54 protein-coding genes and 1 riboswitch (1 of these 55 running past the window's edge) are annotated in these 57,671 nt (G+C 71.0%); of the genes, 34 read left to right on the forward strand and 20 right to left on the reverse strand.

All coding sequences use genetic code 11. From position 1 onward, the window contains the following. Positions 1–134: 134 nt before the first annotated feature. Together ACWDU4_RS22115 and ACWDU4_RS22120 are read left to right on the forward strand one after the other, a co-directional pair. The gene (locus tag ACWDU4_RS22115) at positions 135–755 is read left to right on the forward strand and encodes a DUF1109 domain-containing protein (protein ID WP_450116073.1); all 621 of its coding nucleotides are present in this window, start codon (positions 135–137) and stop codon (positions 753–755) included. 221 nt (positions 756–976) lie between these two features. After that, positions 977–1,204 (forward strand): sigma factor-like helix-turn-helix DNA-binding protein, encoded by a 228-nt coding sequence (locus tag ACWDU4_RS22120; protein WP_450116074.1) that lies wholly within the window; start codon positions 977–979, stop codon positions 1,202–1,204. Positions 1,205–1,303: 99 nt separating this feature from the next. Here ACWDU4_RS22120 and qcrB read toward each other — a convergent pair whose 3' ends face one another. The 4 genes from qcrB to ctaE all read right to left on the reverse strand — a co-directional run bounded on the left by qcrB (position 1,304) and on the right by ctaE (position 5,627). Beyond that, positions 1,304–2,971, reverse strand: a complete 1,668-nt coding sequence (gene qcrB / locus ACWDU4_RS22125) for a cytochrome bc1 complex cytochrome b subunit (protein ID WP_450116075.1) — start codon at positions 2,969–2,971, stop codon at positions 1,304–1,306. Continuing rightward, complete coding sequence (qcrA, locus tag ACWDU4_RS22130) at positions 2,968–4,104, reverse strand: cytochrome bc1 complex Rieske iron-sulfur subunit (protein WP_450116076.1); 1,137 nt, start codon at positions 4,102–4,104, stop codon at positions 2,968–2,970. Before qcrA ends, qcrB begins: the two co-directional genes overlap by 4 nt. Beyond that, entirely contained in the window at positions 4,101–4,952 is an 852-nt protein-coding gene (gene qcrC / locus ACWDU4_RS22135) for a cytochrome bc1 complex diheme cytochrome c subunit (RefSeq protein ID WP_450116077.1), read from the reverse strand. The genes qcrA and qcrC overlap by 4 nt, the downstream gene beginning before the upstream one ends. Before the next feature lie 63 nt (positions 4,953–5,015). Next, on the reverse strand, positions 5,016–5,627 hold the full coding sequence (gene ctaE, locus ACWDU4_RS22140) for an aa3-type cytochrome oxidase subunit III (protein ID WP_450116078.1): 612 nt from the start codon (positions 5,625–5,627) through the stop codon (positions 5,016–5,018). Between the two features lie 126 nt (positions 5,628–5,753). Between ctaE and ACWDU4_RS22145 the strand changes: the two genes are divergently transcribed. Next, complete coding sequence (locus tag ACWDU4_RS22145) at positions 5,754–6,203, forward strand: hypothetical protein (protein WP_450116079.1); 450 nt, start codon at positions 5,754–5,756, stop codon at positions 6,201–6,203. A gap of 107 nt (positions 6,204–6,310) precedes the next feature. Next, positions 6,311–7,363 (forward strand): anthranilate phosphoribosyltransferase, encoded by a 1,053-nt coding sequence (gene trpD, locus ACWDU4_RS22150; protein ID WP_450116080.1) that lies wholly within the window; start codon positions 6,311–6,313, stop codon positions 7,361–7,363. 75 nt (positions 7,364–7,438) lie between these two features. Here trpD and ACWDU4_RS22155 read toward each other — a convergent pair whose 3' ends face one another. Next, on the reverse strand, positions 7,439–7,714 hold the full coding sequence (locus ACWDU4_RS22155) for an Lrp/AsnC family transcriptional regulator (protein ID WP_450116081.1): 276 nt from the start codon (positions 7,712–7,714) through the stop codon (positions 7,439–7,441). A 35-nt stretch (positions 7,715–7,749) separates the two neighbouring features. Then, on the reverse strand, positions 7,750–9,462 hold the full coding sequence (locus tag ACWDU4_RS22160; protein ID WP_450116082.1) for a DEDD exonuclease domain-containing protein: 1,713 nt from the start codon (positions 9,460–9,462) through the stop codon (positions 7,750–7,752). 133 nt (positions 9,463–9,595) lie between these two features. Here ACWDU4_RS22160 and ACWDU4_RS22165 point away from each other — a divergent pair, with 133 nt between their 5' ends. The 5 genes from ACWDU4_RS22165 (at position 9,596) to ACWDU4_RS22185 (ending at position 14,596) form a co-directional block, all read left to right on the forward strand. Beyond that, positions 9,596–9,865 carry a hypothetical protein gene (locus tag ACWDU4_RS22165; protein WP_450116083.1) on the forward strand — a complete coding sequence of 90 codons (270 nt, stop codon included), beginning with the start codon at positions 9,596–9,598 and terminating at the stop codon, positions 9,863–9,865. Positions 9,866–9,993: 128 nt separating this feature from the next. Then, positions 9,994–10,158: riboswitch (cyclic di-AMP (ydaO/yuaA leader) on the forward strand. A gap of 12 nt (positions 10,159–10,170) precedes the next feature. Further along, the gene (locus ACWDU4_RS22170; protein WP_450116084.1) at positions 10,171–10,737 is read left to right on the forward strand and encodes an NlpC/P60 family protein; all 567 of its coding nucleotides are present in this window, start codon (positions 10,171–10,173) and stop codon (positions 10,735–10,737) included. Positions 10,738–10,959: 222 nt separating this feature from the next. Beyond that, positions 10,960–12,003 carry an NlpC/P60 family protein gene (locus tag ACWDU4_RS22175; protein WP_450116085.1) on the forward strand — a complete coding sequence of 348 codons (1,044 nt, stop codon included), beginning with the start codon at positions 10,960–10,962 and terminating at the stop codon, positions 12,001–12,003. 74 nt (positions 12,004–12,077) lie between these two features. Then, a complete protein-coding gene (locus tag ACWDU4_RS22180) occupies positions 12,078–13,382 on the forward strand; it encodes a hypothetical protein (RefSeq protein WP_450116125.1) in 1,305 nt (434 codons plus the stop codon). Positions 13,383–13,471: 89 nt separating this feature from the next. Beyond that, positions 13,472–14,596, forward strand: coding sequence for a glycosyltransferase family 4 protein (locus ACWDU4_RS22185; RefSeq protein ID WP_450116086.1), 1,125 nt, complete (start codon positions 13,472–13,474; stop codon positions 14,594–14,596). 68 nt (positions 14,597–14,664) lie between these two features. Here the strand turns inward: ACWDU4_RS22185 and ACWDU4_RS22190 are convergent, their stop codons facing one another. Then, a complete protein-coding gene (locus ACWDU4_RS22190) occupies positions 14,665–16,473 on the reverse strand; it encodes an AMP-dependent synthetase/ligase (protein WP_450116087.1) in 1,809 nt (602 codons plus the stop codon). Between the two features lie 117 nt (positions 16,474–16,590). On the opposite strand from ACWDU4_RS22190, the gene ACWDU4_RS22195 reads away from it, so the two are divergent. From ACWDU4_RS22195 to ACWDU4_RS22220, 6 genes are all read left to right on the forward strand, one after another. Continuing rightward, entirely contained in the window at positions 16,591–16,983 is a 393-nt protein-coding gene (locus ACWDU4_RS22195; RefSeq protein WP_450116088.1) for a polyketide cyclase / dehydrase and lipid transport, read from the forward strand. Between the two features lie 34 nt (positions 16,984–17,017). Continuing rightward, the gene (locus tag ACWDU4_RS22200) at positions 17,018–17,455 is read left to right on the forward strand and encodes an SRPBCC family protein (protein ID WP_450116089.1); all 438 of its coding nucleotides are present in this window, start codon (positions 17,018–17,020) and stop codon (positions 17,453–17,455) included. Between the two features lie 29 nt (positions 17,456–17,484). Beyond that, the gene (locus ACWDU4_RS22205; RefSeq protein ID WP_450116090.1) at positions 17,485–18,702 is read left to right on the forward strand and encodes an ArsA family ATPase; all 1,218 of its coding nucleotides are present in this window, start codon (positions 17,485–17,487) and stop codon (positions 18,700–18,702) included. After that, a complete protein-coding gene (locus ACWDU4_RS22210; protein WP_450116091.1) occupies positions 18,699–19,103 on the forward strand; it encodes a hypothetical protein in 405 nt (134 codons plus the stop codon). The genes ACWDU4_RS22205 and ACWDU4_RS22210 overlap by 4 nt, the downstream gene beginning before the upstream one ends. Then, positions 19,100–20,065, forward strand: a complete 966-nt coding sequence (locus tag ACWDU4_RS22215) for an ROK family protein (RefSeq protein ID WP_450116092.1) — start codon at positions 19,100–19,102, stop codon at positions 20,063–20,065. The genes ACWDU4_RS22210 and ACWDU4_RS22215 overlap by 4 nt, the downstream gene beginning before the upstream one ends. Positions 20,066–20,158: 93 nt before the next feature. After that, on the forward strand, positions 20,159–20,875 hold the full coding sequence (locus ACWDU4_RS22220; protein WP_450116093.1) for a lysophospholipid acyltransferase family protein: 717 nt from the start codon (positions 20,159–20,161) through the stop codon (positions 20,873–20,875). A 9-nt stretch (positions 20,876–20,884) separates the two neighbouring features. Here the strand turns inward: ACWDU4_RS22220 and ACWDU4_RS22225 are convergent, their stop codons facing one another. Next, positions 20,885–22,237, reverse strand: coding sequence for a glycosyltransferase 87 family protein (locus tag ACWDU4_RS22225; protein ID WP_450116094.1), 1,353 nt, complete (start codon positions 22,235–22,237; stop codon positions 20,885–20,887). Between the two features lie 64 nt (positions 22,238–22,301). On the opposite strand from ACWDU4_RS22225, the gene ACWDU4_RS22230 reads away from it, so the two are divergent. The 3 genes from ACWDU4_RS22230 to ACWDU4_RS22240 all read left to right on the forward strand — a co-directional run bounded on the left by ACWDU4_RS22230 (position 22,302) and on the right by ACWDU4_RS22240 (position 25,174). After that, a complete protein-coding gene (locus ACWDU4_RS22230; RefSeq protein ID WP_450116095.1) occupies positions 22,302–22,793 on the forward strand; it encodes a polyadenylate-specific 3'-exoribonuclease AS in 492 nt (163 codons plus the stop codon). Between the two features lie 91 nt (positions 22,794–22,884). Beyond that, on the forward strand, positions 22,885–24,270 hold the full coding sequence (locus ACWDU4_RS22235) for a class II 3-deoxy-7-phosphoheptulonate synthase (RefSeq protein WP_450116096.1): 1,386 nt from the start codon (positions 22,885–22,887) through the stop codon (positions 24,268–24,270). Positions 24,271–24,415: 145 nt separating this feature from the next. Further along, on the forward strand, positions 24,416–25,174 hold the full coding sequence (locus ACWDU4_RS22240; RefSeq protein ID WP_450116097.1) for a VOC family protein: 759 nt from the start codon (positions 24,416–24,418) through the stop codon (positions 25,172–25,174). A 52-nt stretch (positions 25,175–25,226) separates the two neighbouring features. Here ACWDU4_RS22240 and ACWDU4_RS22245 read toward each other — a convergent pair whose 3' ends face one another. Next, on the reverse strand, positions 25,227–25,628 hold the full coding sequence (locus ACWDU4_RS22245) for a hypothetical protein (RefSeq protein WP_450116098.1): 402 nt from the start codon (positions 25,626–25,628) through the stop codon (positions 25,227–25,229). A 64-nt stretch (positions 25,629–25,692) separates the two neighbouring features. Further along, positions 25,693–27,723, reverse strand: coding sequence for a Stk1 family PASTA domain-containing Ser/Thr kinase (gene pknB, locus ACWDU4_RS22250; RefSeq protein ID WP_450116099.1), 2,031 nt, complete (start codon positions 27,721–27,723; stop codon positions 25,693–25,695). A 123-nt stretch (positions 27,724–27,846) separates the two neighbouring features. Between pknB and ACWDU4_RS22255 the strand changes: the two genes are divergently transcribed. Beyond that, positions 27,847–28,212, forward strand: a complete 366-nt coding sequence (locus ACWDU4_RS22255) for an Rv2175c family DNA-binding protein (RefSeq protein ID WP_450116100.1) — start codon at positions 27,847–27,849, stop codon at positions 28,210–28,212. A gap of 56 nt (positions 28,213–28,268) precedes the next feature. On the opposite strand, the gene ACWDU4_RS22260 is transcribed toward ACWDU4_RS22255, so the two are convergent. From ACWDU4_RS22260 to ACWDU4_RS22280, 5 genes are all read right to left on the reverse strand, one after another. Continuing rightward, positions 28,269–29,141, reverse strand: a complete 873-nt coding sequence (locus ACWDU4_RS22260) for a hypothetical protein (protein ID WP_450116101.1) — start codon at positions 29,139–29,141, stop codon at positions 28,269–28,271. A gap of 59 nt (positions 29,142–29,200) precedes the next feature. After that, positions 29,201–30,190 carry a phytoene/squalene synthase family protein gene (locus tag ACWDU4_RS22265; RefSeq protein WP_450116102.1) on the reverse strand — a complete coding sequence of 330 codons (990 nt, stop codon included), beginning with the start codon at positions 30,188–30,190 and terminating at the stop codon, positions 29,201–29,203. Position 30,191: 1 nt separating this feature from the next. Continuing rightward, a complete protein-coding gene (locus ACWDU4_RS22270; protein ID WP_450116103.1) occupies positions 30,192–31,748 on the reverse strand; it encodes an alpha-(1->6)-mannopyranosyltransferase A in 1,557 nt (518 codons plus the stop codon). A gap of 143 nt (positions 31,749–31,891) precedes the next feature. Further along, on the reverse strand, positions 31,892–33,454 hold the full coding sequence (gene crtI, locus ACWDU4_RS22275) for a phytoene desaturase family protein (RefSeq protein ID WP_450116104.1): 1,563 nt from the start codon (positions 33,452–33,454) through the stop codon (positions 31,892–31,894). After that, positions 33,454–34,542 carry a polyprenyl synthetase family protein gene (locus ACWDU4_RS22280; RefSeq protein ID WP_450116105.1) on the reverse strand — a complete coding sequence of 363 codons (1,089 nt, stop codon included), beginning with the start codon at positions 34,540–34,542 and terminating at the stop codon, positions 33,454–33,456. Before ACWDU4_RS22280 ends, crtI begins: the two co-directional genes overlap by 1 nt. 246 nt (positions 34,543–34,788) lie before the next feature. Here ACWDU4_RS22280 and metF point away from each other — a divergent pair, with 246 nt between their 5' ends. Then, positions 34,789–35,754: a methylenetetrahydrofolate reductase [NAD(P)H] gene (metF, locus tag ACWDU4_RS22285; RefSeq protein ID WP_450116106.1), complete on the forward strand. Its 966-nt coding sequence runs from the start codon at positions 34,789–34,791 to the stop codon at positions 35,752–35,754. Positions 35,755–35,758: 4 nt separating this feature from the next. Here metF and ACWDU4_RS22290 read toward each other — a convergent pair whose 3' ends face one another. The 5 genes from ACWDU4_RS22290 to ACWDU4_RS22310 are packed head-to-tail and all read right to left on the reverse strand — an operon-like array spanning position 35,759 to position 40,690. Next, a complete protein-coding gene (locus ACWDU4_RS22290) occupies positions 35,759–36,901 on the reverse strand; it encodes a glycosyltransferase (RefSeq protein WP_450116107.1) in 1,143 nt (380 codons plus the stop codon). Between the two features lie 22 nt (positions 36,902–36,923). Beyond that, on the reverse strand, positions 36,924–37,658 hold the full coding sequence (locus ACWDU4_RS22295) for a DUF3153 domain-containing protein (protein ID WP_450116108.1): 735 nt from the start codon (positions 37,656–37,658) through the stop codon (positions 36,924–36,926). After that, complete coding sequence (locus tag ACWDU4_RS22300; RefSeq protein WP_450116109.1) at positions 37,652–38,482, reverse strand: carotenoid biosynthesis protein; 831 nt, start codon at positions 38,480–38,482, stop codon at positions 37,652–37,654. Before ACWDU4_RS22300 ends, ACWDU4_RS22295 begins: the two co-directional genes overlap by 7 nt. Before the next feature lie 20 nt (positions 38,483–38,502). Beyond that, complete coding sequence (locus ACWDU4_RS22305) at positions 38,503–40,080, reverse strand: phytoene desaturase family protein (RefSeq protein ID WP_450116110.1); 1,578 nt, start codon at positions 40,078–40,080, stop codon at positions 38,503–38,505. Between the two features lie 19 nt (positions 40,081–40,099). Continuing rightward, positions 40,100–40,690, reverse strand: coding sequence for a GNAT family N-acetyltransferase (locus ACWDU4_RS22310; protein WP_450116111.1), 591 nt, complete (start codon positions 40,688–40,690; stop codon positions 40,100–40,102). A gap of 202 nt (positions 40,691–40,892) precedes the next feature. Here ACWDU4_RS22310 and ACWDU4_RS22315 point away from each other — a divergent pair, with 202 nt between their 5' ends. The 14 genes from ACWDU4_RS22315 to ACWDU4_RS22380 all read left to right on the forward strand — a co-directional run. Continuing rightward, on the forward strand, positions 40,893–41,294 hold the full coding sequence (locus tag ACWDU4_RS22315) for an SAV_6107 family HEPN domain-containing protein (RefSeq protein WP_450116112.1): 402 nt from the start codon (positions 40,893–40,895) through the stop codon (positions 41,292–41,294). A 189-nt stretch (positions 41,295–41,483) separates the two neighbouring features. Further along, positions 41,484–41,900, forward strand: coding sequence for a DUF3040 domain-containing protein (locus tag ACWDU4_RS22320; protein ID WP_450116113.1), 417 nt, complete (start codon positions 41,484–41,486; stop codon positions 41,898–41,900). 446 nt (positions 41,901–42,346) lie between these two features. After that, positions 42,347–42,778 carry a division/cell wall cluster transcriptional repressor MraZ gene (mraZ, locus tag ACWDU4_RS22325; RefSeq protein WP_450116114.1) on the forward strand — a complete coding sequence of 144 codons (432 nt, stop codon included), beginning with the start codon at positions 42,347–42,349 and terminating at the stop codon, positions 42,776–42,778. 260 nt (positions 42,779–43,038) lie between these two features. Next, positions 43,039–43,995 carry a 16S rRNA (cytosine(1402)-N(4))-methyltransferase RsmH gene (gene rsmH / locus ACWDU4_RS22330; protein WP_450116126.1) on the forward strand — a complete coding sequence of 319 codons (957 nt, stop codon included), beginning with the start codon at positions 43,039–43,041 and terminating at the stop codon, positions 43,993–43,995. After that, complete coding sequence (locus tag ACWDU4_RS22335; RefSeq protein WP_450116115.1) at positions 43,992–44,828, forward strand: hypothetical protein; 837 nt, start codon at positions 43,992–43,994, stop codon at positions 44,826–44,828. The genes rsmH and ACWDU4_RS22335 overlap by 4 nt, the downstream gene beginning before the upstream one ends. Before the next feature lie 65 nt (positions 44,829–44,893). Then, the gene (locus ACWDU4_RS22340) at positions 44,894–46,723 is read left to right on the forward strand and encodes a peptidoglycan D,D-transpeptidase FtsI family protein (protein ID WP_450116127.1); all 1,830 of its coding nucleotides are present in this window, start codon (positions 44,894–44,896) and stop codon (positions 46,721–46,723) included. Positions 46,724–46,906: 183 nt separating this feature from the next. Then, positions 46,907–48,556, forward strand: a complete 1,650-nt coding sequence (locus ACWDU4_RS22345) for a UDP-N-acetylmuramoyl-L-alanyl-D-glutamate--2,6-diaminopimelate ligase (RefSeq protein WP_450116128.1) — start codon at positions 46,907–46,909, stop codon at positions 48,554–48,556. Further along, positions 48,553–50,064: a UDP-N-acetylmuramoyl-tripeptide--D-alanyl-D-alanine ligase gene (locus ACWDU4_RS22350; RefSeq protein WP_450116116.1), complete on the forward strand. Its 1,512-nt coding sequence runs from the start codon at positions 48,553–48,555 to the stop codon at positions 50,062–50,064. The genes ACWDU4_RS22345 and ACWDU4_RS22350 overlap by 4 nt, the downstream gene beginning before the upstream one ends. Next, positions 50,061–51,140, forward strand: a complete 1,080-nt coding sequence (gene mraY / locus ACWDU4_RS22355) for a phospho-N-acetylmuramoyl-pentapeptide-transferase (RefSeq protein ID WP_450116117.1) — start codon at positions 50,061–50,063, stop codon at positions 51,138–51,140. The genes ACWDU4_RS22350 and mraY overlap by 4 nt, the downstream gene beginning before the upstream one ends. A 92-nt stretch (positions 51,141–51,232) precedes the next feature. Next, on the forward strand, positions 51,233–52,681 hold the full coding sequence (gene murD / locus ACWDU4_RS22360) for a UDP-N-acetylmuramoyl-L-alanine--D-glutamate ligase (RefSeq protein ID WP_450116129.1): 1,449 nt from the start codon (positions 51,233–51,235) through the stop codon (positions 52,679–52,681). Continuing rightward, positions 52,668–54,341, forward strand: a complete 1,674-nt coding sequence (ftsW, locus tag ACWDU4_RS22365; RefSeq protein WP_450116118.1) for a putative lipid II flippase FtsW — start codon at positions 52,668–52,670, stop codon at positions 54,339–54,341. Before murD ends, ftsW begins: the two co-directional genes overlap by 14 nt. Before the next feature lie 2 nt (positions 54,342–54,343). Further along, complete coding sequence (gene murG / locus ACWDU4_RS22370) at positions 54,344–55,486, forward strand: undecaprenyldiphospho-muramoylpentapeptide beta-N-acetylglucosaminyltransferase (RefSeq protein WP_450116119.1); 1,143 nt, start codon at positions 54,344–54,346, stop codon at positions 55,484–55,486. 59 nt (positions 55,487–55,545) lie between these two features. Further along, complete coding sequence (murC, locus tag ACWDU4_RS22375) at positions 55,546–57,009, forward strand: UDP-N-acetylmuramate--L-alanine ligase (protein ID WP_450116130.1); 1,464 nt, start codon at positions 55,546–55,548, stop codon at positions 57,007–57,009. Continuing rightward, positions 57,006–57,671, forward strand: partial view of a cell division protein FtsQ/DivIB gene (locus tag ACWDU4_RS22380; protein WP_450116120.1) — the 5' portion only. It continues 114 nt past the right edge of the window; 666 of the gene's 780 nt are visible here — the first part of the coding sequence; its start codon is at positions 57,006–57,008; its stop codon lies beyond the right edge, outside the window. Before murC ends, ACWDU4_RS22380 begins: the two co-directional genes overlap by 4 nt.

Consider the following 57,671-nt stretch of genomic DNA (forward strand, 5'->3'; position numbering starts at 1 on the left):
GCCACACCCGTTCGGGTGTGGCGCCCTCCGCGTTTCGGTGTCTCTGTCATACTCTGGCGAAACGTTCACGAACCGGGCATGTCGGGCGGGATGTCCCGTCCGATGCGCATGTCCGTAGGCGATGGGGGAGCGCCATGACACGGACGCCGTCCGTGCGGCCGGGTGCGGACGCGGACGAGGACGCTCGGCCTGCGAAACCACCCGGCCCGATCGTCCTGGCCGTCACGGTGGTCGCGGTCGCCGTACTAGTGTTCCTGTTCGCGGACTGGTGGCCCGGTACCCGGAACCTCACCGTCGCGGACCGCTTGTTCTTCGGTGGTGTCACGGTCCTGGTACTGCTCGTGACGGGCCTGGTGTGGGCGATCAAGACCCTCTACCTCGTCGGTCGGGATCACAGGTGGTCGTGGTGGATCGCCGCCGCTCCTGCGGTGGTCGCCGTCGGCGCCGTGATCGCGTGGTTGCTGCCGGTGGCCGACTTCGACTCGGCCCGAGCACGGTTCGACGCCTACGTGGCCGCGATGCCCGACGACCCGGACTTCACCGCCGAGGACGTCCGCCTCGGCGGTGTCGAGATCTCCCGGGTGTTCCGGGACCGCGACGGTGCGGTCTACTTCGTCGACGACGACGGCACCTTCCTCTCGGTGTCGTCGGGGTGGGTGTACTCGCCCGCGGGTGCGCCGGCGGGCTACGACGACTTCACGGCCACCGACCTCGGGGGCGGCTGGTACAGCTACACCGCCGTGTGGCGGGACTGACCCACCTGAGGTCGGCGGGTGGCGGTGTGGGGGAGCGGTGGAAAGGATGGCGGCAAGAATCGCGAAGACGCCGGCACGCCGGCGGCGCGTGCACGCGGGCGTTTCGTGCCCGCGGCTGACTCTCGAACGCTCCGGCCCTACCCGGGACGGGCCTCGTTGTCCCAGTGGTGCGGGACATCGGTCCCTTCCGGTCGGGACGTAGTGTTCGACATCATCGTCTGGTGACGACAAGCGGACCGGCCCGCACGATGATCGCCGAGCTCCCCGAGCGCCAGCGTGGGGTGTTGCACCTTCGCCTGATCCGAGGACTTTCGGTTCAGCGCACGGCGGAGATCCTCGGGAGCAGTCCGACCGCGGTGCTCCTTACCCAGCACGAGGCGCTCAACGCGCTGCGCAGGCAACTGGTGACGCCGGGAGCTCCGGACGCGGGCGGGCCGCCACATCCGTGATGCGCCGCGGCCGAGGAGACACCGTGCGACGCAGAAATGGGGAAGGCCCCGAACCCGGAATGGGTTCGGGGCCTTCCCCGTTGACTGCGCTGACCGGAATCAGTGCTTGGCGTCGTCCTCGGAGGAGGGGAGGCCGTGCACCTTGTCCTGGTACGCCTTGAGGATCGCGAGCTGCTCGTGCTCCTTCTCGTGATCCGCGGCGACGAGCGCCGTGGCCTCGTCGGCCGGGTCGGCGAACAGCAGGCTTCCGGAGCCGGGCTTGCCGGCGGCACCGAGCTTGTTCATCTTCTTCGGGATCGCCGCGCCCTGGTACTCCAGCGGGATCGGGTGTCCGTGATCGTCCACCGGGCCGAGCGGCTGGTGAACCTCGACGTACTCGCCGTGCGGCAGGCGCTTGATGACGCCGGTCTCGATGCCGTGCTCGAGCACCGCGCGGTCGCTGCGCTGCAGACCCAGGCAGAACCGGTAGGTGACGAAGTAGGCGATCGGGGGCAGCAGCACCATGCCGATACGGCCGATCCACGTCATCGCGTTCAGGGAGATGTCGAACTTGAACGCGATGATGTCGTTGATGCACATGATCGTGAGGATCGCGTAGAAGGTGACGGCCATGACACCGATACCGGTGCGGACCGGCACGTCACGCGGACGCTGCAGCAGGTTGTGGTGCGCATCGTCCTTGGTGAACTTCTTCTCGATCCACGGGTAGGCGATCAGCACCGCGAACACCAGGCCCATGATCACCGCGACGGCGAACACCGCGGGAACCGTGTAGCGGCCGAACGGGTAGATCTCCCACGCCGGCCACAGTCGGGCCAGGCCGTCCGTCCACATCATGTAGATGTCGGGCTGGCTGCCTGCGGACACCTGCGACGGGTTGTACGGGCCGATGTTCCAGATCGGGTTGATCTGCAGGACGCCACCCATGAGGGCGAGGATGCCGAAGGTGAACGCGAAGAACGCGCCACCCTTGAGGGCGAACACCGGGAGGATGCGGACGCCGACGACGTTGGTCTCGGTGCGGCCGGTGCCGGGGAACTGCGTGTGCTTCTGGTACCAGACCAGCGCGAGGTGCGCGCCGATCAGGGCCAGGATGATGCCCGGCACCAGGAGGACGTGCGCGACGTACAGGCGCGGGATGATCAGCGTGCCCGGGAAGTCGCCGTCGAAGATCAGGAACTGCAGCCAGCTGCCCACGATCGGGACCGACAGAGTGATGCCGGACAGGGCGGCGCGGAGGCCGGTGCCGGACAGCAGGTCGTCGGGGAGGGAGTAGCCGAAGAAGCCCTCGAACATCGCCAGGATGAGCAGCAGGCTGCCGATCACCCAGTTCGCCTCACGCGGGCGACGGAACGCGCCGGTGAAGAAGATGCGCAGCAGGTGGATGATGATCGACGCCGCGAACATCAGTGCTGCCCAGTGGTGGATCTGCCGGACGAACAGGCCGCCGCGGACCTCGAACGAGATGTCCAGGGTGGTTGCGTAGGCTCGCGACATCTCGACACCGCGCAGCGGCTGGTAGGCGCCGTTGTAGACGACCTCTGCCATCGACGGGTCGAAGAACAGGGTGAGGTACACACCCGAGATCAGAAGAATGATGAAGCTGTACAGCGCGATCTCGCCGAGCATGAAGGACCAGTGCGTCGGGAAGACCTTGTTGATCTGCTTGCGCATGCCGGCCGCGAGGTGGTACCGCGAGTCCAGGTTCTCGCCCGCCTTCGCGGCGTGCGCTGCGGCCTTCGACGGGCCGCCAGTGATGGTTGTCATGAACGACGCTCCCAAAATCCGGGGCCGAGGGCCTCGACGAAGTCACCGTTGGCGACGAGGAAGCCCTCTTCGTTGACTGTAATCGGCAACTGGGGGAGGGCGCGAGCGGCGGGACCGAAGATCGGCTTACCGAAGTGCAGGGCGTCGAACTGCGACTGGTGGCACGGGCACAGGATCCGGTTGGTCTGCTGCTCGTACAGCGAGGTCGGGCAGCCCAGGTGGGTGCACAGCTTCGAGTAGGCCCAGTAGTCGCCGAAGTTGAAGCTCTCCTGGCCCTTGCGGCGGACGGCGCGGTCGCTGTCCTCGGTGCGCAGGCGGAGCAGCATGACCGGGTTGTCAGCACGCTTGAGGGCGTGCGCGAGCGCCTTCTCGTCACCACGCTCCGACTCGCGGAACGGGAACACCGTCTCCATCGCGCCGGCGTCCATGTCCTCAGGGCGGACCAGGACGATGTCACCGGGACGGCCGGTGTTGCGGCGCAGGTAGATCGTCTCGCCGGGGAACTGCGGGGTCCAGCCCGAGGTCCACAGGTCGGACTTGTCGCCCTTGGCCCACGGGTTCTTGATCAGGCCACCGAGCGGCATGATCGCCATGATGCCGAGCGCGCCGGCACCGAAGCCGAGGCTGCGCTTGATCATCTTGCGGCGACCGATGGTCGAGGTCTCCAGCGAGTCGCCGAGCTCGGCGACGATCGTCTTGCGGTCGACCTCCTGCGAGCCGCCGTCGTGGCGGTCCTGGATCGAGACCTCTTCCGGCACGAACTTCTTGGTGAACAGCACCGCACCGACACCGAGACCGAGGATGGCCAGACCCATGGTCAGGCCGATCAGCGGGGTGTACAGGCTGTACATGCCGTAGCCCTCTTCGCCCATGCCCTTGTACTCCCAGGGCCAGAAGAGGTAGATCGCGATGAACGCGATCGCGGAGATACCGGCGAGCGCGAACCAGTAGGCGACGGCGCGCTCGGCGCGCTTCTCCGCCTTGGTGCCCTCGACCGGCCAGCGCTCACGACGGAACGCGACATCGACCCCGTCGAGGTTGGTGCCCAGCGTGACGAGTTCGTCGCGACTCATCGCGTCGAGCTCCTCCTGGGTGTAGTTCTTCGGCGTATCGCCGTGACCGGCGTCGCTCATGACCTTGCTCCGATCCACAGTGCTGCGCCGACAATGGCAACAATTCCGATGGCCCACATGGCCATGCCCTCCGACGCGGGACCGAAGCCGCCGAGGCCGTAGCCGCCGGGGTTCTTGGTCTCACTCGCGGACTTGATGAACGCGATGATGTCGCGCTTCTCGTCCGGGCTCAGCTGGCGATCGGAGAACTTGGGCATGTTCTGCGGGCCGGTAACCATCGCCTGGTAGATCTGCTGCTCGTTCGCCGGGTCGAGCGTGGGCGCGAACTTGCCGGACGACAGTGCGCCGCCGCGGCCGGTGAAGTTGTGGCACGAGGCGCAGTTCAGGCGGAACAGCTCGCTGCCGCGGGCGACGTCGTTGCCGCGCAGCGAGGTGGTCGCGATTTCGCCGTTCTCGTCCCGCACGACGGTCGGGCCGCCGCCATTGGCCTGGATGTACGCACCGAGGGCGTCGGTCTGGGCGGCGTCGAACTTCGGCGCCTTGCGCTCCGCCTGGGCCTCGTTGCGGGCCGCGGGCATACGGCCGGAGGAGACCTGGAAGTACACGGCGGCCTCACCGACACCGATCAGGCTGGGACCACGGTCCTGCACACCCTGCAGGTTGGCTCCGTGGCAGGTGACACACGAGGTGTCGTACAACTGCTTGCCCTCGCGGATCAGCGCCGACTGGTCGTCGGACGCGGTCGCGACCTGCGGAGTCGGGGTGAGCGCCGCGGCGAGGAAGCCGGCGCCGACGAGTCCCATCATCAGGATCAGGGCGCCGGTGACACGGCGACGGAACTTGCGCTGACGACGGGCTGTCGTGGCAGTCGCGCTGTCGGCGGCTGCTGAAGGGGGGGATGAACTCATCTGTATCCCTTTGGTCTCGCGGGACGGACTGAACGGACTTGGGCTGGGTACTGCGTTCAGCTTCTAACGGATGAAATAGATGGTGGCGAACAGGCCGATCCACACGATGTCGACGAAGTGCCAGTAGTACGAGACAACGATTGCGGCAGTTGCCTGCGCGGGGGTGAACTTGCTGACCTTGGTTCGCACGATCAGGAAGACGAAGGCGACGAGACCGCCGATGACGTGCAGGCCGTGGAAACCGGTCGTCATGTAGAAGACCGATCCGTAGGCGCTGCTCGACAGGGTCGTGCCGTGCTCCACCAGATGGATGTACTCGTACGCCTGGCCGAGCACGAAGAAGGTGCCCATCGCCAGGGTGAGGATGTACCACCGGCGCAGGCCGAAGACGTCGCCTCGTTCGGCGGCGAAAACGCCCATCTGGCAGGTGAACGACGACGCCACGAGCACCGCGGTGACCGGCACGGCGAGTGCCAGGTTCAACTCCGTGGGCTCCGGCGGCCAGTTGCCGTTCGCCTGCGCGCGCGCGACGAAATACATCGCGAACAAACCAGCGAAGAACATCAACTCGCTGGACAGCCAGACAATGGTGCCGACGCTGACCATGTTCGGCCGGTTCAGCGAGTGCACGCGCTGGGTGATTGCGGATCCTTGGGTCCCTACTGCGCTCGTCACAGAAGGAAGTATGACGCGTTGTCGTACGCGAGGACCACCCGGGTCCGACATGGGCGCGTCGTGGGCGGTTTCCAGTATGCCCGAGCCCGCGATTGTGCAGGTCGAGGCTCGTGGGAGGGTGGGTTCATGACTCGGGCACGTTGGTGGCACACCCTTTTCGGACGACGACGAACCGCACCGCTCGACCGTGACCGAACCGACCTCGTGGTGGTCGCGTCGAGCTTCGACGACGCCGAGGCGTGCAGCACCGCGCTCGACCGCGGGGCCGCGACGGCGCCGGCGTGGGCGGCGGAGGAGGAGGTGGTTCTGCGACACCACCTGAGGCTGCCGGCCGAGGGTGTCCAGCGGGCCGCGGAGCTGGCGGCCCAGGACGGCTACACCGTCTCGCAGACGCCCCCGCACCCACCGGAGGTGTCGACCGACGATGCACTCGTGTCCGTCACTCTCGTGCGCACCCAGGTCCTCGACGCGCTGCACTGCGCCCAGGAGAAGTCGCGGATGGCGGGACTGGCGCAGAGGGCGGGAGGCACGGCCGTGGGGTGGGACGCCCTTCAGCCTTCCGGTGGCACCGACTGACATCCGGTCGCAGGGCCCGTCGGGAAGCTGCGGAACCGCCACGGGTACGGAACCGTGCACTGACTAAGCTTCATCCGGATCACAGCGACGACGAAGAGGCGGTTGGAATGGGGACGTGGCCCGAGGTGCTCGGCGCTCTGACGGACGGACGGGATCTGGACGCGGCCACCGCCTCGTGGGCGATGAGCGAGATCATGTCGGACAACGCCACCTCCGCCCAGATCGCCGCGTTCGGTGTCGCTCTGAAGATGAAGGGGACCACCCCGTCCGAGGTGACCGGGATCGCCGACGCGATGCTCGCGCACGCGCGCACCCTCGACCTCGGCGACCCCGCCGCGGGCAACACCGACGCGGTCGACATCGTCGGCACCGGCGGCGACCGGCAGCACACCGTCAACATCTCCACGATGGCGTCGGTGGTGGTCGCGGCGGCCGGTGTGAGGGTGGTCAAGCACGGCAACCGGGCCGCGTCGTCCAAGAGCGGCGGCGCCGATGTCCTCGAGGCGCTCGGGGTGCGGATCAACCTGGACCCGGACGCGGTCGCGCAGTGCGTGCGGGAGGTCGGGATCGGGTTCTGCTTCGCCCCGACCTTCCATCCCGCGTTCCGGTTCACGTCCGGGCCGCGAAAGGAGATCGGTATCCCGACCGTGTTCAACGTGCTCGGGCCACTGACGAACCCGGCCCGGCCCCGGGCGGGACTGATCGGGTGCGCGTTCGCGGACCTGCAGCCGGTGGTCGCCGACGTGCTCGCCGGTCGGGGCGTGACCGCGCTGGTGGTTCGAGGCGACGACGGACTCGACGAGATCACCACCTCGACAACCAGCACCGTCTTCGTCGTCGACGGCGGGACGGTCCGCGAGGACCGGATCGATCCCACCGAGCTCGGGGTGGAGCGGGTTCCCCTCGACGCCCTGCGCGGCGGGGACGCCGAGGCGAACGCGGTGATCGCGCGGGCGGTGCTTGCCGGTGAGCGCGGCGCCGTGCACGACGCCGTGGTGCTCAACGCCGGCGGCGCGATCGCCGCCTACTCCGGACTGGGCGGCGACCTGAACGACGCACTGCGTGCCGGCATGCAGCGTGCCGTCGACGTCATCGACAACGGAGCCGCCGCGGCACTGCTGGACCGCTGGGTCGCGGTGAGCGCACGCCTGGCCGGTTGAGGCCGCCCACGAAACAGCTGGAGGGATGACGGGGACCCTCGCCCGGACGGACCGGGCGAGGGTCCCCGTCGTCGTTCACTCGCCGATGGAGAAGGCGGCCTCGACGTCGGCGCTCGCGTAGGAGCGGAACGCGATGTGGGTCGTGGTGCGCAGCACTCCGGCGACCTTGTTGATCGCGCCGGTGACGACGTCGGCGATCTGCTCGTGGTCACGGACCTTGACGATCGCGATCAGATCGACGTCGCCCGCGCACGAGTACACCTCGGAGACACCGGCGATGTCGGCAACGGCCTGAGCGGTCTCGGGGATCCGGTTCGCCTCGGCGTGGATGAGGACGATGGCGTTGATCATCTCGCTCCTTATTACATGGGGTGGGCCTGATCAGACTAGGACCCGGATGCCGGGGAGCCCGCCCCGCGGGCCAGCGCGCACCACTGCTGCCAGGCTCCCGCGCCGCGAGCGGGCTCCCCGTACCCGTGGCTGGTGCGCACGATCCGGATGCCGGGGGAGTCGAGCCAGCTCGCGATCAGCCCGACCTCACCGGCGGTGGCGCCGCGCAGCGGTGACGGTTCGGCCAGCACGGTCTCGGCCGACAGCGCCAACGCGTCGACGACCGGCATCGGCGGCACCCCGCGCGGGGCCACCCCGGCCGAGGCGAGACGGCCCGCCCTGATGACCGCGAATTCCCACCCGCCGCCGTCGCGGGGCCGCGCCGCGATCAGTTCGTCGACCGCGGCGACAGCGGCCAGCCGCTGACCGCGGCGCAGTGCGATGCCCAGCGCGGCGGTGCGGTCACGCAGCCGGGCCGCGCTCTCGAACAGTTCTGTCGTCGCCAGCTCGCCGATCCGGGTGCGCAGTCGGTGCAGCGGGTCGTCGTCGGTACCGCGAATCAGGGCACGCACGACTTCGACGGCGGCGCCGTACTGCTCCGAATCCTGCGGGGTGTTCCCGGCGGGGCAGCCGCCGACCGCCTCGTCCGGACAGTCCGGGCCGTGGACCTGGTCGCGGCGAATCTTCTTGGTGCAGCTGCGAAGTCGACAGGACTCGGTGATGGTCGCGGCGACCTCGGTCGCGTCGGTGCGACTGGTGAACGGGCCGAGGGCGTCGACGCCGGCGCGGCGGGTGATCGACAGCCGGGGGAACGGTTCGTCGGTCAGGGTGATCCACCACGCGCGCTTGGGGAACTTCGAGCGCCGGTTGTACGGGGGTGCGTGCGCGGCGAGCAGTCGCAGTTCGCGCACTCCGGCCTCGAGTCCGTGTGCACACTCGACGTGGTCCACCCGGGTGGCGAGCGCCACCATCTCCTTCATTCGGGCGCGGGTCTCGGACCCGGTGAAGTAGCCGCGGACCCGACGCTGCAGATTTACCGCCGTGCCGACGTAGAGGACCTCGTCCGACGGGCCGCGGAACAGGTAGACGCCCGGGGTCCGGGGCAGGTGCGCGGCCAGGCCCCGTTTGCCGCGTTGGGCCGCCGAGACGTTGGGCAGGTAGTCGACCAGCTCCGGGTAGCTGTGCACCCCGAGATTGCCGACCCGTTCGATCAGGGCGTGCAGCACGTCGACGGTGGCGCGGGCATCGTCCAGCGCGCGGTGCGTGGGCCGGGTGCTGACCTGGAACAGGTCCGCCAGGGCGGACAGCTTCACCGACGGCGCCTCCTCCCTGGACAGCACCCGGCGGGCGAGCTTGACCGTGCACAGCACCTGGAACGGCGGCCAGGCGAGGTCGTGTCGCGACACCGCGGCCTTCAGGAATCCGATGTCGAACGGGGCGTTGTGGGCGACCAGGACGGCGCCGCGGGCGAACTCGAGGAAACTGGGCAGTACCTGTTCGATCCGTGGTGCGTCGACGAGCATCGCCGTGGTGATTCCGGTGAGCTGCGCGATGAAAGGAGGAATGGTGCGGCCCGGGTCGACGAGTGTGCCGAGTTCGCCGATCACCTCGCCGCCCCGGACCTTCACCGCGCCGATCTCGGTGATGGCGTCGTCGCCGGAGTTGCTGCCGGTGGTCTCGAGGTCGACGACGACGAACGTGGTGTCCCGCAGCGGGGTGTCCAGCTCGTCGAACGTCAGCTGGCGTGCGGTGGCGTCGCGGGAACTCACGGGGCACAGGCTAGGCGGGGGTGCCGACAGCCCCGGCCGGCCTGTCCCCACCAACCTGTCGGAGCGACTCGCTAGCTTCCGTCGGAGAGGCCGGATGACACGCCGGTTCGGCGCGAGTGAGACGAGGGTCACAATGATCGTGGATTGCAGCCGGTGTGCGGTTCGGGACATCGCCTGTGGCGACTGTGTGGTGACCGTGCTCCTCGGCTACCCGGCGCCCGAGGACTCGACGCAGACCGCGCGGTCCGGTGTGGTGGCCCGCATGAGTATTGAGCAGGATGAACGAGCGGCGATGGCGGCGCTCGCCGACGCGGGGCTGGTGCCCCGACTGCGCTTGGTGCCCGCCGTCGATCCGGCACAGACCAGTCGGTCGTTATCGCTTCGTGATCCGGGCGTTGCCTGACGGTCGTCCAGTGTCGAAATTGCCCGATTTGACCGGTTGTCGGTCTCGTTCGGGTCGACATTGCCGGGTGCGCTTCGTAATCTCGTTGAGACCTTGCGGAGTCTTGCAGCGCCACACCGGCGCAGCATCGCGAGGTACCGCCTAAACGATGTCCCGCAAGGGAATCGTGCCGGGAACCCACGTTTCCACTGGGGTGAATCCCGTCGGAGCGCACACCGCGTGCCGTCGGGTAGGGCTGATCTTCCCAGCCCGAACCCGTCAGCTAACTCGGTCGGCGGAGGAATGGAAGAAAGGCACCTCCTTTCGTGGCAACACTGAGCTCCAAGGCGCGGCGCGTCGCCGTCGCCGGCATCTTCACCGTCGGCGCGATCACGGCCACCGCGGCGCCCGCACTGGCCGAGCCCGTCACGGTCCCCGGCGTCGGCACCTTCGACATCCCGGGCGTTCCGGCGCAGACCATCGAGATCCCCGGCCTCCCGCAGCTCCCGGCGGCGCCCGGCGCCCCGGCCCTCGTTCCCGCTCCGGTCCTCACCGCAGGCCAGAAGGCCGTCGAGGCCGCTGCCAGCAAGATCGGCGCCCCCTACGTCTGGGGTGCAGCCGGACCGGACGCCTTCGACTGCTCCGGCCTCGTGCAGTGGGCCTTCAAGCAGGCCGGTCTGAACCTGCCCCGCACGAGCTACGACCAGGCTGCGGCCGGCACCCCGGTGTCGACCGGCAACCTGCAGCCCGGTGACGTGGTGTCCTTCTACGGCGGCTCGCACTCGGGCATCTACGCCGGCAACGGCGAGGTCATCCACGCCGCCACCTCCGGTACTCCGGTCAAGCGCGCCCCGATCTCCTCGATGCCGATGGACGGCGCACGCCGCTACTGACATCCCGCACGCCGTGGCCGGGGAAGGGCCACGGCGTGCGTGTGGCACTTGCCACTCCGACGGGCTCGTCGATCCAGCACGGATCGCCGGGCCCGTCGCCGTTTGCGCAGGACGGCGCCCGCGCGAGGCAATGTCACGATTTGGCCGGGGTGGACACCGTCGTATGCCGTTCCGTAACCTTGCCGAGACCTTTCCGCGAGTAAGAACAGGAGCACCCGGTTCGTGGCGTCACTGAGGAAGCGATCCACCGCACTCGCAACCGGTGTCCTGTCCGTCGCTCTCGTCGCCGTCGGCATCGGCCCGGCGGCAGCCGATCCCGCCATCGACAACCCGACCGCGGCGCTCGAGCGTCTGTCCGATCTCTCGCGCAAATCCGAGCAGGCCACCGAGGCGATGCACAACGCGCAGATCGACCTCGACTCCAAGCTCTCCGTCCAGCGGGATGCGGAGCTCAGGCACGAGCAGGATCAGCGCCGCCTGGACGAGGCGCGCGCGACGATGGCCCAGTTCCAGCCGGCCGTGGACCGGTTGACGATCGCCAACTACCAGGGCGGACGGGTCAACCGTCTGTTCGCGGTGATGGTCTCCGACTCGCCGCAGCAGTTGCTCGACCAGATGTCCACGCTCAGCGTGCTCTCCACCGACACCGCCGCCCAGGTGCGCAAGTTCAAGGAGGCCGGTGACGAGGCCGTCGCGGCCGAGGAGGCCTCGCGGCGATCCGCCGACGACGCGCGGACGGCGACCGAGCACGCCCGCTCGATCAGCGACGACCTGCAGCGCACCCAGAGCGACCTGCAGGAGCAGATCGGGCAGGTCACCCAGGCGTTTGCGGCCTTGACGAGCGCCGAGAAGGCAACGCTCGCCGGTTCCGCCTTCCCTCCCGGATACGATCCCGCGATCGTGCTCAAGGGCCTGGTCCCGGGTGCCAACTCGAGCGCACTGCAGGCGGCCCTGACCCAGGTCGGCAAGCCCTACGTCTGGGGCGCGACGGGGCCGGACGGCTACGACTGTTCCGGCCTGATGGTGTGGGCCTACAAGCAGATCGGCAAGTCGCTGCCCAGGTCGAGCCAGGCCCAGGCCGCAGGCGGCACCCCGGTTCGCAAGCAGGACCTGCAGCCCGGCGACCTGGTGCTGTACTACTCCGACGCCTCGCACGTGGGCATGTACGCCGGCAACGGCAACATCGTGCACGCGTCCACGTTCGGCGTCCCGGTGAAGGTGGCACCGCTCGACGCCTACCCGTTCTACGGCGCCCGCCGGTACTGACCATCGAACAGGGGGATGCGCCGCGGTCGCCGCGTCGCCGGATCCGGACCTGGGAGGCGCTCGCGTTCTCCGGCCTGCTGATCGTCGTCGCGGGCGCCGCGGGCCTGGTGCTGCACCAGAATTCCGCCGAACCCGGCTCTGGGGCACCGTCCACCGCCGCGGTCAGCCCGTTCGAACAGGCTCGGCGCGCCGGCGTCCAGGACCTGCTCGACCGATGGGCCGGAGCGACTCGCGCCGGCGACGCGTCGGCACTGGCGGAGCTGTTCGACCCCGGAGCGATGCCGGAGTTCCTCGCCGCCGAGGTGCGGCGGATGGGCAACCTGGCGGCGGTGCCACTCGCGGACTGGGGCTACGAGATCGGCGGCGGCCCGGAAACGCCGGTGCCGAGCGACCTGGCCGAACAGTTGCAGGCCACCGACGTCTGGGCTCCGCAGGTCTATCTGCGCTACGCGATCGAGGGTGCGGACCTCGGCCCGACGCGCAAACCGGTCTCGCTGGTGGTGGCGCGGCGCGGGGACACGTGGAAACTGGTCTCCGATCGACCGTTGCCCGAGTACGACCGGCGAACCTGGCGTGGCCCCTGGGATTTCGGTCCGGTGGTGGCCCGGTCGGTGACCACCGGCGGGGCCACCTCCGTGGTGCTCGGTCACCCGTGGCAGCAGGACCGGGTGGACGCGGTCGCGGCCGAACTCGTCACCGCCGTACCCGCCGTCGGTGACGTGTGGGGTACCGACTGGTCGCGGCGGGCGGTCGTGGTCGTCACCGCCGATCAGGACGAGTTCGCCGAGCAGGTCGGCGCCGCGCACAGCGGTTCCGACATCGCCGCGGTTGCGGTCTCCGACGCCGTGACCCCGGACTCGGACGTCGTGACCGGGCAGCGAATCGTCTTCAGCCCCACCGCGGGTGAACGTCTCACCGAGAGCACGCGCCGGTCGGTGCTCCGTCACGAACTCACACACGTCGCCACCCGCGCCGAGACGCGGGACGGATCCCCGATGTGGGTGCTCGAGGGCTTCGCCGACTACGTCGGCCACCGGGTCCCCAACAGTGACACCGGCGGCGGTGTCGACGTCCGCACCGCCGCGCCGACGGTGTCGGCGGCCGTCGCGGTGCACGGACCGCCGGTGAGGCTGCCTTCCGACGCCGACTTCGCCGCCGGGGGCGAACGGGCGCTGGCCGCCTACGAGTCGGCGTGGACGGTCGCGGCATTCGTCGCGGACCGGTTCGGGGAGGACCGGCTGCGGGCGCTGTACCGGGAACTGTCGACCGGGCCTGTCGACGCCACCGTGGTCGACGAACGGATCGGCCGGGTACTCGGGGTGCCCGGGCGGGAGATGGTCGCGCAGTGGGGCTCCTGGCTCACCGAACGGGTGTCCTGACCCCGGCGCCCGGAACCTCGACCCCGGTGCCGGCGATCCGTCGCCGACCCGGGGCGCCCGCAGGGAGGGCCACCGAATACGGTGGAGGCATGCGCCGAACCCTGTTGGTGACGAACGACTTTCCACCGCGACCGGGCGGCATCCAGTCCTACCTGCAATCCCTGACGGCCGCGCTGCCGGCCGACCAACTCGTCGTCTATGCGCCGCGGTGGCGCGGCGACAGTCACACCAGGTTCGATGCCGCGCAGCCGTTCGAGGTGGTCCGTCATCCCACGACGCTGATGCTGCCGACGCCGCTGGTGGCACGGAAGGCCGCGAAGCTCGTGCGCAGCCACGGCTGCGACAGCGTGTGGTTCGGCGCCGCCGCGCCGCTGGCGTTGCTCGGTCCGCACCTGCGGCGAGCAGGCGCGGAGCGCATCGTGGCGAGCACTCACGGACACGAGGTCGGGTGGTCGATGCTGCCCGGGGCCCGGCAGTCGTTGCGCCGGATCGGCGACACCACCGACGCGATCACGTACGTCAGCAAGTACACCCGGCGCCGATTCGCCGCGGCGTTCGGGCCGCGGGCCGGGCTCGAGCACGTCCCGCCCGGGGTGGACAGCGAGACCTTCCGGCCGGATCCGGCGGCGCGCGCGGAACTGCGCTGCCGGTACGGGCTGGGGGAGCGGCCGACGATCCTCTGCCTGTCTCGCCTGGTGCCGCGCAAGGGACAGGACGTGCTGATCCGCGCGTTGCCGCGGATCCGGCGATCGATCGACGGCGCGGTGCTGGTGATCGTCGGTGGCGGGCCGTACGAGGAGTCGTTGCGGCGACTGGCGGCCAAGGTCGGCGTGGAGGAGCACGTGGTGTTCACCGGTGGGGTTCCCGCGGCGGAACTCGCCGCGCACCACACCATCGCCGACGTGTTCGCGATGCCGTGCCGCACTCGCGGCGCGGGGCTCGACGTCGAGGGACTGGGCATCGTGTACCTGGAGGCGTCGGCGACAGGTGTTCCGGTGATCGCGGGCAACTCCGGGGGCGCGCCGGAGACGGTGCGCGAGGGCGAGACCGGGCACGTCGTCAACGGCCGGTCGGTGTCCGCGGTGGCGGATTCGGTGATCTCGGTGCTCGTGGACCGCGACCGGGCCGCGGCGATGGGCGTCGCCGGCCGCAAGTGGGTGTCCGAGCAGTGGAGGTGGGATGTCCTGGCCGCCAAGCTCTCCGGACTGCTGTAGGTGCTGCCGCGCCTGTGCGCCTTTCCGATGGCCGGAGCCACCGGAAAGGCGCACGGGCGGCGAAGCCGCTACTTGCTGTAGATGGCCTCGATCTCGGCGCCGCGGTTCTGGTGGATGACGTTGCGCTTGAGCTTGAGCGTCGGGGTCAGCTCGCCGGTCTCCTCGGTGAAGTCCAGCGGCAGGATGCGGTACTTCTTGATCGACTCGGCGTGCGAGACGAGCTTGTTCGCCTCGGCGATCGCGGCGTCCACCTCCGCGACCAGGTCGATGTCGGCGACCAGGTCCGTGATGCTGGACCCGGCGGGCTTGCCGTTGCGTTCGAGCCAGCCCGGCCACGCCTCCGGATCGATCGTGATCAGGGCACCGATGAACGGCTTCTGGTCGCCGACGACGAGCGCCTGGCTGATCAGCGGGTGGGCGCGCAGGTAGTCCTCGAGACCGGCCGGGGCGACGTTCTTGCCGCCGGCGGTCACGATGATCTCCTTCTTGCGGCCCGTGATGCTCAGGTAGCCCTCGGTGTCGAGTGACCCGAGGTCGCCGGTGTGGAACCAGCCGTCCACGATGGCCTCCGCGGTGGCGGCCTCGTTCTGCCAGTAGCCGGTGAACACCACCGGGCCGGACAGCAGGATCTCGCCGTCTTCGGCGATGCGAACGGCGTTGCCGGCCAACGGCTTCCCGACGGTGCCGATCTTCTGATTGCCGGGCGTGTTGACGGTGATCGCGGCGGTGGTCTCGGTCAGGCCGTAGCCCTCGTAGATCGTGACGCCGAGGCCGCGGAAGAAGTGGCCGAGGCGGGCGCCGAGCGGCGCACCGCCCGAGATCGCGAGCTGGCACTGGCCGCCAAGCGCGGCCTTGAGCTTGCTGTAAACCAGCTTGTCGAACACGGTGTGCTTGAGACCCAGCACGAACCCGGCGCCGCCGGTGTCCTGTGCCTGGCTCCACTGCACGGCCACCTCGGCGGCCATGTCGAAGATCTTGCCCTTGCCCTCACCGTGCGCCTTCTGCTGGGCGGTGTTGAACACCTTCTCGAACACGCGGGGCACGGAGAGGATGAAGTCCGGCTTGAACTCACCGAACGTGGCGACGATGTTCTTGGTGTCGGACGTGTGGCCGACGGTGGTGCCCGCGTTGAATGCGGCGAGGCTGACGGCGCGGGCCAGGACGTGGGCGAGCGGCAGGAACATCAGGTTGCGCCGGCCCGGCTGCAGCAGGGCACCGAACCCGGACGTCGCGATGGCGTGCGACTCGGCGATCAGGTTCGAGTGGGTGAGCATGCAGCCCTTGGGCCTGCCCGTGGTTCCGGAGGTGTAGATCAGGGTGGCCGGGTCGGCGGCCTTCAGGGCGGCGGTGCGGGACCGGACGTCGTCGTCGGCAATCCCGGCGCCGCGCTCGACGAGGGTGGCGATCGCTCCGCGCGCGCCCTCGGCGGGCTCGATCTGCAGCACCGTGTTCAGGGCGGGGAAGTCGCCGGTGACGTCGGCGACGGTGCGGGAGTGATCGTCGGTCTCGACGATCAACCCGACCGCGGCGGAGTCCTCGAGGATCCACCGGACCTGTTCGGCGGAGGAGGTCTCGTAGATCGGCACGGTGACGCCACCGGCCGACCAGATCGCGAAGTCGAGGATCGGCCACTCGTATCGGGTCCCGGACATCAGTGCGACCCGGTCGCCGGCCTGAACACCGGACGCGATCAGACCCTTGGCGACCGCGGTGACCTGCTCGGCGATCTCGCGTGCGGTCACGTCGGCCCAGACGCCGCCGGTGAGCCGCTTGAACAGCACCAGGTTCGGCGTCGCCGCGGCATGGGTGTACACCGCGTCGACCGCTGACCCGTCGGCCGGGACGGCGAAGTTGAGGGGGACACTGAATTCACGCACGCGATGCCTCCGAGACCTGTGGATACTGACGAGTAGGTATTACTCGGGGTCCACTTTAAACCCTGCTGGATGCGACCTGCGCCACGTCCATGGCGGCGGATATGTGAAGCTTGCGGGGTGAGCAGCATTCAGGTCGCGGACCAGACGTTCATCGCCGCGGCACCCGAACGGGTCGCCGAGTGCCTGTCGGCGCAGTCGAAATGGGGCCGCTGGTGGCCCGACCTCCGCCTCGAGGTGCGGGAGGACCGCGCCGAGAAGGGGATTCGGTGGACCGTCGGCGGCGCCCTGACCGGGACCATGGAGGTCTGGCTCGAGGCCGAGCTCGACGGCACGATCGTGCACTACTTCCTGCACGCCGAACCCGCTGGGGTGACGCCGGAGAACGTCGCGAACCTCGACCTCGCCGCGATGAACCATGCCCGCCGGCTCGCAGGCAAGGTCGTCACGTTCGAGGCGAAGCGCGAGCTCGAGGCCGGTCGGCCCGCGGGAGAGTCCCCTCTGCCCCGGTGACGCCGGACCAGCCGTAGGAAAGGAACGTTCCCGCATGGCCGAGAAGACCAAGAGATCGATCACCATCGCCGCGACGCCGCGGCAGGTGATGGAAGTGATCGCGGACTACCCCGCCTACCCGGAGTGGGTGGCGGCGGCGAAGTCCGTCGAGGTGCTCGAGACCGGTCCGTCCGGGCGGGCACGACGGGTCCGGTTCGTCCTGGACGCGGGGATGGTCAAGGACACCTACGTGCTCGAGTTCGAGTGGTCCGGGGACGGGCAGTCGGTGTCGTGGGAACTGGTCGAGGGTGAGATCCAGAAGGCGCAGTCCGGCTCGTACACGCTCGAACCGCAGGCCGACGGGGCAACGCTGGTGACGTACGAGCTGACCGTGGACCTGACGATCCCGATGATCGGGTTGTTCAAACGCAAGGCCGAGAAGGCGATCACCGACACCGCACTCAAGGAGCTGAAGAAGAGGGTGGAGGGCTGACACCGCGGGAGGACGACGCGCACCCTCGGGTGCAGTTCGTCGTCGGCAAGGGAGGCGTCGGGAAGACGACGGTGGCGGCGGCAACCGCACTCGTGCTGGCGCGCAAGGGATCTCGGGTGCTGCTCGTGTCGCTCGACCAGGCCCACTCGCTCTCCGACGTGCTCGCGACCGACCGCAGGCCCGGAACGGCGGATGCGATTCGCGACGTCGCGGGCGCCGGTCGTTCCGGCGGCGTGGAGTTGCTCGAACTCGACACCCTCGCCGTGCTGCAGGGGCGGCTCGCGGCGGCGGCCGGACTCGTGCCCACCGGCCCGGAGCACGACCACTCGCTGTCGCTGCCGGAACCGGAGGAACTGACCTCGCTGCCCGGCGCGCAGGAACTGGTCGGGCTCGCGGAGGTCGCCCGGCTCGCCGGGAGCGGCGACTGGGACGCGGTGGTGGTCGACTGCCCGGCAACGGCGGATGCGCTGCGGCTGTTGACCGTCGCGGATCTGGTCGCCGACGGGGTGGAGCGGGTCTGGCCGCAGCACGTACGCGTGACGATGGGGTCGGGTTCACCGCAGTGGCAGCTGCTGGCCGCGCTACTGGTGGATCGGCTGGTCGACTCGACCGCGCCCGTCCGCACCCTTCTCGCGGATGCGGAGCGGGCCGGAGTCCGGCTGGTCGTCGGCGCACGGTCGGTGGCGGCGGCGGAGGCGCGCCGGACCGTCACCGCGTTGGCGCTGCTGGGTATTGCCTTGGACGATGTCGTGGTCAATGGTGTTCTGCCGCAGGATGATTCGATTCCGGACGGTGACGATGCGCCGCCGTCGGCGCGCTGGTACGCGCGGCGTCGGGGCGACCAGGAGGGCGCCGTCGCGCAGCTGCGCGCGGCGCTTTCCGGGACCCCGGTGCTCGTCGCCCACGACGGGGGTGGCGAGCCGGTAGGGTGGGACGCTCTCGGCGCCGTCGCCGACGATCTCGAACCGGCGGGTGCCGCGGGGGAGCGGCGCGGACCGACGGTGGAACACGAATCGGGGGTGGGGGTGGACTCGGTGTACGCGCTGCGGGTTCCGCTGCCGCTGGTCGACCCGGCGTCGCTGAGCCTCGGCCGGGTCGGCGACGACCTGCTGATCGGGGCGGCGGGGGTGCAGCGGCGGCTGCCGTTGGCGTCGGTCCTGCGGCGCTGCGACACGGTCGACGCGGGGCTCGAGGGGGACGACCTGGTGGTCCGCTTCCGGCCCGACCCTCAGGTGTGGCCGCAGTGAGCGCCGACCACGCGGCCCTGATGGCCGAGCTGAGGGCGCTGGCGAACGCGGCCCTCGACCGCCTCGAACCCCTCCTGGAACGTGCCGCGGACGTGGCCGCCGCCGTCGCTCCCGAGCGTGGTGAGGACGGTGCTCACGAGGGCGGCGAGGACCGTGGCTCCGCGTGCGGCTGGTGCCCGGTCTGTGCGCTCGTCGCACTCGTGCGCGGCGAGTCCCACGACCTGCTGACGCTGGTCGCCTCGCAGCTCTCCGCGCTGCTCGCGCTGGTGCGGGCGCTGCTCGACGAGCACGACGGACACGGCGGGCCCCCGGAGGGCGGACCCGACGGCGACACGACCCCGCCGCCGCGCCGCGCCTTCGTGCCGATCCAGGTGCGGATCGAGGACAATCCCACCGCATGAGCAACGAGCCGGAAGCGGCGCCGACCATCGGCGTCGACGTGGGCGGAACCAGCATCCGGGCCGCGGTCGTCGACGCCGCCGGGGAAGTACTCGACACGGCGCAGGCGCCGACCCCGCGATCTGCGTCGGCGCTCGAGGACGCCCTCGACCGGACACTTCGGGAATTGATCTCCCGCAACGAGATCAGGGCCATCGGACTCGCGGTTGCGGGTTTCGTGTCGGAGGACCGGACGATCGTGCGATTCGCGCCGCACCTGCCGTGGGTGGACGTGCCGGTGGCACGTGACCTCGGCCGGCGGCTCGGCCTGCCGGTGGTGCTCGAACACGACGCGAACGCGGCGGCGTGGGCGGAGCGGCGGTTCGGTGCCGCGACCGGCGGCGGCAACGTCGTCACGGTCGCGGTCGGCACGGGAATCGGCGCGGCCCTGCTGGTGGACGGGCATCTGTACCGGGGCAGTCACGGGGTGGCCCCCGAACTCGGACATCTGCAGGTGGTGCCCGGCGGGCGGCCCTGTGCCTGCGGCAAGCGCGGCTGCTGGGAACGGTACTGCAGCGGGACCGCGCTGGTGGAGACCGCGATCGAGTTGCTCGCCGCCGACCCGTCCGGGTCCACCGTGCTCGCGGCGGAGGTCGCACGGGATCCGGGATCGCTCACCGGCCGCCGGATCGCAGGCGCCGCCCGCGACGGGGACCGCGTCGCGGTGCGCACAATGGCGGAGTTCGCCCGCTGGCTCGGCGTCGGTCTGGCGATGGTCGCCGACGTCTTCGATCCCGAGCTGATCGTGATCGCCGGGGGCGTGGCGAGCTCGGCGGGCCTGTTCCTCGACGAGGCCCGCGAGCACTACGCGCGCGCCCTGACCGGGGCGGGGCACCGGCCGCTGGCGCGGATCCGGACGACCCAGCTCGGCGAGGCGGCCGCGATGGTCGGGGCCGCTGACCTGGCCCGCGCGGCACTGCGGTAGCCATGCCGTGACCAGTGTCACACGCGGCTTTCCCGTGTGGCCGGGCACACGGCACGTCGGTACAGTTCACGGCACACGAGGTCGGGAGGCGCCATGTGGTACTGGCTTTTCAAGTACATCCTTCTCGGGCCGATCCTGTTCGCGCTCGGCCGTCCCAGAATCGAAGGGGCGCACAACCTTCCGGTGCACGGCCCGGTCATCCTGGCGAGCAATCACCAGGCGGTCATGGACTCGTTCTACCTGCCGTTGCGCGCGCCGCGGCGGATCACCTTCCTGGCCAAGAGCGAGTACTTCACCGGCTCGGGACTCAAGGGACGCTTCCAGAAGTGGTTCTTCACCGCCGTCGGCCAGGTGCCGATCGACCGCACCGGCGCGGACGCCGCGGCGGACGCCCTCGCCGCCGGACTGCGGGTGCTCGGCGACGGCAAGTTGCTCGGCATCTATCCGGAGGGCACCCGCTCCCCGGACGGCCGGCTCTACAAGGGCAAGACCGGGATGGCCCGGATGGCCCTCGCCGCGGGTGTCCCGGTGATCCCGGTCGCGATGATCGGCACCGACAAACTCAACCCGATCGGTTCGCGCTGGCCGCGTCCGGCGAAGATCGTGATCCGGATCGGGGAACCGATCGACTTCTCCCGGTTCAGCGGCATGGCCGGCAATCGGTTCGTGGAACGGGCCGTCACCGACGAGGTGATGTACAAGCTGATGCAGTTGTCGGGTCAGGAGTACGTCGACGTCTACGCCGCCAGCCTCAAGTCCGGGGCCGCCGGCCACGCGGACCCCCGGGTCCCCGCCACCCGGGCCGGGTGACCGGGGGCGTCAGGCCACCGGTACCGGCTGGGCCGCCGGTGCCTCGGCCGCCGCGGGTGCCGACAGCCGGACGAAGGCCAGCAGCGCCAGCGTCGCCACGCCCCACCACACGTACGACGACGCCAGGAACTGGTCCCACAGCGGCCAGCCGAGGCCGCTGGTCCGCCCCGGCGTGAGCCGCCAGTGCGGGGCGAGCACCAGGAGCGCGATCCCGCCGAGCGTCCACCCGGTCCACAGGGCCCGCCGGCCCGGTTCCTGTCGGGCCCGGCCGAGCGCCAGGTGCCCGAGAGCCATCAGCAGCGGCACCGCCCACACCCAGTGGTGCGACCACGACACCGGCGAGATCAGCAGGCCGAGGACCGCGGTCGCGGTCAACGCGAGAACCGGATGCCCCGCCGCCAGGGTCCGCCGTACCGCGACCACCGCGATCGCCAGCACAAGCAGGCAGCACAGCAGCCACACCGCCGACCGGGCCGTGCCCTCGAGCCCGAGGCGGGCCAGCATCCCGGTCAGCGACTGGTTCGCCGCGTACGCGGGGCGGCCGATCCGGTTCGAGTCCAGCAGGGTCTCGGTCCAGTACTGCTTGGCGTCGGAGAAACACACCACGAACCCAAGCCCGGTCCCGAGCAGGAACCCGCCCGCGGTGGCGACGACCGCCCGAATGTCCTTGCGCAGCAGGAAGTACAGCACGAACACGGCCGGGGTCAGCTTGATCGCGGCGACGAGGCCCACCAGCAGTCCTCGCGGCCACGGCGTGCGCGGCAGCAGGCAGTCCGCAGCCACGAGGGCCATCAGCACGATGTTGATCTGCCCGTAGTCGAGGGTGGAGTACACCGGCTCGAGGAGCAGGGCGCCGGCGAAGACCGCAGGCACCGTCCACACCGCCACCCGGCGGTCGATCACTCCGAGCGAGCGCAGGGTCAGCGCGACCGTGGCCAGCAGCGCGGCCAGCGAGAGGACGGTGAGGACGATTCCCGCCTGGTGCAGGCTGATCGCCGACAGCGGACTGAACACGATCGCGGCGAGCGGGGGATAGGTGAACGGCAGGAGGGACCCGAGCGCGGTCGGCGGCATCTCGCCGTACAGCGCCGTGCCGTTGGCGAGGGCGGTGCCACCGAGCCGGTAGACGTCGAGGTCGATCCGGTAGTAGTCGCCGAGGTCGCGCAGCCACGGGAACCCGACCAGGTTGTAGGCGATGCCGACCAGCGCTGCGACCGCGATCGTGATCCGGAGCGCGGCACCGGCCGGGGTGCCGGCGCGGGGGAACCAGGTCCGGTCCGTCGACTCCGCTGACGTGGTGAGGTCGCGGGCGGGTGCCCCGGCTGGGTCGGCGGTGGGCCCGGGGTCGCGGGGAGTCGGCACCAGTCATCCTTCGGGTCGGGGGCGGTCGCATCACCAGTGTGCCGGGCGCATAGGGTTGCCCGTCGTGCGCTACTTCTACGACTGCGAGTTCATCGAGGATGGTCGCACAATCGACCTGGTTTCCATCGGTGTGGCCGCCGAGGACGGTCGCGAGTTCTACGCCGTGTCCACCGAGTTCGACGCGACCCGGGCCGGCAAATGGGTGCGCAGCAACGTGCTTCCCAAGTTGCCGCCGCAGTCGTCGCCGGTGTGGAAGAGCCGCGATAAACTCCGCGACGACCTGCTCAAGTTCCTGATCCCGCGGCCCGGTGTGGTGCCGGAACTGTGGGCGTGGGTTGCCGCGTACGACCATGTGGCCCTGTGTCAGCTGTGGGGTGACATGACGGCGCTGCCGCAGTCGATGCCCCGGTTCACGCGAGAACTCAAGCAGTACTGGGAGGACGCGGGTCGGCCCGCGCTGCCTGCCGCCCCTGCCGACGCCCACGACGCGCTCGCCGACGCGCGGCACAACCTGGCGAAGTTCGAGGCGATCCGGATCGCCTCGACGCTGCGCTGAGCCGGGCGGGTCCTCGGCGCCTGCGGTCACGGTCGGGCGTCGATCACACCCACCCGTGTCGGTCACCACGGTGACCGAATATCCTGGACAGGTGAACTGGACAGTCGACGTGCCGATCGACCGCTTGCCCGAACTTCCGCCGCTGCCCGCGGCGCTGCGACAGAAGCTGGACGAGGCGCTGAGCAAGCCCGCCGCGCAGCAGCCGTCGTGGCCCGCCGATCAGGCAGCCGCCATGCGCACCGTCCTGGAGAGCGTCCCGCCGATCACGGTGGCCAGCGAGGTCGAGGACCTGCAGGCGCAGCTGGCGTCCGTCGCCCGCGGCGAGGCGTTCCTGCTGCAGGGCGGCGACTGCGCGGAGACCTTCGCGGACAACACCGAGCCGCACATCAAGGGCAACATCCGCACCCTGCTGCAGATGGCCGTTGTGCTCACTTACGGTGCCTCGCTCCCGGTGGTGAAGGTCGGCCGCATCGCCGGTCAGTACGCCAAGCCCCGCTCGTCCGACACCGACTCGCTCGGCCTGCTGTCGTACCGCGGCGACATGGTCAACTCGCTGGTCGCCGACGAGGCGCTCCGCGTGCACGACCCGTCGCGGCTGGTCCGCGCCTACGCCAACGCGAGCGCCGCGATGAACCTGGTGCGCGCCATCACCGCCGCCGGCGAGGCGGACCTGCACCGCGTGCACGACTGGAACCGCGAATTCGTCGCGTCGTCGCCCGCCGGCGCCCGGTACGAGGCCCTCGCCGCCGAGATCGACCGGGGTCTGCGCTTCATGGACGCCTGCGGCGTCGTCGACCCGAACCTGCAGTCCGCGAAGATCTTCGCCAGCCACGAGGCCCTCGTCCTGGACTACGAGCGGGCGATGCTGCGTCTCGACGAGACGGGTGACCACCCGAAGCTGTACGACCTGTCGGCGCACTTCCTGTGGATCGGCGACCGCACCCGTCAGCTCGACGGCGCGCACATCGCGTTCGCGGAGCTGATGGCCAACCCGATCGGCCTGAAGATCGGCCCGTCCACCACACCCGAGATGGCCGTCGAGTACGTCGAGCGGCTCGATCCGACGAACAAGCCGGGCCGGTTGACGCTGATCTCCCGGATGGGCAACGGCAAGGTGCGCGACCTGCTGCCCGGGATCATCGAGAAGGTGCAGGCGACCGGGCACCAGGTGATCTGGCAGTGCGACCCGATGCACGGCAACACCCACGAATCGTCCACCGGATACAAGACCCGGCACTTCGACCGGGTGGTCGACGAGGTCCAGGGCTTCTTCGAGGTGCACAACGCGCTCGGCACCCACCCGGGTGGCATCCACGTGGAGCTGACCGGCGAGAACGTCACCGAGTGCCTCGGCGGCGCCCAGGACATCTCCGACGTCGACCTCTCGGGCCGCTACGAGACAGCGTGCGATCCGCGTCTGAACACCCAGCAGTCGCTGGAGCTGGCGTTCCTGGTCGCCGAAATGCTGCGCGGCTGACCAACGTTCGTGCCCGCCTCGGCCCGTCCCGGATTCTCGGGGGCGGGCCGAGGTGCGTGCGGGGTCGACGCGTTCGGGTCGAAACGTGTCGGCCCCCGGCGTTACGGTCGCGGTGATCGATGACACCGACAGTGAGGCACGCATCATGAAGATCACCGAAACGCAGATCGGCGCCCCCTGCTGGGCCGAACTGGGCACCACCGACGTCGCGGCGGCCGGCGCGTTCTACGGGGCACTGCTCGGCTGGACGCCGGAGGCGAACCCCAACCCCGAGGCGGGCGGCTACACGATGCAGCTGCTGGGCGGCGACCCGGTGGCGGCGGCCAGCCCGCTCCACCAGGAGGGCCAGCCCGTCGCGTGGACCGCGTCGATCGCGGTCGCGGACGTCGACGCCACCGTCGCGAAGGCGACCGCGGCCGGTGGCGCCGTGCTCGCCGAGCCGATGGATGTGTTCGACCTCGGCCGGTTCACCGTCCTCGCGGACCCGACCGGCGCGGTGATCTCGCTGTGGCAGGCGAAGACCTTCTCCGGCGCGGCCCGGCTGAACGAGACCGGCGCGCTGTGCTGGATCGAACTGCGCACTCGCGACACCGCCGCCGCACAGAAGTTCTACACCGAGGTGTTCGGCTGGACGGTGAACGCGGGGGAGGGCTACACCCAGTTCGGAGTGGCGGGCCAGGACTTCGGCGGAATGATGGCGATGGGCGAGGACTTTCCGGAGGGAATCCCGCCGCACTGGGCGCTGTACTTCGGTGTCGACGACGTCGACGCATCCGCCGCCCGTGCCACCGAGCTTGGCGGTGTGGTGCACGTTCCAGGCACCGACATCCCCGGCACCGGCCGCTTCGCGGTGCTCACCGACCCGCAGGGCGGCGCGTTCGCGATCTACACTCCGGCGCGCTGACGCCCTTCACGTCACAGCGCCGACGCGCTCGCGGGGGTGACGCGGGTGCGGCTCAGCTGCCCGCGCTCCACACCGGGTAGACGTAGTGCCCGGGCCCGCCACCGGGCAGGCTCGACCCGGACACGTTCGGGAAGTCGGCAGGCAGCCGCACCAGCTCGTGCGGGTTGCCGTCCCGGTCGGCCTGCCAACAGCCCGTCAGCACTCCGTGGAAGGCGGTGCACACGATGCGGGTGCTGGTTCCGTAGGGGGAGGTGAGCCGGTCCTTCGCGACGAACGGGTTCCAGTACTCGGGGTTGTCCGGAGTCAGGAAGTGGGTGTTGCCGAACGGGACCGACGGCGACGGGTAGTCCGGAATCGGCGGCCACTCGTCTGCAGCGTTCGCTGCGGCGGGGGCACCGATCAGGGCCGCGGCGACGAGACCGGCGAGAGTGAACGAACGCAGGCGAACGGACATCGGGACTCCTCCGGTGGGTTGTCCTGCCTGTCGGGGCGCGCGGCGCGCGCGTTACCCCGCGGGATCAGGGCAGCGCCGTGAGCGTCACCGTGCTGCCCGGCTCGACGCGGGTGCCGGAGCCGGGGTTCTGGCTGATGACCAGGGACCGATCCGATTCGGAGACCTGGCGCACCTGCACCTCGAGACCGAGCCCGACCAGTTCGTCGCGGGCGGAGCCGACGGAGCGGCCGATCATCGACGGCACCTTCACCGCGGTCGAGACGGTCAGCGTCACGCTGGAGCCGGCGCCGACGCGGCTGCCCGACGTCGGTTCGGTGCCCACCACGTCGCCGGAGTCGACCCCGCTGTCGAACACCTCCCGGGTGTCGGAGACGACGATCCCGACGGCGTCGAGGGCCGCGCGGGCCTGGTCGACACTCTTGCCGCGCAGGTTCGGCACCTCGACGGGCGGTGACCCCTTGCTGCGGATCACCTTCACCTGGGAGCCGACCGCGAGCACGGTGCCGGGGCCGGGTTCGAGCGCCGCGACCGCACCGGTCGGGGCCTTGGTGCTGAACGCCTCGCCGCCGTCCACCGGAACGAAGGTGTGGGCTCGCAACGAGTCCTCCACAGCGGCGACATCGGCACCGACGGTCAGATTCGGCACCGCCGGCTTGCCGAGGGAGACCCGCACCGCCACCGAACCGTCCCGGGGCACCCGGGCGCCGGAGTCGGGGTCGGTGCCGAGGAGGACGTCCGTCGCGGCGGTGTCCGAGTACTCGCCGCGGATCTCCGTGGACAGCCCGGCCGCCTCGATCGCCGCGGTGGCCGCGGCCCGGTCCATCCCGGCGACCGAGGGAACCGATGTGTAACGCCCGGACCCGAGCCACCAGCCGCCGAGGCCGACCAACGCGGCGAGCAGCAGGATCACCGTCAGCCAGATCAGCATCGCGCGGCGGGAGCGGGCCCGGTCGGCCGCGAAATCGGGGTACTCGTACTGCGCAGGTCCGCGTCGGTGTCGGTCGTCGTCGGGCGCGGGCTCCACTGCCTCGCGATGGGTTTGCGTGGTGACGACCTTGGTGGGCTGCGGGGTGACGTGCTCGACGCCCGGGTGCGCGACGACCGCGGTCGCCGTCGACGTCACCTCCGTCGGGGCTGCGCCCTTCGGGCCCGCGCCGGCGACCTCGGTGGGTGCGGCGGCACCCGCCACCTGTCTCGCCGCGCTCAGGTGCTGGGCCGAGCTGCGGGGCGCGGGCACCCGGTAGCTGGGCAGCCCGAGCTGACGCGCCGCGCCGCGCAGGGCGGCGGCCATCTCCCCGGCATGGGAGTACCGGTCCTCGGGGTCGCGCGCGGTCGCCTGCAGGACCAGGCGGTCGAACTCGGCTGGCACGCCGGGGATCGCCGAACTCGGTGCCGGCACGTCGGCGTTGATCCGCTGATACGCGATCGACAGCGAGGTGTCGCCGGTGAACGGCGTTCTGCCGGTGAGCATTTCGAACAGCAGCACACCGGTCGCGTACACGTCGCTGCGTGCGTCGGCGTTGCCGGAGGTCACCTGCTCGGGGGACAGGTAGGCGGCGGTGCCGAGAATCACGCTCGACGACGTGGCGTTCGATCCGGCCACGGCGCGGACCAACCCGAAGTCGGCGATCTTCACCTCGCCGGAATCGGAGATCAGCACGTTCTCCGGCTTGACGTCGCGGTGCACCAGCCCGGCCCGGTGGGCCACCGCGAGCGCATCGAGCACCGGTCCGGCGACGGCGGCCGCGGCGTGCGGAGGCATCGGACCGCGTTCGCGCAGCAGTTCGCGCAGGGTGCCGCCCGCGACCAGTTCCATCACCAGGAATGCGTGCTCCCCGTCGATGCCCTGGTCGTAGACCGCGACCAGCCCCGGGTGACTCAGCCGGGCCACCGCGCGCGCCTCGAACTCGAATCGGGACAGGAACTGAGGGTCCTGCGCGAACTTGGGGTCCATCACCTTGATCGCGACCGGCCGATCCAACCGAAGGTCCATTCCCCGGTAGACCATCGACATGCCACCCCGCGCGATCGGGGCGTCCACCCGATAGCGTCGTTCGATCAGCTGGCCGATCAGCCGCTGGTCACCTGGCCCCACCCGCGTTTACCTCGTCTCCCTCGTCGTCGCCGAGTCGTCCGCTCCGGTCGGGCGGTCGGCAGTGTCCGGATCGATGGTAGCCAGCGGCGTCACCGGGTGGCCGAACCCGATACGGTTACGGGTGTGAGTGCCATTCCGTACACCGACGACGTCCTCGATCCCAGTGTCTCGCTGCTGCAGTTGCCCGATGTGGCGAAGGTGCTCGGCCTGGTGGTCACCAAGGTGCATCAGATGCTGCGCGACGGCGAGCTGATCGCGGTGCGCCGCAACGGCATCATCTCCGTCCCCGAGGCCTTCTTCGCCGGGGACGACGTGGTCCGACTCCTGCCCGGACTGCTGATGGTGCTGCGTGACGGCGGCTACACCGACGCCGAGATCCTGCGGTGGCTGTTCACCGAGGACGAGACCCTGCCCGGCACGCCGATCGACGCGATGCACACCGACTCGGCACGTGAGGTCGTGAGGCGCGCTCAGGCGATGGCCTTCTGACCCCCCCAGCCGGCCGGGCGCCGCGGCACGCCACGAGGGTGGACGTGGCGTCGGCGTCACCGGTCGACGGCACCGGTGGTGTCGGACCATTCGCTCGTGAGCTGACGGTAGCGGGGCGTCGAGCCGGCCGGGCAGTCCTCGAAGCCGCCGGGAACCGCCCAGCGCGCCAGCACCGCGCGGGCGGCCTCCCGGAGCTTCTCGTCCTGCTCCAGGAACTGCATCACACGCCGACACGGCGGCCGGTCCCCGACCAGGGCTGCGAAATCCGGGCAATCGCGCAACAGCCGTTCGAACAGTGCCTCCTGCGTCTGTAGCGGAAGCGGGAGCTCACCCGGTGGTGCGAGCGCACCCCAACCGGAGGTGTAGAGCAGAAAGGCCGATGGCCGTTCGCGGCCCTGGAGGGTCAAGCGACACTTGTCCGCGGGGACCAGCCGACGGACGTAGTTCGATTCCGTCGCGTCGAGACAGCTCAGCTGCGCCCGATCGAGGAGCGAAACGAACACCGCCGCCCGCGCCCCCGGACGGTACGTCGGTGTCGCGGCGACGTAGCCGGGTCTGCTGACATGCGCGCTGTGACTCACTTCGAGGTCGTCGACGGTGGCCCGGAAGAACGGCACGGTTGTGTCGACATCCGCGCTCGCGCACTTGCGCCGAACTACCCCCGGTGAGGCGTTGCAGCCCACGGCAACCACCAGGTAGCGGTTGTCCACACCGGCGGCATTCGATGCGCGTAGCGCGTGTTCGAGCGTGACCGACCGCGCGTCGCCGCCCGATCGCACCCGCGCTCGGCCCAGCCTGTTTCCCTCGCTCGGAACGAGACGGTCGTAGCCCCGCTCGTGGAGAAGCCCGCCGCGCGTCGGCCGGGCTCCGGGATAGAGCCACGGCGACCGTGTGATGTCGTCGGAGTTCGGGTCGACGGTGGAACCCACACCGTCCAGTATCGCCGCGGCGCCGAGTCAGGTCCGCCCGCGTCCACGATCGACCGCGCTCACTCGGCGGGGGCGGGCGCGGCCGGGCGGCTCGCGGTGTGGCGGACCCGTCCGAGTGCGGGCACCGCGAGCGAGCCGACGAGCCGCGGCGCCGTGATCGAGATCCGCCGGCGGCGCGGCACCACCACTCGCCGCCGCAGGACCGGGTAGCCACCGGCTTCGATCTCGTCGAGGATCGCCGAGTACAGCTCGAACGCGGCGACCAGGCCGGGCCGCGCGCGGGGGGACAGCATCGCCAGGCCGGGCTCCGCGACCCGGTACCAGTTCCGGTTGATCGCGATCAGGTGGGCGAGGGCCCGGGCGATCCGCGGGTCCGGCCGCCCGTCGGCGCGGCGGGCCCGCAACAGGTCGGCGTCGACACCGAACGCGGCGAGTTCGTCGGCGGGCAGGTAGATCCGGCCCCGGTCGAGGTCCTCGCCGACGTCGCGGAGGAAGTTCGTCAGCTGGAACGCCTCGCCGAGCGCGGCGGCGGCGGGTTCGGCCTCGGCTGGCGGGGTGACGGTGCCGAGCACCGGCAGCATCTGCAGGCCGATCGCGGCGGCCGAGCCGCGCATGTACTCCCGCAGGTCGGCCATCGTCGCGTACGTCGCCCGGAACTCCGGTGCACCCGGGACATCCATCCGCATCGACGCCAGGAACACGGTGAAGTGTGCCGGGTCGATGCCGTAGCGACCGATGGTGTCCGCGACCGCGCGGACCTCGGGGCGGGCGCCCGCGACGGTGCCGGCCAGTGCCGCAGCCAGCTCCGCCTCGACGGCGTCGATCTCGGCCAGACAGTCGGCGGGAGAGCGGCCCGCGAGCGCATCGACGTCGACGATGTCGTCGACGGTGCGCGCGAAGCCGTACAGTGCGTGCACCGCGGGCCGGTCCCGTCGGGGCAGCAGCCGGGTCGCGAGGTGGTAGCTCTTGCCGTGCTCCGCAGCGAGCCGTCGGCAGTGCCGGTACGCCCCGTCGAGGTCGACGGGAGTCGGGTCGTGCAGCGCGGTCATCTCAGGCCCGGTCGGGTGCGAGCGGCGCGTCCGCCGTGGTCGCCGCGACCTTCGGCTCCCGCACCGAGCGCAGCCGCAGCGGGTCCACGGTGACCAGCGAGCGGGCGGCGACGACCGCCGCGAAGGTCGCGAGCAGCACGTGCGGCAACGAGTACAGGCCGATCGATCCGTCCGGGTTGAACACGAGCATCAGCCACGTCGACAGGCCGACGAGGACCATCAGCGTCGTGGTCGACATCGCGAACCCCGCGGCGATCGCCAGCGGCCACGAGTAGTACCAGGGCAGCGCGGCGGGGGAGAGCAGCACGATCACGACCAGCGCGACGAGGATGCCGAGCACCGCCTGGCGCTCGGTCTTGCGGAACCGCCACCAGACGGCGACCAGCGTGGCGATCATGACAAGCGCGGAGATCGCCCGGGTCACCTCGAGCACCGGGCCGAGGCGCAGGCCGGTGAACCACGACGTGGAGACGGTGACGATGTGCGCGAGGATCGTCGGCAGCGACAGCCAGTTGATGATCTTTGCCGAACCCTGCAGCGCCGTCAGCCACCCGAGCCCGACGCCGGCAACGAGGGAGCACACCGCGAACACCGCCGCGAACACACCGAACCCGGTGCCGGCGGTACGCACGAACGACACCAGCGGCGACGGGGGCTGCCTGCCCTCCGCCTGTGCCCGCTCGCGTTCGTGGATCATCCAGATCCACACGAGGAACGGCAGCGCCACCCCGGCCATCGCCTTGACCGCGACACCGAGGGCGATGACCGCGATCCCGGCGACGTGTTTACGGTCGAGGACCAGGGTGATGCCGGCGACCATCAGGCCGACCATCAGAAGTTCGTTGTGCACCCCGCCGACGAGATGGATCAGGACGAGGGGATTGAGGACGGCCAGCCACAGCGCGGTCGACGCGTCGCCGCCCAGCTGGCGCGCCAGTCGCGGCAGCGCCCACATCAGCAGCGCCAGCCCCGGAAGCATCGTCAGCCGCAGCAGCATGGTGCCTGCGATCACGTTGTCGCCGGTGATCGCGGTGATGCCCTGCCCGAGCAGCAGCGACACCGGACCGTACGGCGCAGTGGTGGTGGTCCACACGTTGCTGACGTTGTCGAGCAGGATGCCGGGGTTCGCCACCGGGCCGACGGCGTACGGGTCGAAGCCGTCCCGCAGCAGCGCGCCCTGCGCGAGGTACGAGTACGCGTCACGGCTGAACAGCGGAACCGACAGCAGCAGCGGCCCGGTCCACGCGGCGATCACCCAGCGCAGCTCACCGACCTCGACGAGCCCGGCGCGTACGTTCCGCCCGATCCGCACCCATGCCGCGATCATCAGCAGCACGCCGATCCAGACGACGAGCGTCGACAGCACGAAGCCGTGACCGAACCGCAGCCACGACAGGTACATCGCCTCGAGCAGCGGGTCGCGGCGGCGGACGGCCCCGGAGCCGAATCCGCCGAAGGTGATCATGATCGCACCGAGGACGCCGAGGACAGCGGCGTGCCCGACGTCGCTACGCAGGAACGCGGCCGCCGAACGCGGCCGAGTGGTGGGGGACGACATCGGTTACTGATCTCCCCCTGTTCGGCTGGACGACGGCGAATCGGCTTGACGAGGCCACCGCCGCGACGCGGTGGAACGGTGACGGCCACACAGTTTAGTGGTTGCGGGGCCGGACCCGGGAAACGAGCCCGCCGCGTCGCTGTTCACCTGGCGTTCGACCGGTGGACGGGATCACGGCCGAGGATCCGCGCGGCGGCGAGTTTCCCGGACAGCAACACCGTCGGCACCCCGACCCCGGGGGTGGTGCCGCAACCGGCGAGGACGACGTTCGAGGCGCCGGTGGTCAGGTTGCCGCGCCGGAAGGGGCCGGTCTGGACGAACACGTGGGCGGCGGCGAAGGGGGAGCCGTCCGACATGCCGCGTTCGGCCCAGGTTCGTGGCGTGTCGACGACGTCGACCCGGAAGTGCTCGGCGATGCCGCGGTAGCCACGGGCCTCCAGCACACCCAGCAGTTCCCGGACGTACGGCTCACCGAGGGCGTCCCAGTCCAGCGGGGCGCTGCGCAGGTTCGGGCACGGCGCCAACACCGACAGCGGTTCGTGCTCGACGCCGTCGCGGACCACCCGCAGTGACGGGTCCGTGCACGCCGGGCGGGTCAGCAGCACGGAGGGATCGCTCATCAGCCGGCCCCGGCCTGCGTGCGCGGTGATCTCCGCGAAGGTGCGTTCCCAGGCGTCGCCGAAGTCGATGGTGTGATGGCCGCTGTCCGCCCACTGCCGCGCCACCTCCACGGGGACCGTGCCGTGCGCGACGACGGCGGACGGCGAGTGCCGCACCGGGCGGCGGGGCAGGCGCCGCCGCGGCAGCAGCGCCTCACCGGCGCCGAGGTCCGCGGTCAGCACGACCGCGTCGGCATCGTGGGCGGTGCCGTCGGCGGTCCGCACTCGGCGGGCCCGGTCTCCGTCGTACTCGATCGACGTGACCTCCGCGCCCAGTCGCACCTTCCCGCCCGCGGACGTGAGCGCTTCCGCCATCGCCTCCGCGACCCGCCGCATGCCGCCGTCCGGGAAGTACACCCCCATCGACGTGTCCATGTGCGCGATCGCGCCGTACACACCGAGGGCCCGCGACGGCGCGACGCCCGCGTACAGGGCCTGGAACGTGAAGATCCGCTGCAGTCTCGGGTCGTGGACCCACCGGGCGACCCGGGGGCCGAGCCGGCCGAACCCGCCGCGGCGGAGCAGCGTCCACAGGTCGCGGCGGGCCGCCGGGGTGCGCACCAGATCCAGCGGCGAGTCGAAGTTCGCGTCCATGAAGTTGTCGAAGTCGGCGCCGAAGATCGTCGCCAGCCAGGCCCGCAGCCTGCGGTAGCCGTCGGCCTCGGCGTCGCCGCACACCCGCGCGACCTCGGCGGCCATCGCCTCCTCGTCGGCGAACACCCGAAGGGCCGAGCCGTCTGCGAACCGGGCGTGGTAGGACGGGTCGAGTTGGCGCATCCGCAGCGGTGGGGTGACCGATGCGGGTTCCGCCCCGACTGCGGCGAGCGCCTCGTCCACCAGCTCGGGCATCGTGAGAACCGTTGCGCCGTTGTCGATCTCGTAGCCGGGCCCGACGTGGACGCCCACCCGGCCGCCGACCGTCGCGTCGCGTTCGAGGACGGTGACCTCCCGGCCGGCGCCGCGCAGGTGCAGCGCCGCCGCCAACCCGGACAGGCCCGCCCCGATCACCACCACCCGGCCGGTGGGGCCGGGCACCGCGCGCACCATCAGGCGTTGCGGCGGCCCACCGCGACCGCCATCTCCCGCAGGCTCGCCTTGGCGGCCTCGGTCGCCGACGACGCGTCCAGCGCGCGCAGTCCGGTCGTCGTCAGCTCGTCGATCCTCGCCTGCACCGCCTCGACGGCACCGAGGTCGGTGATGACCTGCCGCATCCGATGCACCTGGTCGTCGTTGAGGTCGGCGCCGATGCCGCGGCGCAGGAAGTCGGCGGTACCGGGATCGGAGGCGTCCGCCCGCACCAGCGCCTCCGCGAACAGCACCGTCCGCTTGCCCTCGCGCAGGTCGTCGCCGGACGGCTTGCCGGTCACCTCGGGATCGCCGAACACGCCGAGCAGATCGTCCTGCAGCTGGAAGGCGATGCCGATGTCGGTGCCGAACTCCCGATACGCCGCGATCAGGGCGTCGTCGGCGCCGGCCAGCGCCGCACCGAGATGCAGCGGGCGCTCGATCGTGTACGCGGCCGTCTTGTAGCGATTGATCCGCAGGGCCGCCGCCACCGACTCGTCACCGGTGACCTCGGTGCTCACGTCCAGGTACTGGCCGCCGAGCACCTCGGTGCGCATCGCGGACCACACGCGTGCGATCCGGGCCTGCGCGTCCGCGTCGACGCCGGACTCGCGGATCAGGTCGTCCGCCCACGCCAACGCCAGGTCGCCGAGCAGGATCGCGACCGACTCGCCGAACTTCGCCGGATCGCCCGACCAGCCGCCCACCCTGTGACGGTCCGCGAACTCCACGTGCAGCGTCGGGAAGCCACGCCGGGTCGCGGACGAGTCGATGATGTCGTCGTGCACGAGCGCGCACGCCTGGACCAGTTCCAGTGCCGAGCAGACCCGCAGCACCGCGGCGGCGTCCGGTCCGTGCTCGTCCCCGCCTGCGCCGAGCCACCCCGTCCATGCGAACGCGGGCCGCACCCGCTTGCCGCCGCGCAGCACGAACGCCTCCAGGGCGGCGGCCGCGTCGGAGAAGGTCCCGCCGATGTTGTCGGTGATCGGACGCCGGGAGTCGAAGAAGGTGCGCAGTGCCGACTCGACGGCCGCGGGTACCGAGGTGGTCGAATCGGGAGGGGTACTCATGACGGCCACCCTAGGGCATCTCTCCCAATCCCCTTTTCGGCGCATCTGGCGCCCAATCGCCGCCCTGCGGCGTTGTCGTCGGCGCCGATACAACCCCGGTATCGGCTTCTCCTCCGCCTTCCAGGACGACGATTGTTTCGCCAGATGCATCCGAGAGGGATTGGGAGACACGCCCTGGTGGTGGCCGGAGAGCGGCCGGAGCGGTGGCCGGGAAACCTCGCCCAGGCCCGCCCCTATGATTGACCCGTGACTTTTGATGCCGTCAGGGGGCGGTCCAGCGAGGGATGGGCGTCGCAGACCCCGTCGATCGTCGACCGTATCGGTACCGCCGGAGGGCGGATCCCGTTCTCCGTCGAGTTCTCTCCGCCGCGCGACGCCGACGCCGAGGCGCGGTTGTGGCGGGCCGTCCGCGAGTTCGAGCGGATGGGTCCGGCGTTCGTGTCGATGACCTACGGTGCCGGCGGATCCACCCGCGACCGCACGGTCCGCGTCACCGGTGAACTCGCCGAGGAGACCACCCTGCTGCCGGTAGCGCACCTGACGGCGGTGGGCCACAGCGTCGACGAACTGCGCACCATGTGCGGCGCCTACGCGGACCGCGGCATCAGCAACATCCTGGTCCTGCGTGGCGATCCGCCCGGCGACCCGCTCGGCGAGTGGGTCAAGCACCCCGACGGCGTCGAGTACGCCGAGGACCTCGTCCGGCTGGTGCGGGACATGGGCGACTTCCACGTCGGCGTCGCGTCGTTCCCCGAGGGCCACTACCGCGCCCCCGACCTCGACCACGACACGAAGTACCTGGTGTCGAAGCTGCGCGCCGGCGCCGAGTACTCGATCACCCAGATGTTCTTCGACGTTGACGACTACCTGCGGCTGCGGGACCGGGTGGTCGCGTTCGACGCCGAGCAGGGCGAGAAGCCGATCATCCCCGAGATCATGCCGATCACGTCGCTGCGGTCGGCGCGGCGCAGCCTCGAGCTGTCGGGCTCGAAGTTGCCCGCCCGACTCGAGGAGCGGCTCACGAAGGCCGCCGGTGGCGGTCCGGAGGAGAATCGGGCCGCGGTCCGGGAGGTGGGCATCGAGGTGGCCACCGAACTCGCCGAGCGGTTGATCTCCGAGGGCGCACCCTGCCTGCACTTCATCACCCTGAACTTCGCGCGGGCCACCCGCGAGGTGCTGACCAACCTCGGTTTCGCCAGCAACGCGGCATAGGTGCTCACGGGCGGTGGAGCCGCCTGCCCTTCCATGCGAGGGTGCCGCGGCGGTGCCGTAGGTGGGAGTCGACGGTCAACGCGGCCAGTACCAGCATCGACAGCGGATGCGCGGCGGCGTCCACCGCGTCCCGCGTGGACGGTCGCCGGCCGGACTCGACGCCGCGTGCCAGCAGCCGTGACGCGACGGCGCCGCCGTAGGCCGCGAGTCCCCAGCGACGGTGCCCGCCGGTGACCGCGGACAGTGGTGCCAGTACGTACGCGACCGTCCCGGCCCCGAGCACCGCGGCCGCCCCGGCAGGGGAGCCGAACTGTGTCCAGAGCCACCGCCCGTGGCCGTCCCGCACCTGCGTTGCCGAGGTGTACATCCGGCAGCAGGCCAGGGTCCCGGCCGCTGCGACCGCGGTCTGCCGGCCCGCGCGGCGCAACACCCGGGCCAGTTCCAGATCCTCCGCGACGTCCCCGGCGACCGCGTGATGTCCGCCGACCGCGCGGTAGCCGTCGGCATCGAACACCAGAAACTGACCGCACGCGACCGCCATCGACGGCCGCAGGCTGCGGTTCGCGATCGGGAGGGGCGCACTGGCCAGCCACGACCAGCACAGCAGCGGCTGCAGGAGGCGCTCGACCGGTGACACGGCCACCTGGTGGGGCCACGGGCACAGCAGGTCCACCCGCAGGCGGCGCAACGTGGTGACGGCGGCGGCGACCGCGTCCGGCATGAGCTGGACATCGGCGTCGAGGAACACCAGTGCGCCGACGGGTTCGGCACCCACGAGGTCGGCGAGGTGCGCGCACGCCGCGGATTTGCCGACCCAGCCGGGCGGCGGGTCGCCCTCGCGGCGGTGAACCGTGAACCGGGCGTCGGTACCGATCGCCGCCATCGCGGCCTCGAAGGTGCCGTCGGTCGACGCGTCGTCGAGTACCAGCACCCGCAGATCGGGCAGCCCCCGCTGAGCTCGCAGATCGGCGATCAGCAGCGGCAGGGTGGTGGCCTCGTCGCGGGCGGGGACGCACACGGTGACCGGCTCGGTCACGGCGAGACCGGGACGCAGCCGGGGCATGGTGGCCGCGTTGACGGCCGCGATCGCGGCCCCGGCCGCCGACAGCGCCGCGCCGAGCCGGATCGCACCGTGCACCGGCCGCACCCGACGCCCCCCGTTCCGGGGATCAGTCCTGCTCGATCTTCGCCCGGTTGGCGCCGTCGCTGCGCAGGTAGCGAGGGGAGCGGTCGCGCTGGGTGTAGGCCATCACTCCGACGATCAGTGCGACACCGAGGGTGACGCCGCCGATGATGCCGGCCCAGCCTGCGAACCCGCGGGTGCTCGGGTCCTGGTAGCGGACCTCGGCCCGGAGCGTGTTGACCTCTCCGGGGGACAGCTTCCAGGTGACGATCGAGTCGCCGTCGCGGTTGCCGTTGGTGGTGGCCACCCGGGCCGGGAACGCGACGCTGATCTGGACGTCGCTGCTGTCGGGCACGGCCTTGAGGTCGGCCTTGCCGTCGAGGACCACGACGTCGCCTGCGCGCTGGAAGTTCAGCTGCACGGACGGACCGGCCTGACCGGACATCGATCCGAGCTGCTGCACCTCACCGAAGGTCAGGTCGCTGAAGAACACCTGGGAGCCGACGTAGCCGTCCTGCTTGTACTCCTGCACCCGTACCTTCCCGACGAGTGAGTCCGGCGGCGTCAGTTCCGGGCCCGTGTCCGTCTCGCTGGTGGGGACGGTGGCCGCGACGATCTGACCGGACACCCGGTCGTCGGCGGACACACCCATCGACACCTGGACCCGCAGGCAGCCGCTGAGCAGGGGGACGGCCAGCAGCAGCAGGGCGGTCAGCGCGGCCAGTCGGGTACGGGGGCGTCGGACACGGGACCGTTCATCACTGGTTCGGGGCGTCAGCACCTGGCCATGGTGCCAGCCCGGCTCAGACGCGCGAGCAGCGGCACGCCGACTACGCCCATGCCGACGAGTCCGTACCCCGACGACCACCCCAAATCGGGCAGGAACACCGCGTGGGCCAGGGCGGACCCGAGCCACGTCCACAGGAACAGCGCGAGCGGGACCGCATCGGCGGCCGGGCTCGGGTCGACACCGGTACACCTGAGGTCCAGCCAGGTCAGGGTCGCCGCGATCGCGGCGGCGACCAGCAGCCAGCCCGCGTAGTTGGTCCAGGGGATCGGCTCGAGGCCGGGTGGGCTCGGGTGCGCCGAGCACCACTGCCACTGGCCGTCGGCGACCATCTGGGGATCCAGGAAGAGATCCCACCCGACGATCCCGACGGTGGCGAGTGCCGCCCGGGTCAGGGGGCGGCCCCGGTCGACCACGTGGGTGACCGCGCACCACACCGGGTAGCAGCCCGCCGTCCACGCCAAGGGCACCAGGAGTGGCACCGCGGCGAGCGACGGTCCGAGGCGGTCGGTTGCGTAGTCGTAGCACCCGAACGGGATTCCCGTGCCGGTGCCGACGACCTCCGACAGCAGCCCGAGCCCGGCGGTGACGACGAGCAGTGCTGCGGCCCACCGGAACCCGCGCGTGGACCAGGCGTGGGTCACCGCCGCCACGGCGAGCGACAGCACGACGACCACCGTCACGGTGTCCCGTGCGGAGCCGTGCACCAGGGGGTAGGCGATCTGCGCGGTGACGGCGACCACCGACGCGACCAGCGCAGGCGCGGTGCGCCACGCGTGCGCGGCAGGGGCACGCGGTGCTGGTGTGACTCGCGTCATGGCCCCGCGCGCGGCGCGTGTCATCGTCTCAGGAGCCGGCGCAGCCGCCCGAACCTGCCGTCGGACAACGCAACCCGAGCGGCACTGCGCCCGCTGGACCCGGACACCCCGCCGCCGGGGTGGGTGGACGCCCCGGTCAGGTACAGGCCGGTCGCGTCGGGTACCCGGTAGCCGGACAGTTCCGGCAGCGGACGCCACATGAACATCTGGTCCAGGGACATCTCCACGTGCATGACGTTGCCGCCGATCAGCCCCATCTCCGATTCGAGGCTCGCCGGGGTCTGTACCAGCCGGTGGCGGATGGACGCGGTGAATCCCGGTGCGAACCGTTCGATTTCGGCGACGATCCGATCGCCCTCGGTCTCTGCCAGGTCCGACCAGCTGCGGCCCCCGCTCAGCGCGTACGGATGCCACTGCGACCACAGCGTCGCCTGGTGCTCGCCGGGCGGGCACAGGCTCGGGTCGAGGCCGCTGAAGCTCATGGCGAGCACCGCAGGCGCCGGGGGCAGTTCCCCGGCGAGTGCCGCGCCGTGCGCCAGTCGCAACTGCGCACGGTCGGTGACGAGCAGCTGCAGGCCGGAGGTGGCCGTCGCGCCCTCGGGGGCACTCGGGTACTGCGGCAGCGCGTCCGTGCCGAGCCGGAGCACCATGCCGATGCCCGGCCCGACCCGGATCCGGCGCCGCCAGTCCGCGATCCGGGCGGCGTCGTGTCCGCCACGCTCGAGCAGGTCCAGGGTGGTCAGGATGTGGCAGCCCGCGACCACGACCTTCGACCGCACTTCGCGACCCGACGCGGTGCGGGTCAGCCAGCCGTCGCCGCTGCGGCGCAGCTCGACGACGCCGTCCCCGAGCCGGACGGTGCCGCCGTCGGCGGTGAGCCGCGACGCCAGCGCCGCGGTCAGGGCGCCACTGCCGCCGACCGCGCGGCCCGGCGGAATCGTGTGCATCAGGGCGGCGAACCCGACCATCGGGGCGGTGCCCGGCTCGGACATCGGCGGTCCCGACTGGGCGCCGAACCAGGCCAGGGCCGCCTTGAGGCGCTCGTCGTCGAACCAGTCGTCGAGCAGCGCGTCCCCGGACGCGAGGAACTCCCGAGACAGGGTCGTCGGCCCGTCACCGGTGTCGAGTCCCCAGAACGAGCGGACCAGACGGCCACCGGTCGGTGGGGCACCGAACGCCCGCATCACCGACGCCGTTCGCGGTCCCCACGTGCCGACGAAGCGGCGGTACGCGTCGGCGTCACGCGTTGAGCACGCCGCGGCGATCGAGCGGCAGGTTGCCTCGAGGTCGCGGTGGAAGACGATGCCCGGTCGCGGATCTCCCGGCGGTGCCGGTGCGAACGCCCACGGGTCGCAGTCCAGATAGCGCAACCCGTGTGCGCCGAGGTCGAGTTCCTCGACGATCCCCGTGTGCCGGATCATGATGTGCGCAGAGGAGCCGCGGTCCACCCGGTGTCCGGGGAACCGTTCGACGGTCGAGACGGCGCCACCGAGTTCGGTGTCGCGTTCGAGCACTTCGACGGCCCAGCCTTCGCGCGCGAGATAACATCCCGCGACGAGCGCATTGTGTCCGGAACCCACCACCACCGCGTCGATCACGACGCCAAGGCTATAAGGGTCAGAGCGGCAGCGGACGCCCCAGCACCGCGAACGGGCGGCTGTCGCCGGTGAACCGGAAGTGCCGGACCACATCGGTGAACCCGAGCCTGCGGTAGAGCCGCCACGCCCGGTTGTTCTCGTTCGGCACCTCGGGAGTGGACAGCAGCACCCTGGACTCGGGGCGGTCGGTCAGCAACAGTCGCAGCAGCGCACCGCCGGTGCCGTGCCCCTGGGCGCGGGGCGAGACGTGCAGCTCGGTGAGTTCGAAGTAGTCGCCGAGCACTGCCTCGATCTCGTCCGGATCGGCGCCGGACCGGCGCATGCCGTCCCGAACCTGCTGCTGCCACCACTGGTGGGGTGCGCCGCGGTAGCCGTACGCGATGCCGACCATCGCGTCGGCGCCGGAGGAATCGGGAGCGAACGCGGCGACACCGCGCCACCCGGGCCGGGCGGTGTGCTCGGTCCACATCGGGGCGCGATGGATCTCGGTGCCCTTCGGGTAGCTCATCGCCTCGACGTAGATGGCGAGAGCTTCGGGCAGGCGGCCGCGCAGGTCGGCGGCGGACAGTTCGACCAGGCGGGGGACGGGGGTGGTGTCGACCGGACTCACCCTCTCTCTTGACTCCGTGTCGGTGGGGGCGGTTATATTGAATAGGTCGAACGAATGTTCGATACCGGCAATCCGGTGGAGCGTGAGGGAAGCGCGCTTCGCCGGATTGCACGGCAGGCGGGTGCGGGGGTGGATCCGGGGGGCGACGCGGGTCCGGGTGCTGTTCGGATTCCGCGGGCAATGCAGGGGAGGTGTTCGGCAGATGGCAATTCGGGTGACTCTGCTCGACCGGGCGGACGCACTGCTGGCGGAGGCGGCCGGGGCGCGTGATCCGGCGGACCGGTTCCGGGCGGCGTACCTGGCGGCGTTGCGCGGTGCGGGCGCGGCGCTCGCCGGTCGCACGCCGCGCTCGCGGTCCCGGAGTGCGTGGGTGCTGTTGAGTCGGGTCGAGCCGGACCTGTCCGGGTGGGCGGAGTTCTTCGCGTCGCACTCCGACACGCGGGCCGCGATCGAGGCCGGCATCTCCCGCACGATCACCGCAGCCGAGGCGGATCGCTTCCACGGAGAAGTGTCCAGGTTCCTGACCGTGGTCGAAGAGCGCCTCGAGGTCGTGGGCGGCCGGGGCCTTCGGGGTGAGGGCGGTCTCGTCCGCGCGTCGGCATAGGGTCGGGCGGGCCTGCCCACCAGGGCATCTGTGTGTCCGAGGGAAAATCTCGGGCAACTCGTTGTCGGAGTAGGTGGTACGGGGTGACGTGTACTCGTATCATTGACGACAGGTAGCCGCGAACGTCGGCAACCGGTCGATTCGACCCAACGATTCGGCCGCCAACTTGATGTGCCGGGGGAGGTAACCGTGCCACTCTCCGAGCACGAGCAGCGGATGCTCGATCAGATCGAGAGCGCTCTCTACGCCGAAGACCCTAAGTTCGCGTCCTCTGTGAGGGGAGGCCGTATGCGTGCGGCCTCGAGCAAGCGTCGGATGCAGGCGGGGGCCCTCTTCGTCCTCGGACTCGTTCTCCTGGTTGCGGGGATTCCCCTCGCAGCCAAGGCGGGCGTATTTCTGATCATCAGTCTGCTCGGCTTCCTTGTGATGTTCGGTGCCGGAGTTCTGTTCCTCAGGTGGGGATCAGGTCCGGGTGTGAAGGCGGGATCGGGCGAGAAGTCCGGGCCCGCGTCGTCGGCCAGTAAGCCTTCGGGCGGCCGTAAGAGCGGCGGCGGATTCTCGTCCCGCATGGAAGACCGATTCAAGAAGCGGTTCGAGCAGGAGTAGCGAACTCCGGCTTCGACTCGCAGCGAAAAGGCGCGACACGGTGTGTCGCGCCTTTGTCGTGTCTGCACGTCGTGAGTGCGTGGTGGGCGTGCCCTCGGGCCGTCCCCGCCGCGCCCCACCGGTGCCCCCCACCGCGCCCCACTGCGAGCCCCACTTCGGTCCGCGTAATTGATCCTCGCGGCCCGAAGTGGTCGATGAGCTGGGACATTCGGCGGGCCGTGTGGCCACGCTCTCGGTGAGATCAACGTCGTGGTAGACGACACACGAAAATCCCCCCACCTTCCGCCACTGCTTTGACCTGCAATGACGGTCCGAAAGTCGTGAAGGTTGCGGCATGTTCGCCTTGTGTGTGGGGGAAAGTGGGGTAACGTGGTGCGCACTGGTTCACCGGGGTGAACCACAGGGTGAGGCCGTTCGTTTCTCGGAACGACTGGGGAGGTGTCGAGATGTTTCTCGGTACCTACACGCCGAAGCTCGACGACAAGGGGCGACTGACGTTGCCCGCGAAGTATCGCGATGCACTGGCGGGAGGGTTGATGGTCACGAAAGGGCAGGACCACAGCCTCGCGGTGTATCCGCGCGAAGAGTTCACCGCCCTCGCCCGACGGGCCGCAGCGGCCTCACGGAGCAACCCGGAAGCCCGGGCCTTCGTCCGCGCGCTCGCGGCGGGAGCCGACGAACAGCACCCCGACTCCCAGGGGCGCATCACCCTGTCCGCCGACCACCGGCGCTACGCCGGCCTGACGAAGGAATGTGTGGTCGTCGGATCGGTCGACTTCCTCGAGATCTGGGATGCCCAGTCGTGGCACACCTATTCCGAGGAGAACGAGGAAACCTACTCCCAAGCCAGATCCGAATCCCTCAGCGACATCCTGTAGCCGCCATTCGTCATCGGCGGATGCCGCGCGGCCTCTGCCCGATACCGACCCTGACGCACTTCCCCAGCGCCAGGTTCGGTGGATCGGACAGAGACCTCGCGGCACCCGCCCCCACCTCGACACCCGGTCGGGACCGACCGCAGCCACGACCGACGACGCAGAAGACCGAACAGGACCGCAAGGGAGAACTCGTGGACGACGAAGCGAACCCGCCCGCGGAGGATTCCGGCCGGGTCCCCGAGTTCGGTCACGTCCCCGTGATGCTCACTCGCGCAGTGGAACTCCTCGGGCCCGCGATCACCCGCGAATCCGAGGACGGGTCGGGTGCGGTGATGATTGACGCCACCCTCGGCCTCGGTGGACACTCCGAGCACTTCCTGCAGGCGTACCCGGGACTGCGCCTGATCGGTCTCGACCGCGATCCCGCCGCACTGGAGATCGCGGGAGGCAGGCTCGAGCGGTTCGGTGATCGAGTCACCCTGGTGCACACCAGGTATGACGGCATCGCCGATGCCCTCGAGATCGCGGGGTACGACCAGGTCGAGTCGGTACACGCCATCCTGTTCGACCTCGGGGTGTCCTCGATGCAACTCGACGAGGCCGACCGCGGTTTCGCGTACTCCGTCGACGCCCCGCTGGACATGCGGATGGACCCGACCCGGGGCCAGACTGCCGCCGACATCCTCAACACCTACAGTCACGGCGAGCTCGCCCGGGTCCTCAGTACCTACGGCGAGGAACGCTTCGCCGGGAAAATCGCGTCGGAAGTGTTGCGACGCAGGAAGATCGAGCCGTTCACCACCAGCTCGCAGTTGGTCGAGGTGATCTACGCGTCCATTCCGGCAGCGACCCGGCGCACCGGCGGGCATCCCGCCAAGCGCACCTTCCAGGCACTGCGGGTGGAGGTCAACGGCGAACTCGACTCGCTGCGCGCGGCGATCCCCGCGGCGCTCGACTCGCTCGCGGTCGGTGGCCGCGTGGTGTTCATGTCCTACCAGTCCCTGGAAGACCGACTGGTCAAGCAGGAGCTGACCCCGCGCACCAAGTCCCGGAGCCCGGAGGGCCTGCCGGTCGAGTTGCCGGGTATGGGACCGGAGTTCGAGATGCGCACGCGCGGTGCCGAGCGCGCGAGCGAGCAGGAGATCGAGGAGAACCCGCGGGCGGCACCGGTGCGATTGCGCTGTGCCGAACGAATTTCGAGGAGGGCGACGGCATGACAGTTCCCGTGCGATCGGCTGCCGTGCGCGAGCGTGGCACGACGACTTCGGTCCGCCCCCGCACCAGTGGACGGGCACCGGCGACCACCGGCGACCGCTCCACCGCGCGGCCCCAGGCCGGTTCCCGGTCGACCGCGGCCCAGCGCGCATACGCCAAGCGCAACCAGCGGGCCGCGATCACGGCCCCCGTCTCCCGTACCAAGCGGGGCGCCTTCACCGCTCGAATCCCGTTCGTGGCGACCATCATCGGTCTCCTCTCGGTGGGGCTGGCGATCACGCTGCTGCTCACCACCCGGGCCGCCGAGGACTCATACAAGCTGAGCGCGGCAAAGGCGCACAACCAGGAACTCGTGGAGAAGAAGGCCGCGTTGGAGCGCGACTTCCTTGCCGCGAACTCGGCGCCGGAGCTCGCCCGCAAGGCGGCCGCACAGGGCATGATCCCGGCCAGGGACGTGGCCCGGCTCGTCGTCGCCGACAACGGCGCGGTCACCGTGGTCGGTGATCCCAAGCCGGCACAGGGCGCGCCGGTCGTGCCGCCGCCGGCACCGGCCGCGCCTGCCGGTGGGGCCACCCTCAACGCCGGCACCGCCCGCGGGACCGGACTGGCCGCCGCGAATCTTCCCGCGGTCGGCTCCCGGGCGGCCACCCCCGCACCGGTGTCCCCGGCGCCGGCGGCTCCGGTCCCCGCGCCCGCCGCGCAGGCCGTCATCGCCGCACCGGCGCCGGCCGTCACGCCGCAGGCAGGCAATCCGCAGCAACCCGCAGCGCAGGATGGACAATTGGTCCCCATGGCGCGAGGAGAACAGGCAGGTAACCAGGGCGGTCCGCAGTGAGTGGAGGCCGCCCCTCCCAACCCCGTCGCACAGCTCCGCGCGGCGGGGTTCGCCGTTCCGGCAACATCCGGACGCGGCGCGCCGATCTCGGCGAGTCGACGAGCTTCCGGTTCCGGCACCGCACCGGCCGGTTCGTCATGTTCGCCGCCCTCGGCATTGCGGTACTCCAGTTGCTGTGGATCCAGGGCGTCCAGGCGCCGCGCCTGTCCGCGGAGGCCGCGGACCAGCGCTCGACCACCCTCGTCGACCCGGCCACCCGCGGGTCCATCACCGACCGCAACGGCAAGCCGATCGCGTTCACGATGGAGGCGAAGGCGCTGACGTTCCAGCCGCCGAAGGTCCGCAAGGAGATCGAGGAGGCCGCGCGGAAGAAGGGCGAGGAGCCCAAGGTGGACGACCGGCTCGAGGCCATCGCGAAGGGCATCCACGACAAGCTCGGCGATGCGGCGCCGCAGAAGGACGTGCTCGCCAAGCTCAAGAGCAACCTGACCTTCGAGTACCTGGCCCGCGGCGTGGACCCCGACGTGGCGGCGAAGATCGTCGACGAGTTCCCTGAGGTCGGGCTCGAGCGGCAGGACATCCGCGAGTACCCGGGCGGCGCGCTCGCCGCGAACCTCGTCGGCGCCACCGGCTGGAACGGGCACGGCCTGCTCGGCCTCGAGGACTCGATGGACTCCACCCTCGCCGGCACCGACGGCTCCCAGACCTACGACCGCGGCTCCGACGGCGCCGTCATCCCAGGCAGCTGGCGGGACAAGCAGCCTGCCGTCAACGGCTCCGGGGTGGAACTGACCATCGACGCGGACCTGCAGTACTTCGTGCAGCAGCAGGTGCAGCAGGCCAAGGACCTTTCCGGAGCGAAGAACGCGTCCGCGGTGGTCCTCGACTCGCACACCGGTGAGGTCCTGGCGATGTCGAACGACAACACCTTCGACCCGTCCATCGGCGTCGGCAACAACGTGAAACGGGAGATGGGCAACCTGGCCGTCAGCACCCCGTTCGAACCCGGCTCGGTGAACAAGATCGTCACCGCCGCCGCGGCGATCGAAGCCGGACTGACCACTCCCGACGAGGTGCTGCAGGTGCCCGGGTCGATCCAGATGGCCGGGGTGTCCGTCAAGGACGCGTGGGACCACGGAGTGGTCCCGTACACCTCGACCGGCGTGTTCGGGAAGTCGTCGAACGTCGGCACCCTGATGCTGGCGCAGCGGGTGGGGGAGGACCGGTTCGCGGACATGCTCGGCAAGTTCGGGCTCGGTCAGCGCACCGAGGTCGGGCTGCCGGGTGAGAGCGCCGGCGACGTGCCCAGCCGGGACCAGTGGTCGGGCGGAACCTTCGCGAACCTGCCGATCGGCCAGGGCCTGTCGATGACGCTGCTGCAGATGGCCGGGATGTACCAGGCCATCGCCAACGACGGGATGCGGATCCCGCCCCGGATCGTGCGGGCCACGGTGGACGCCGACGGGAACCGCACCGCGACCGAGCACCCGGAGGGCGTGCAGGTGGTCAGCGAGCAGACCGCCGTCACCGTCCGCGACATGTTCCGATCGGTCACCCAGCGGGACCCGATGGGCTACCAGCAGGGCACCGGGGCCGCCGCCTCGGTCGAGGGATACCAGGTCAGTGGAAAGACGGGTACCGCGCAGCAGGTCGACCCCGGCTGCAAGTGCTACTCGAACTCGAACTACTGGATCACCTTCGCCGGCATCGCGCCCGCCGACAAGCCCCGCTTCGTGATCGGGATCATGCTCGACGCTCCGGTTCGCAGCGCGGACGGGTCCGGCGGGCAGTCCGCGGCGCCGCTGTTCCACAACATCGCCGCGTGGATCCTGCAACGAGACAAGATCCCGCTGTCCGCGGACCCGGGCCGGCAGCTGGTGCTCCAGGCCGACTGACCGAGCTCGCCGGTACTCACCCCACCGGGATGCGAATCTCCGTTTCCAGATCAACGCCGGTAACGTGACACGTCGGTCCGTCGACCGACATCGCGACCGGACCACCCCGCCACCCGAACCCTCGAGAGGAATCACCTGCCCGTGCAAGGGACCAACGAGAGCGCCGAGGCGGGTCCGCCGAGTGTGACCCCGGAGGCGGGTCCGCCGAGTGTGACCCCGGAGGCGGGTCCGCCGGCTGTGACCCCCGGACCGCGACCGACGCACCCTCCGTCCACGGCCGTGGCCGGTCTGGCAGAGCTCGTGGGCGCCGAACTGCGGTGGATCGGCGGCGGTGCCGGCCGGGCTCACGGCGGCGGTGCCGCGCAGGACCACGGTGACTCGGCGGACGTCACGGTCACGGGAATCGACCTGCGGGCGCAGGGCGTGCAGCCGGGAGACCTGTTCGCCGCGCTGCCGGGCGCACGCGCCCACGGCGCCGACTTCGCGGCCACCGCCCTCGACCGGGGTGCGGTCGCGGTCCTCACCGATCCCGCCGGCCTGGAGCGGATCGCCCCGCCCGCGGCGCCGCTGCCGGTGCTGGTGCATCCCGATCCGCGTGCGGTGCTCGGGATCGTCTCCGCCGCCGTGTACGGCAACCCGTCGCAGCGGCTGCGGATCGTCGGCATCACGGGCACGTCGGGCAAGACCACGACCTCGTACCTCGTCGAAGCCGGACTGACCGCCGCCGGCCGTCATCCCGGACTGGTCGGCACCATCGAGACCCGCATCGACGGACGTCGCGTCCCGAGTGCGCTGACGACGCCGGAGGCGCCGCAGCTGCATGCGCTGTTCGCGGCGATGCTCGAACGCGGCATCGACACCGTGGTGATGGAGGTGTCCAGCCACGCGCTCGCACTCGGCCGGGTCGCAGGCACCGAGTTCGCGGTCGGCGCGTTCACCAACCTGTCGCAGGACCACCTCGACTTTCACAGTGACCTCGACGACTACTTCGCCGCGAAGGCGCGGCTGTTCGACCCGGCGTCGACGGTGCATGCCGCCCGCGCGGTCGTCTGCGTCGACGACGAGTGGGGCGCGAAGATGGCGACCGTCGCCGGCCCGGACACCGTCACCGTGAGCACCACCGGCGCGGGAGCGTGGACGGCGTCCGGGGTCACCACCAGCGCCGACGGCACCCAGAGCTTCGCGGTCGTCACTCCCGACGGGCAGAACCTGACCGCCACGCTGCGCCTGCCGGGCCGGTACAACGTCGCCAACGCGCTGCTCGCGCTCGCCGTCCTGCACGAGTGCGGCGTCGCGCCGGCCGACGCGATCCTCGGGCTCGCCGAGGTCGACGTGCCCGGACGGGTGCAGCGCATCGACCGCGGCCAGCAGTTCCTCGCGGTCGTCGACTACGCCCACAAGCCGGCGGCACTCGAGGCCGTCATCGCCACACTGCGCGGCCAGAGCAGCGGCCGCCTCGCCGTCGTCGTCGGTGCCGGCGGAGACCGTGACCAGGGCAAACGCCCACTGATGGGTGAGGCCGGGGCGCGTGGAGCCGACCTGCTGGTGATCACCGACGACAACCCGCGCAGCGAGGACCCGGCCACCATCCGGGCCGCGCTGCTCGAGGGCGCGCGGGGGGTACCCGAGGACCGGCGCGGCGAGATACGTGAGATCGGCGACCGCGCCGAGGCGATCGCCGCGGCCGTCGAGTGGGCGGGCCCCGGTGACATCGTGCTCGTCGCGGGCAAGGGACACGAGATCGGACAGGAGATTGGTGGGGTGAAGTACCCATTCGACGACCGCGAGGTCGTCGCGGAAGCCATCGACCGGGTGAGCGGAGCGGCTCGATGATCGAAATGTCCCTGGCCCGGATCGCCGAGATCGTCGGCGGCACCCTGCACGACGTCGCGGACCCGGACGCCACCGTCACCGGCAGCGTCGAGTTCGACTCGCGCAAGGTGACCGCCGGGGGACTGTTCCTGGCGCTGCCCGGCGCCCGCGTCGACGGTCACGACCACGCCGCCGCGGCGATCGAGGCCGGCGCGGTCGCGGTGCTCGCGGCCCGCCCGGTCGGGGTGCCCGCGATCGTCGTCGCCCCGCTCGGCCCGTCGGACAGCAACGCCATGGCCCTCGAACACGACACCGACGGGTCGGGCGCCGCGGTGCTCGCGGCACTCGGCCGGCTCGCACACGCGGTGACCACGGAGCTTTCGGGTCTGACCGTGGTCGGCGTGACCGGCTCGTCCGGCAAGACGTCCACGAAGGACCTCCTCGCCGCGGTGCTCGCCCCGCTGGGGTCGGTCGTTGCGCCGCCCGGATCGTTCAACAACGAACTCGGTCACCCGTGGACCGCGCTGCGCGTCGACGCCGGCACCGACTATCTGGTGCTCGAACTCTCGGCCCGGGGGATCGGGCACATCGCGCAGCTGGCCGCGACGGTGCCGCCCCGGATCGGTGTCGTCCTCAACGTCGGGACCGCGCACCTCGGCGAGTTCGGCTCGCAGCAGGCGATCGCGACCGCGAAGGGTGAGCTGGTCGAGGCGCTGCCGTCCGCCGAGGACGGTGGTGTCGCGGTCCTCAACGCCGACGACCTGCTGGTCGCCGCGATGGCGCAGCGCACCCGCGCCCGCGTCGTCACGGTCGGGCAGTCCGCGTCGGCCGACGTGCGCGCGGTCGACGTTCACCTCGACGACCAGGCGCGCGCCGAATTCACTCTCGTCGCCACCCAGGGCAGCGCCCGGATCACCCTCGGCGTGCACGGCGAACACCAGATCGGCAACGCGCTCGCCGCCGCCGCCGTCGCCTTCGAATGCGGCGCGAGCATCGAGCAGGTCGCGACTGCGCTCGGCGCCGCCCGCGCGGTGTCGGCGAAGCGGATGGACGTGCGTACCCGCGACGACGGTGTCACCGTCGTCAACGACTCCTACAACGCCAACCCCGACTCGATGCGGGCCGCGCTCAAGGCGCTGGTCACCATGAGCCGCGCCGGCGCGCAGCCGCGACGCACCTGGGCGGTGCTCGGCGAGATGGCCGAACTCGGCCCGAACACCGTCGTCGAGCACGACGCCATCGGCCGACTGGTGGTCCGCCTGGACGTGACCCGGCTGATCGTCGTCGGCGAGGGCAGGCCGCTGCGAGGCATGCATCAGGGCGCGGTGATGGAAGGGTCCTGGGGCGAGGAGTCGATCCTCGTGCCCGACCAGGACGCGGCGCTCGAGATTCTGCGACGTGAGGTGCGGCCCGGCGACATCGTGCTGGTCAAGGCATCGCAGTCGGTGGGCCTGTGGACGGTGGCCGACGCGCTTCTGACGGACCCGCCTGTGGACGACCCCGAGACGAACGAGGAGCACGACCGGTGAGACAGATCCTCTTCGCGGGTGGCATCGCGCTCGCGGTGTCCATCCTGCTGACCCCGGTGCTGATCAAGATGTTCTCCCGTCAGGGTTTCGGACAGGAGATCCGGGTCGAGGGCCCGGCCAGCCACCAGGCCAAACGCGGCACCCCCACGATGGGTGGCGTCGCGATCATCATCGGCCTCTGGGCCGGCTACTGGGGATCGCACCTGATCGGCATCGGCTACGACGCCGACGGCCCGCGCGCCTCCGCGCTGCTGGTCCTCGGACTGACCACGATCCTCGGTGCGGTCGGCTTCCTCGACGACTTCATCAAGATCCGCAAGCAGCGCAACCTGGGCCTGAACAAGACCGCGAAGCTGGTCGGCCAGCTGATCGCCGCGGTCCTGTTCGGTGTCCTCGCACTGCAGTTCCGTGGAGCGTCCGGGTTGACGCCGGGCAGTACGCACCTGTCGTACGTCCGGGACATCACCACCGTGACCATGGGGTCGGTGGTGTTCATCCTGTTCGTGTACCTGCTGGTCAGTGCCTGGTCCAACGCGGTGAACCTGACCGACGGCCTGGACGGACTGGCCGCGGGATCGATGACGATGGTGCTCGGCGCCTACACCGTCATCACGTTCTGGCAGTACCGCAACGCGTGCGAGACGAACCCGGCCAAGGGCTGCTACGACGTGCGCGACCCGCTCGACCTGGCGCTGATCTGCGCCGCCGCGGCAGGCGCCTGCATCGGCTTCCTGTGGTGGAACGCGGCGCCCGCGAAGATCTTCATGGGCGACACCGGTTCGCTGGCCCTCGGTGGCCTGCTCGCCGGCCTGTCCATCGTCACCCGTACCGAACTGCTGATGGTCGTCGTCGGCGCACTGTTCGTCGCCGAGGCGGCGTCCGTGGTGGTGCAGGTCGCGGTGTTCCGGTCCAGCCGGCGCCGGGTGTTCCGAATGGCGCCGTTCCACCACCACTTCGAACTCGGTGGCTGGGCCGAAACGACCGTGATCATCAGATTCTGGCTGTTGGCGGCGATCGCGTCCGCGGTGGGCCTGGCGCTGTTCTACAGCGAGTACCTCGCGGTGGTCGGGGACTGACGGTGACCGCGACGACACGGCCATCCCTGCCCGAGGCTTCGCCCGAGGGCGCGCCATCCCTGCCCGAGGCTTCGCCCGAGGGCGCGCCTTCCCTGCCCGAGGAGCTGGCGCGGCTGCGCGGGGCTCGAGTGCTGGTCACCGGCGCGGGCATCTCCGGTCGGGCGTTGATCGCCCCGCTTCGTGACCTCGGGGCGGAGGTCACCCTCACCGACGGCAATGCCGAGGCGCTCGCGACTGCCGCGGCCGAGCACGGCGTTGCGACCGCGACGCCCGACGAGGCGGCCGCCGCCGTCGTCGACTTCGCCCACGTGATCACCAGCCCGGGCTGGCGACCGGACTCCCCGGTGCTCTCGGCCGCAGCCGGTGCGGGCATCGCGATCTGGGGTGATGTCGAGTTCGCGTGGCGGGTCGACCGCGCGGAGCTGTACGGTCCGGCCCGACAGTGGCTGGTGGTGACCGGCACCAACGGCAAGACGACCACGACGTCGATGCTCGAGTCGATCCTGCGGGCGGCCGCCGTCCCGACCGTGGCCTGCGGAAACATCGGCCTGCCCGTCACCGATGCGTTGCGCGCACCCGACGGCTACCGGGCGCTGGCCGTCGAGCTCTCGAGCTTCCAACTGTTCTGGGCGCCGTCCGTACACCCGACCGCGGGTGCCGTGCTCAACATCGCCGAGGACCACCTCGACTGGCACGGCGGCATGCAGGGCTATGTCGACGCGAAGGCGCAGGCACTGACCGGTGGGGTCGCGGTGCTCGGTCTCGACGACCCGGTCGCCGCGTCGCTGTCCGATCGGAGCCGGGCCGAGCGCACGGTCGGCTTCCGGCTCGGTGTCCCCGGCCCCGGAGAACTCGGCATCGACGGAGACCGGCTGGTGGACCGCGCCTTCGCGGCCGAGCCCACGGGCGAGACCCTCGCATCCGTCGAGGACGTCACCCCGGCCGGACCCGCCGGGCTGATGGACGCCCTCGCCGCCGCCGCCCTCGCGCGCGCCGTCGACGTGCCCGCGACCGCGGTGCGGGACGGGCTGCGGAACTACCAGGTCGGGCCGCACCGCGCGGCCCCGGTCGCCGAGGTCGCGGGCGTCACCTACATCGACGACTCGAAGGCCACCAACCCGCACGCGGCCCGAACCTCGCTGCTCGCGCACCCGCGGGTGGTGTGGATCGCCGGCGGACTGCTCAAGGGCGCGCATGTCGACGACCTGGTCGCCGAGGTCGCCGACCGGCTCGTCGCGGCGGTGCTGTTCGGTCGCGACGCCGGTGAGATCGCGGACGCACTGGCCCGACACGCGCCGCAGGTCCCCGTCCGGCGCATCGAAGAGGGGCACGATGAGCGGGTGACCTCGACCGACGCGCCCGAAGCGGTGATGGCGCGCGCGGTACAGGTCGCCGCCGAGGTCGCGGCACCCGGCGACGCCGTGCTGCTGGCGCCTGCCGCCGCCTCGCTCGACATGTTCACCGACTACGGCCACCGCGGACGAAGCTTCGCGGACGCCGTGCACGCGCTGCCGGGCGACCAGGACCATGTCGACGGCTGAGCGGCGCAGCCCCGCACCCGGTGACAAGGGCCGCACTCCTGCGGCCGGCGACAAGGGCCGCCGCCCCGCAGCCGGCGCCAAGGGGCGTCCGGCTGCCCGCAAGGCCTCCGGCGGTACCGATCCACGCCGGTCCGCACTGTCGCTGAGCGGCGTCCGCGCCCGGTTCGGTGCCTGGCTGTCGCGGCCCCTCGCGTCGTTCCACCTGATCGTCACGATCGCCACGCTGCTCACCGTCCTCGGCCTGGTGATGGTGCTCTCGGCGTCGAGCGTGGAGGCGTACGCGGACACCGGGTCGGCATACAGCATGTTCACCACCCAGGTGATCTACGCCCTGCTCGGCGCCGTGCTGTTCTACCTCGCCCTGCGCATCCCGGTGCACGTCCTGCGCAAGCTCGCCCTGCCCGCCTTCGTGGTGTCACTGATCATGCTGTTCCTGGTCCTGATCCCGGGCATCGGCACGATGTCGGGCGGTGCGCGCCGCTGGTTCACGCTCGGGACGTTGTCTTTCCAGCCGTCCGAGCTGGCGAAGGTCGCGCTCGTGATCTGGGGCGCGCACGTGCTGGCCACCCGGCGCCCCGGCGCACCCGTCAAGGAACTGCTCATCCCACTGGTCCCGGGTGCGCTGCTGGCGTCGCTGCTGGTCATCCTGCAGCCGAACTACTCGACGACCGTCACGTTCGTGATCGTGGTCGGCGCCCTCCTGTGGTTCGCCGGGTTGCCTGCGAAGTTGTTCGGGGGCGCGGTGATCGGCGTCGGGGTCGGTGCGTTGGCCCTGGCCTTCTCGGCCGATTACCGGGCCGCCCGCATCTTCGGCTTCCTGAATCCCGGCGACGATCCGCAGGGCGCGAACTACCAGAGCCGCCAGGCGAAGTTCTCGCTGGCCGACGGCGGCCTGTTCGGTCGGGGCCTCGGCCAGTCGCGGGCCAAGTGGAACTACCTGCCGAACGCCCACAACGACTTCATCTTCGCGATCATCGGCGAGGAACTCGGCTTCATCGGCTGTGTGGCGGTCCTCGGACTGTTCGCGCTGTTCGTCTACGCGGGCCTGCGGATCGCGATGCGCTCGGTGGACCCGTTCCTGCGGCTGCTCACCGCGACCGCGACCACCTGGATCCTCGCGCAGGCGATGATCAACATCGGGTACGTGATCGGGTTGCTGCCGGTCACCGGACAGCAGTTGCCGCTGGTGTCGGCCGGTGGCACCTCCACGGCGATCACGCTGCTGATGTTCGGCATCATCGCCAACGCCGCCCGGCACGAACCGGAGGCCGTCGCTGCGCTGCACGCCGGTCAGGACGGCCGATTCGGTCGGCTGCTGCGGTTGCCGAAGCCCGAGCAGTACTCGCCGGGCAAGGCCGCCGCCGCGCGTCGCGAGGCGGCGGACAAGGCCGACCGCAAGCGGGCCGCGCAACGGGAGGCGCAGCGCCGCGCCGCGCAGCAGCGGGAGCGGCGCCGCCGGGAGGACCAGCATCGTCGCGACGAGCAGCGCCGCCGCGAGGAGCAGCGTCGCCGGGAGCAGCAGGGTCGCCGGGCTCCACAGGGACAGGGGCCGGACCCGCGCCGTCGGCAGGCACTAGCATCGGACCCGCGGCGGGACCGGTCGTCCGGACGTCGCGAAGACCGTGACCGTGGCTTTGGTGAACGAGGGTTTCGTAGGTGAGTGTGAGCGGTAGATCGTCCGGACTGTCCGTCGTCGTCGCGGGGGGTGGTACCGCCGGACACATCGAGCCGGCACTGGCGATGGCCGACGCGTTGCGGCGACTCGACCCGTCGGTGACGGTGACCGCTCTCGGCACCGAACGCGGACTCGAGACCACGCTGGTCCCCGATCGCGGATACCCGCTGGAACTGATCCCGCCGGTGCCGCTGCCGCGCAAACCCACGATGGACCTGCTGCGGTTGCCGGGCCGGGTGCGCGCCTCGGTGCGTCGCACCCGCGAGGTGCTCGACGCGGTGCAGGCCGACGTGATCGTCGGGTTCGGCGGGTACGTCGCGCTGCCTGCGTATCTCGCCGCGGGCAAGGGGATCACCCGCAGGCGTCGCGCCGTCCCGGTCGTCGTGCACGAGGCCAATGCCAGTGCGGGCATCGCGAACAAGATCGGCGCCCGGGTCGCGACGCGCGTCCTCGCGGCGGTGCCGGGGTCGGGAGTGGCCGCCCGCGGCCGGAGCGACGCCGAGATCGTCGGCATCCCGGTGCGCTCGTCGATCACCGGCCTCGACCGTGCCGGTCTGCGGGCGCAGGCGCGGGAGCACTTCGGGTTGCCCGCCGAGGGGCCCGTTCTCCTGGTGACCGGCGGATCGCAGGGGGCCCGCTCGCTGAACGAGGCGGTTTCCGGCGCCGCCGAGGCGCTCGCCGCGGCGGGGATCTCGGTGCTGCACGCCCACGGACCGAAGAACACCCTCGAGGTCACCCAGCACAACCCTGCGGCGCCGTACGTCGCGGTGCCGTACCTGACGCGGATGGACCTGGCGCTCGCGGCCGCCGACGCCACGGTGTGCCGGTCCGGCGCGATGACCGTCGCGGAGATCTCCGCCGTCGGACTGCCCGCGGTGTACGTGCCGCTGCCGCACGGCAACGGGGAACAGGAACTCAACGCCGAGCCGGTCGTCGCGGCCGGCGGCGGTCTGCTGGTCGCGGACGCCGACCTGACTCCGGCGTTCGTCGCCGACACGGTGGTGCCGTTGCTGCGCGACGGGGATCGGCTCGCAGCGATGGGGGCCGCGGCGGCGGGGGCCGGGCACCGCGACGCGGCGGACACGGTGGCGCGGGTCGTTCTCGAGGTGGCGAAGGGTGGACAGCTGTGAGCACGAACTCCGGCGGTACGAAGGCAACGGGGTTGCCCGCGCATCTCGAGCGCGTGCACATGGTCGGCATCGGTGGTGCCGGGATGTCCGGCATCGCCCGCATCCTGCTGGCTCGCGGCGGCCAGGTGTCCGGGTCGGACGCCAAGGAGAGCCGGACCGTGCTGTCGTTGCGGGCGCGGGGCGCACAGGTGCGCATCGGGCACGACGCCAGCGCACTCGACCTGCTGCCCGGCGGCCCGACCGCGGTCGTCTCCACGCATGCCGCGATCCCGAAGGACAACCCGGAACTCGTCGCCGCCGCCGAACGCGGCATCCCGGTGATCCTGCGGCCCGCGGTGCTGGCCTCGTTGATGGAGGGGCACCGGACGCTGCTGGTGGCGGGCACGCACGGCAAGACGTCGACGACGTCGATGCTCGTGGTCGCGCTGCAGCACTGCGGTGTCGATCCGTCGTTCGCGGTCGGCGGGGAACTGAACGAGGCCGGAACCAACGCCCACCACGGGTCCGGCGACGTTTTCGTCGCGGAGGCCGACGAGAGTGACGGGTCGCTGCTGCAGTACGGCCCGAACGTGGTCATCGTGACCAACGTCGAGGCCGACCATCTCGACTTCTTCGGCAGCGCCGAGGCGTACGTCCAGGTGTTCGACGACTTCACCGACCGGATCGTGCCGGGCGGCGTGCTGGTCGTGTGCCTCGACGACCCCGGGTCGGCGGCCCTGGCCGAGCGGGTCGTCGCGCGAGGTCTGCCGATCCGCGTGCTCGGCTACGGCAGCGGTGACGCGGCGGGCCCCGGTGGTCCGGAGAGCGCCGTCCCGCTCGAGGCGCAGCTGCTGTCCTGGGAACCGCGCGACGTCGGCGGGGTGGCGCACGTCCAGCTCGCCGGTGAGGCCGCGCCTCGGGCACTGCGGCTGTCCGTCCCCGGCCGGCACATGGCACTGAATGCACTGGGTGCGCTGCTCGCGGCCCGTGAGGCCGGCGCCGACATCGACGAGATCGTCGACGGGATCAGCGGATTCGGTGGGGTGCATCGCCGCTTCCAGCACACCGGCCGGGAGAACGGCGTCCGGGTGTTCGACGACTACGCCCACCACCCGACCGAGGTCCGCGCGGTGCTCGAGGCGGCGCGGGAACTGGTGCGCACCTCCGGCGGACGGGTACTGGTGGTGTTCCAGCCGCACCTGTACTCGCGGACCGCGGCGTTCGCGACCGAGTTCGGTGGCGCACTCGACCTCGCCGACGAGGTGGTAGTGCTCGACGTGTACGGGGCGAGGGAGAAGCCGCTGCCCGGTGTCAGTGGCGCGCTGGTTGCGCAGGCGGTCACGCGGCCCGTGCACTACCAGCCGGACCTGTCGATGGCGCCGCGTCAGATCGCCGGACTGGCCCGTCCCGGTGACGTGGTCATCACGATGGGCGCCGGTGACGTGACGATGCTGGGCAAGGAGATTCTCGGTGCCCTCGCCGCGGCTCCGGCCGGGTCGCGGTCGCGCCCGGACGCGACGGGACGGGCCGGGGAGTCGGTGTGAACCGGCCGCGGGGAATGCGGGCGACGAAAGCCGAGGGAGCCCGTCGCCCGGAACCCGCCCGTTCGAAGGCCCGCCCGACCCGCATCCGTGCCGGGTCCGCGTCGCCCGCGGTTCGCCGGAAGCGCAAGCCGATCTATCTCGCCGCGGCTGCGGTGGTGGTGGCGGTCGCGCTCGGTCTGGTGCTCTGGCTGACGCCGTTGCTGTCGGCGCGCACGATCTCGGTCGTCGGGAACGTCGGTGTGCCCAGCGAGGAGGTTCTCGCCGCGCTGGCGATACCGGTCGGCCAGCCCCTGCTGCGGGTCGACACGGGTGCGGCGGCGCAGCGCGTCGCGTCGATCGCGAAGGTCGACCACGCCCGCGTCGAGCGGCAGTACCCGTCGACGATCCGCGTCACGGTGGTCGAACGGGTGCCCGCGGTGTTCTACGACATGCCGGAGGGCACTCACCTGATGGACGCGTCCGGCGTCGCGTATGCGATCGAACCGGCGCCACCGGGGGTTCCCCGCCTGAAGGTGGCGTCGCCGGGTAGGGACGATCCGGCGACGGTGGACGCGCTGACCGCGCTGAACGCGCTGCCCCCGCAACTGCGGCCGCAGGTGACGGAGGTGTCGGCGGGGTCGCTGTCCGACATCCACCTGACGCTCGCCGACGGTCGGGAGCTG

Source organism: Rhodococcus sp. NPDC003348, from assembly GCF_053589375.1.

Excerpts from the sequence above, each read along its gene's own strand:
- trpD (WP_450116080.1), top strand. The coding sequence starts at position 6,311 with ATGGGGACGTGGCCCGAGGTGCTCGGCGCTCTGACGGACGGACGGGAT.
- ACWDU4_RS22300 (WP_450116109.1), bottom strand. The coding sequence starts at position 38,482 with ATGACGCGAGTCACACCAGCACCGCGTGCCCCTGCCGCGCACGCGTGG.
- ACWDU4_RS22245 (WP_450116098.1), bottom strand. The coding sequence starts at position 25,628 with ATGTCCGTTCGCCTGCGTTCGTTCACTCTCGCCGGTCTCGTCGCCGCG.
- ACWDU4_RS22350 (WP_450116116.1), top strand. The coding sequence starts at position 48,553 with ATGATCGAAATGTCCCTGGCCCGGATCGCCGAGATCGTCGGCGGCACC.
- ACWDU4_RS22165 (WP_450116083.1), top strand. The coding sequence starts at position 9,596 with ATGATCGTGGATTGCAGCCGGTGTGCGGTTCGGGACATCGCCTGTGGC.
- ACWDU4_RS22215 (WP_450116092.1), top strand. The coding sequence starts at position 19,100 with ATGAGCAACGAGCCGGAAGCGGCGCCGACCATCGGCGTCGACGTGGGC.
- qcrB (WP_450116075.1), bottom strand. The coding sequence starts at position 2,971 with ATGACAACCATCACTGGCGGCCCGTCGAAGGCCGCAGCGCACGCCGCG.
- ACWDU4_RS22315 (WP_450116112.1), top strand. The coding sequence starts at position 40,893 with ATGGCAATTCGGGTGACTCTGCTCGACCGGGCGGACGCACTGCTGGCG.
- rsmH (WP_450116126.1), top strand. The coding sequence starts at position 43,039 with ATGCTCACTCGCGCAGTGGAACTCCTCGGGCCCGCGATCACCCGCGAA.
- ACWDU4_RS22220 (WP_450116093.1), top strand. The coding sequence starts at position 20,159 with ATGTGGTACTGGCTTTTCAAGTACATCCTTCTCGGGCCGATCCTGTTC.
- ftsW (WP_450116118.1), top strand. The coding sequence starts at position 52,668 with ATGTCGACGGCTGAGCGGCGCAGCCCCGCACCCGGTGACAAGGGCCGC.
- ACWDU4_RS22185 (WP_450116086.1), top strand. The coding sequence starts at position 13,472 with ATGCGCCGAACCCTGTTGGTGACGAACGACTTTCCACCGCGACCGGGC.
- ACWDU4_RS22335 (WP_450116115.1), top strand. The coding sequence starts at position 43,992 with ATGACAGTTCCCGTGCGATCGGCTGCCGTGCGCGAGCGTGGCACGACG.
- crtI (WP_450116104.1), bottom strand. The coding sequence starts at position 33,454 with ATGGTGCGCGCGGTGCCCGGCCCCACCGGCCGGGTGGTGGTGATCGGG.
- qcrC (WP_450116077.1), bottom strand. The coding sequence starts at position 4,952 with ATGAGTTCATCCCCCCCTTCAGCAGCCGCCGACAGCGCGACTGCCACG.
- qcrA (WP_450116076.1), bottom strand. The coding sequence starts at position 4,104 with ATGAGCGACGCCGGTCACGGCGATACGCCGAAGAACTACACCCAGGAG.
- ACWDU4_RS22240 (WP_450116097.1), top strand. The coding sequence starts at position 24,416 with ATGAAGATCACCGAAACGCAGATCGGCGCCCCCTGCTGGGCCGAACTG.
- ACWDU4_RS22280 (WP_450116105.1), bottom strand. The coding sequence starts at position 34,542 with ATGAGTACCCCTCCCGATTCGACCACCTCGGTACCCGCGGCCGTCGAG.
- ACWDU4_RS22265 (WP_450116102.1), bottom strand. The coding sequence starts at position 30,190 with ATGACCGCGCTGCACGACCCGACTCCCGTCGACCTCGACGGGGCGTAC.
- murC (WP_450116130.1), top strand. The coding sequence starts at position 55,546 with ATGGTCGGCATCGGTGGTGCCGGGATGTCCGGCATCGCCCGCATCCTG.
- ACWDU4_RS22270 (WP_450116103.1), bottom strand. The coding sequence starts at position 31,748 with ATGTCGTCCCCCACCACTCGGCCGCGTTCGGCGGCCGCGTTCCTGCGT.
- ACWDU4_RS22200 (WP_450116089.1), top strand. The coding sequence starts at position 17,018 with ATGGCCGAGAAGACCAAGAGATCGATCACCATCGCCGCGACGCCGCGG.
- ACWDU4_RS22155 (WP_450116081.1), bottom strand. The coding sequence starts at position 7,714 with ATGATCAACGCCATCGTCCTCATCCACGCCGAGGCGAACCGGATCCCC.
- ACWDU4_RS22145 (WP_450116079.1), top strand. The coding sequence starts at position 5,754 with ATGACTCGGGCACGTTGGTGGCACACCCTTTTCGGACGACGACGAACC.
- mraZ (WP_450116114.1), top strand. The coding sequence starts at position 42,347 with ATGTTTCTCGGTACCTACACGCCGAAGCTCGACGACAAGGGGCGACTG.
- ACWDU4_RS22115 (WP_450116073.1), top strand. The coding sequence starts at position 135 with ATGACACGGACGCCGTCCGTGCGGCCGGGTGCGGACGCGGACGAGGAC.